Genomic DNA, 56,812 nt, shown 5'->3' with positions numbered 1-56,812 from the left:
CAAAACGGTCGACGCAGGCATCGATCGCGGCACGCACCGCTGCCGGATCCCTGATGTCGAGGCGGACGGCATGTGCCTGCCCGCCGCGATCCTTGATGGCCGAGGCGGTCGCGATCGCTGCCTCCTCCCGCATATCGGCGACGAGGATTGCGGCTCCCTCGCTGGCGAAGCGGCAGGCGATCGCCCCGCCGATCTCGCCACCTCCGCCGGTGACGAGCGCAACGCCTCCTTCAAGTGCGTGTCCGGTCATCGCCTCTGCCTCACATCGACGGGATCATGGTGTGCAGGACGGGAACCCAGGTTCCGAGAACTGTCGGGGGCCAAGGGATGGAGAGCAGCCTGTCGAAGACGACGTAGACGAAAATCGCGATCGAGGCGGCATAGATCGCCGTGAGGTAAAGTCGCTCGCGCTGTTCGAGCCACATATAGCCGACGACGAAGAGCGGCACCGTCGGGATGAGGCCGATCAGAGCCATGGAGATCATGAAGCCGACGATCCAGAGGAAGAAGACCGCCGCCCGCAGGAGTACCGTCTTGAGGGGCAGATCGCCCGTATCGGAGCCGAGGTCCATATGGATCTGGTCCCCTTGTTCTTCCTGCATTGCCTTGAGAGGATCGTTCGACGGCACCTTGGCGTCGAAGAAGACCCGGTTCAACAGGCTGATCACGACGAAGAACAGGGCAGCGACACCGACGATCAGCGGGACGATCTTGGCATCGAACGGCCAGGACGAGGCTTCGAAGATCATCGCGCCGAGCAGGCAGATGACCGCGACATAGAAGATATCCGTCGACTTCACCTGGGGCTTCAGATCGCGCAGGCCGAAGCGCATGCTGCCGCTGCGGTAGCCGGCGATGACGGGCCTGAGGAGGCTGATCAGCGCAAGCGCGAAGAGAAGGATGACGACGGGGCGGTAGATCCAGTCTGCCCCGTAGACCCTTAGCGATATGAAAAGATTGGATTCGATCGATGCGCCAAGGACAAAGCCGAGAATCAGCGGCGGGCGCGGCCAACGCATCTGCTTCATGATCCAGCCGACGACGCCGAACAGGAGCAGAACATATAGGTCTCCCCAGTTCCGCGAACCTTCATAGGCGCCGATATAGATGATCGACAGGATGCCCGGCAGGATCAGCGTATAGCGTAGCGTGGCAAGCTTGGCGAACTGTGCGCTGAACAGGAAGCAAAGGCCCGCGCCGACGATGTTGGCAAGAGCAACGCTCCAGACCATCGCATAGGTGATATCGAGATGCTTGGTCAGCATATCAGGTCCCGGCACGATGCCGTGAACCAGGAAGGCGCCCATTAGCACGGCCATGCCGGAGCTGCTCGGCACGCCGAAAGCGATGGTCGGCACCAGCGCGCCGCCTTCGCGGGCATTATTTGCGCTTTCAGCAGCGATGACGCCGCGCACATCGCCCGTTCCGAAGGTTTCCCTTGCGCCGCGTTCGGTGCGCAGCGCATGAGCATACGCGATCCAGTCGATGATCGCCGCGCCGATGCCGGGGACGGTTGCAAAGCCTGCACCGATCCAGCTGCAGCGCAGCACCAGCCACCAGTTCTTGATGCTGTCGCGAGCTCCTGCAAGCATGCCGGAGCCGACATTGCCAAGACTGCCACTCGCAATGGCATTGCGGGTGATGGCGAGGTCGCAGAGTTCGGGAAGCGCGAACAGGCCGAGCGTGAGCGGCACCAGCGGGATGCCTTCCCAGAGGTAGAGGCTATCGAGCGTCCAACGCATGGTGCCCGTCTGCGGCGAGGAGCCGATCATGGAGAACATGACGCCGATGCCGGCGGCGCCGAGACCCCGCAAAGGCGTCTTGCCGGAAAGCATGGCTACCATGGAGAGACCGAACACACCGAAGGCGAGCAGCTCCGGCGAGCCGATGAAAAGCATGAAGGGCCTGAGGACCGGAATTGCGACGGCCAGCAGACAGGCACCGAAGACGCCGCCCATGAGGGACGACACATACGAGGCAGCCAGCGCCCGGCCCGCCAAGCCCTTCTTGGCCATCGCGAAGCCGTCCTGGACGGTCGCGGCCGAGCCGACGCCGCCCGGCACGCCGAAGAGGATTGCCGGGATGGGGTCGCCTGTTGCCGTGGCGGCTCCAAGTCCCAGCAGGAAGGCGATCGCCGTATAGGAGTCCATGCTGTAGGTGAACGGAAGCAGGAGTGCCGTTCCCGCAAGGCCGCCAATACCGGGAAGGATGCCGATGATGATGCCGAGAATGACTCCGCCGATCAGAAACAGGAAGCGCATCGGCTCGAGCATCGTGGTGAACGCGTGGCCTGCCGCCCCGATAATTGTGAAGTCCATTGTGAGAGCTCCTCATTGCCAGTCTTGGCCGGGACGGATGCATCCCGGCCAATATCTGCGAAGTGTCGGACCGGCCGATCACTCCAGGCGCTTGTTCTTGGTGAAGTCGTAGTCGGCAGCGACGGACGCATTGAAGTTCCAGGTAACGACATTCGGGTCGCGCTCGGGCGAGAGCACACGCGTCAGGAAGCGCTGCTGATCAGCCCAGGCGGCTTCCGCCTGGGCCTTGCGATAGCGGCCCGGCATCGTGCTGTTCAACCAGCCATGCGGCGCGCCGCGATAGATGTTGATGTCGTAGCTAGTATGTTTTTGTTCGAGAATGCCGCGCAACCGGTAGACATTATCGATCGAGATGATGTGGTCCATGTCGCCGTAAGCGCCGAAAACCGGGCAGGAAACCTTCGCCACGACGTCCTCGAAGGGACGCGGATGGATCTCCGAGACGTCCCACTCTTTCCGGCCGGCGCCGCCATACCAGACGACGACGGCCGTTGGCGAGAATTCCGAAGCGTAGACCAGCGGATGGCGGCCCGTCTGGCAATAGCCTGCGACGGCCGTGCGGCTGAGATCGGCTGCCGGCTCGTCGCCCATTGCATCGAATGCAGACTTGATGAAGCGGACAGCATCAGGATCGGAAAGATCGCAGCGCGCGGTCCCCTTCGCCAGTCCTTCCTGGTCTGGATGCTCGAAGAAGAAGTTACCGGCGACAACGACAAAACCGTCGCTGGCGCAGCGCTGCGCCAGATGCTCCGTATGCTCGACGAGCCCATATCGCTCATGCATCAGCACGATGACGGGAAACCGGCCAGGCTTGTTGGGCTTGGCGACGATGGCCGGCATTCCACCGGGGCAGACGATACGGCTTGTCAGGATTTCTTTAGACATGGCGGGCTCCATTCAGGCAGTCATCAACGCAACGGCTTCATCGACATTCATCACCCGGCCCATGCGAGGGAAGACGCGATCCATGAAGAAGTCATGATTGTTTCCGCGGGCGGAAAAGCAGGCATCGCGAACGACGACGATGCCATAGTCGAGATCACGCGCCGCAAACATCGTGCTGGCGATGCCGACATCCGTCGAGCCGCCGGCGAGAACGATGGTGTCGATGCCGCGCACCCTGAGCTGCATGTCGAGATTGGTCTGGAAGAAGGAACTCCACCGGTTCTTTGGAACGATGACGTCCGTTTCCAGCGGGCTGACCTCTTCGGCGATCTGTGCGTCCGTCGATCCCTTGTGGAAACGCGGCGTGATCGGCGCCTTCGGGCCGGGCTTCAGGTCCATATCCGTATCCGTCAGACGCTCGACACTGTCGACATTGTTCGGCCCGTGCTGGCCAATCGGATAAAAGGTCGTCATGCCCACCTTGCGGGCACCGCCCTGCAGGCGCGCGAGGTTCGGCAGGATATTGCGTTCAGCCAGGAACTCGATTTTCCCGGCCTCCGGCGGATGCAGATATCCGTTCAGGGAGTCGAAGAGCACAAGTCCGACATGCTGTGCCGATAGTTCCTTTCGAAGGCGTGAAATCTTTGCCACGAGTGTTTCCTTTCTTTGCTATGATTTTTTCAAACCGGCGCTCAGTGCATGATTGAGCCGCCGTTGACGCAGAGGCTTTGTCCGGTGACGTAAGAGGCATCGGAGGACAGGAAGAAGCAGACGGCTTTTGCCACGTCCTCTGGCTGGCCGATCCGCCCAAGGGGTATTTTTTGTCCGCGGGCGTAAAGCGCTTTCTCGTCGGGATCGCCCTCCCGCGGCTGGTCGGTGTCGGTGACGCCTGGAATGACCGCATTGACGCGAAGGGTGGGTGCCCACTCGAGCGCAAGCGACCGGGTGAGCGACAAGAGGCCGGCTTTGGAGGCCGCGTAATGGCTGCCGCCCGCAGCACCTTGCAGCGCGCGGCCGGAGGCGACGTTCACGATGACGCCGCTGCCCTGCCGCAACATGAAGGGCGCAATGGTCCGGCTGCAGAGGAAAGCTCCGCCGAGATTAACGGCGAGCACGTGCTGCCAGAGTTCATAGGGCATTTCGACGGCACTGTGCCGCGGATAGATGCCGGCATTGTTGACGAGCACGTGCGGTTCGCCGAGCTGGGCGCGGACCTTGTCCACCATCGCAACGACGGACTGCTCGTCGGCCACGTCAGTCCGGATATATTTGCAATCGGCACCGAGGGCCGAGGCTTCTTCCGCCGTCTCACATCCCCGTTCATCAAGAATATCGACGACCGCGACATTGTATCCGCGTTCGGCCAGAGCCAGCACGATCGCCCGGCCGATGCCTTTCGCTCCGCCTGTCACGACAGCGGTCGGTCTCATCGGCTGGGCTACGTCAATATTCATCTGCTTTTCCCATGATCGGACAGTCCTGAATCGATGTCAGGCCACGTCCTATGCCGAGGTTGCCGCCGGCCGCGCAAAGACCTTGTCGGTTCCCAAGGGAACCGAGGTCGGCCGCATTGGCGGCATGACGGATGGATCGGATTTGCGCCTGGCCGCACGGCACCTTCAAAAGCAGATGGCAAAACCATGCGCCTTCGGGCGCTTCAAAAGTGAAGCCGACGGATTTCTGCCGTCAGACGCGGCTGGTAAGGCTGCGGATATGCATTGCTCTGATGTCCTAGTTCAGTTCCCGTTGATTGATCGCAATGCTTTGACACTGCGATATTGGAGCTCTTTGACTCCTGATTTCGATCATAGTGACACCCGCATTGATCCAAGTCATCAAGCAGATGCGAAAAACGTCTTTTCCGAAACGAAAGTACCGTTTGTGAACGAGGCTCCCATAATGGCCTCCTTTCTTCACAAAGGACGGTTGCCGAAATGGCGTAAACAGTAACGCCGTCTTCCAATTCCGAAGCATCGAAATTCGTTGTCGTGACCCAGCCGGCCCGCTACGTCGCCTGTTCGCTCGGCAGTCGTCGCTATCCGTTCATCCCTCTCTCTCGCGCGCCATCCCGAAGGAAAGCCTGACCGGCGTCATCTAGACACCGATCCTCAAGGGACCGGCAAGCTGAGCCCATCAGAGAACGTACCTATTTCGCGAGCGCATCATGAAATGGCGCGCGTGAGAATTCGGCGTGCCTGCGCAACCGAATTGCCGAGCGCTCCAATATGTGCCAGCTTTCATTAATGATGCAGACGCCTCCTATCGCTCGCTCCAGCTTCGAAGGCTTGGACCTTAACGACATCGTAATTTTCGCGCGGGTGGTCCAGCACGGAAGTTTCACGATCGCTGCAAAGCATTTCGGCAAATCGCCGTCCTATATGAGCAAGCATATAACACAGCTCGAACATGCCCTTGCCTTGACCCTGCTTCACAGATCGACCCACCGGGTCTTTCTGACTGACGTCGGCAATGTGTTCTTCGAGCATTGCGTACGGATCTTGGGAGAGCTCGACGCCGCTAAGGCCAATGCCAATGCCGTCAGCCGCGAACTGATCGGCACGCTGCGGGTCCACAGCACCCCGGGCGTCGGCCAGGCGCTCGTCCTGCCCGCCATCGGTGATTTCAATGTTCAGTTTCCTACGGTGAAGGTGGAGCTGACCTTCAGCGTTTATTCGGCCAGCCTAATGGAACGTGGCGTGGACGTCTTGATCGGCAGCAGGGACTTCGATGACGACAGTTTCTTTCAAAGCGGTCTGTTCGAGAGGAAGCTCGGCACCGTGCCCTATGTCGTATGCGCCTCGGCGGATTATCTCAGCCGACATGCCAGACCGACCAAGCCGCAGGAACTCAGCGCGCACAACTGTCTAATCCACATGAAGCAGCGGGGCAACCCTCGACAATGGAAAGTCAGCAGCGGCGGCGAGGAGTTCGTCATTTCAGTCGACGGCACGTTTCAGACTAATATCGAGAGCGCGATCCGGATTGCAGTTCTGCAGGGGAGCGGAATTGCGCGCTTGCCGTTCTACAGCGTCGCCGATGAGCTCAAGTCCGGAGCGCTGGTCTCCTTGTTCGGGGGCGGAATAACATTGGATCGGAGTATCAAAGCGTTTTATCCCCGCAGCCGCTATGTCCCGAAGAAGGTCTATGAATTCCTATCGATTCTGGAAAGACGGCTGGACATTGCATCCCAATGGCAGGCGCCGGCCTAGTGTTCATCGAACCTCTTTGCGTGAGATAACACTGGCGGGTTCTCGCCGTCAGCGACCCCGACCGGTGCCTAGGAAATACCTCGCTATCCGCCTGATCTATCAGGATTGGGCTGAACTCCAGAAGAGTTTTGCGGGAAGTCCGGATCGCCGGACGTCAGCGCGCAAGACACGGTTCACTTGAATGTCCGCTGCTCTTAGAGAGTGACTAAGCCGACTAAGATTTTAGCTGACAAAGGTAGCGCTACACGGCCTCTTTGACACGCTCCCAAGCATTTAGGAGATGGCGTCCCAGAGCTTCCGACAAGGCCGTCCCATTGCGCGCTTCGAGAGCCGCGATCATTTCTTCATGTTCAGCTACTGCGGCCGCCCATTTTTCAGCACCTTCGTGACCGATGAAGCGTATTCTTTTCAGGCGAGATTGTAATAGCGCCTGCATATCGCTCAGAGCCGCATTATGCGCGATCCGGCTTATCTCGGTATGGATTTCCTGGTTCAATTTGTAATAGCGCAGCCGATCTCTGGATTCGTAGCAGCGAAGCATCTCGTCATGAAGGCGTCTAACCGCCGCGATCTCTGAATCCGTGGCCGTGGCGCATGCTAGGCTTCCCGCGAGCTCCTCCAGGCTCTTCAGCACGATCAGCATATCGTGCACGTCCTTGCCGCTGAAACGTTTGACCATTGCCCCGCGACTTGGGACGAGTTCCACAAGGCCCTCGCTCGCGAGGTATTTGATCGCTTCGCGCAGCGGTGTGCGCGAAACACCAAGCTGTTCTCCGAGATGGGTTTCGTGAAGCCTGGTGCCCGGCGCCAGATCTCCTTCGATGATCATATCGCGAAGTCTACCGACGAGGGCGTCATGCAGCGCCGTCCGCTGGATGCGGCCGGTATTCGAGGTCGACAGTTCAGACAGCATTTCACTCATCTTCGAAAACCAAATTCCCACCTCTGCTCGGATCGATGATCCGCTCCTTATGGTTACACCAGATCCGAGCGAGTTCCAAATCGAAAAATTCTGTATACAAAATGCAAAAGACTTGTTCTTGGCGTGCTGATGTCCTAAAAGCCTCCAATCATTTCTGGAGGACGGACCTTGGACATCACCGCGAATGCAGATAGTCGACCCACCATTGCGCTTGCGATGGGAGATCCTGCCGGGATCAGCCCCGAGCTCACGGCGAGCCTTCTTGCGCTGGGCGACGTCGCGGACGCAGCCCATATCATCGCAATCGGAGATCGCCGGATCCTCGATAAGGGGGCGCACGAAGCCGGTGTCGAGCTCGATCTAGCGGCTGCGGCGCTTGACGGTCTGAGCAGCACGGATCGTTCACGGCATGTGTTCGTCGATCTCGCTCACCTGTCGCCTGACGAGGTGACGCACGGAGAGGCGACGTTGGCAGGAGGTACCTTCGCTACGCGGAACTTCCGCACGGCGCTCGAACTCGCACAGGCGGGCAAGGCCGATGCCGTTTGCTTCACGCCTTTCAACAAGAAGGCGATGCGTTACGCTTATCCCGGTTATGACGACGAGATCCGGTTTGTTTCTGACGTTCTGTCGTTTACGGGTAAGGTCCGCGAGTTCAATGTGCTGGAAAAGATCTGGAACGCCCGGGTCAGTTCCCACATTCCGCTCAAGGAAGTGTCCGCCAACCTGTCCGTCGATCGGATCATGGCCGAGCTGGAATTGACGCTGTCTTGCCTCAAGGCGGCGGGAATTAACCAGCCAAGGATCGCGGTTGCAGGCCTCAATCCACATGCTGGCGACGGCGGTAGCTTCGGTAGGGAAGAAATCGACATTATCGAGCCTGCCGTGGCTACTGCACAAGCGCGGGGATTTGCCGTCGAAGGACCGTTCCCGGCCGACACCGTCTTCCTCCGCGCCCTCAAGGAGGGCTTCAATGCCGTCTTGACCATGTATCACGACCAGGGACAGATCGCGATGAAGCTGATCGGCTTCGACAAGGGCGTGACGATGATGGGCGGCTTGCCTTTCCCGCTTTGCACCCCAGCCCATGGAACGGCGTATGACATTGCCGGCAAAGGCATTGCCGATGTGGGAGCCAGCCGCGAGGCAATCCTGCTTGCCGCACGCATTGCGTCCCGCCAGCGCAAGGATGCCAAGGCGGCCTGACTATCCAGCGGCCGGCGCTGTCGCCGGCCATATGCCCGGGAGGACGCGGGCTTACTGTCAAAGGGAGGATGAGGTTGACGAGCGCTAACAAAAAATGGACGCGTGATAACTGGCCGATTGCCGCGGCAATGATCCAGTATCCGAACATGCTGCCAGACGGCCGCTCCGTTCAGGACCAAACGGCAGACGAGTGGGCGGATACCATAAGCGATGTCGCCGATGCCGGCTTTACCGAGATCGACCCAACCGATAGCTGGCTTAGGGTTGCCGATCTTTCACCGTCACGCCGCCGCGAATTTCAAGATATCGTGGCTGCTCGTGGTCTGACCATACCGGCGATCTCCACCGCGCGGCGAAGCGTGATCGATGCGTCCCATGGCGACGACTATCTCGCCTATAGCCATCGTCTCATCGATGTCGCCGTCGAGATGGGGGCGGGCAGCGTCTCCTTCGGTTTTTTCGAGCCACTGACGGAAAAGCAGAAGAACGCCTTGTGGTTCTGGACCGAGCAGGGGGCGAAGAACCCCGATGATCCGGCGATATGGCGCAAGGCCGTTGCCCGCATCGCTGAGCTTGGCCGCCATGCGGCCGAGGTTGGTCTTGAGGTGTCTCTTGAGATGTACGAGGACACCTATCTCGGCACAGCGGACAGTTCCGTCCGCTTCGTCGAGGACGTGGGGCTCGACAATGTCGGCATCAACGCCGACCTCGGCAATCTCATTCGCCTTCACCGGCCTGTCGAGCACTGGTTGGCGATGATGACCAAGGTCGCGCCCTATGCGAAATACTGGCACGTCAAGAACTACATGCGTATCGAGGACGAGACGTCCGGTCTAATTGGTACCCATCCGGTCCCGCTTGAATGCGGATTGATCAACTACCGGACCGCAATCAAGCTGGCGCTTCAGCACGGCTTCGAAAGCCCCTTTCTGTGCGAGCATTATGGCGGTGACGGACTGTCCGTCAGCGCTGCCAATCGCGATTACCTCCGGCGTATACTGCCGCGTAGCTGAGGAGCGTTTCATGACCACGATCTTTAATGCTTCCGAGGAATTTGCGGCGACTGCGCTTGTCGGTTTCTGCCAGATTTACCCAAACCATGTTCGCCTTGTTAGCAACGGCGTCGTCCGTGCGACCACCGTGCCGAAAGGCAAGGTTTCGGTGGTGGTTGGCGGTGGCTCCGGGCACTATCCGGCCTTTGCCGGTTACGTAGGAGCTGGCTTGGCGGATGCCGCCGTTGCAGGCGACGTATTCGCATCGCCCTCGACCGCCGCGATTGCTCGCGTTTGCCGCCACGCGGATAATGGCGGCGGCATTGTTCTCGGTTTCGGCAATTATGCCGGCGATGTCTTGAATTTCGGCGTTGCCGCCGAGCGCCTGCGTGCCGAGGGTATCGACGTGCGCATCATCGCAGTGACGGATGATGTGGCCAGCGCTCCGGCGGAGACGCATGCGATGCGGCGTGGCATTGCCGGCGATCTTGTTGTTTTCAAGATAGCCGGTGCGGCGGCCGAAGTGGGCTTGTCGCTGGATGAGGTCGAAAGGATTGCGCGGCTGGCCAACGACCGCACCGTCTCCTTTGGTGTCGCCTTTGGGGGTTGCACGCTGCCGGGTGCGAAAGGGCCGCTTTTCACCGTGCCGAAGGGCCGCATGGCGCTTGGCCTGGGGATCCATGGCGAACCGGGCATCAGCGAGCAGGATGTTGCGAGCGCTACCGATCTGGCAGGCGTTCTGGCCGGTAAGCTGCTTGCCGAAAGGCCGACCGGCTGCAACCGTGTTGCCGCCGTGCTGAACGGTCTGGGATCCACCAAATACGAAGAGCTTTTCGTGCTGTGGACGGCGGTACAGGACAGATTGAAGGCCGATGGTCTCGATCTGGTTGAACCTCAGGTAGGAGAGTTTGTGACCAGCCTCGACATGCAGGGCTGCTCGCTGACGCTGACGTGGTTGAACGAGGAACTGGAAAGTTATTGGCTTGCGCCTTGCGATTCACCTGCTTTTCGCATGGGACGCACGAGTGCCGCGGATCTCAGGACTGATACCAACGTCGACGAGGAAACCACTTCCGTGATTCCAGCCGCCTCCGAGGCGTCCCGCAAGGCGGCACGCTGCATCAGCGATCTGTTTGCCGGCATTGCAGCGATGCTCAAGGATCAGGAGGCTGAGCTGGGCCGGATCGATGCGGTGGCAGGCGACGGCGACCATGGGCAAGGCATGCGACGCGGTTCGGATGCTGCAGCACAAGCGATATCCGCTGCGGTCGAGGCGGGTGCCGGCGTACAAACAGCATTGGCACGCGGCGGTGACGCCTGGGCGGATCGGGCAGGCGGAACCTCCGGGGCGATCTGGGGTCTGCTCTTGCGATCATGGAGCAATGCATTGAGTGATGCCAACGCGCTCCATGACAAGGCGATTATCGAAGGTGCACGGCTCGCGCTTCAGGGCGTGACTCGCCTGGGCCGAGCACGCGTGGGTGACAAGACGCTGGTGGATGCCCTCGTTCCATTCGTCGAAACACTGACTGGCGGGGCAAAGGCCGGCAAGCCGCTTGCTCAAGCGTGGAAGACTGCCGCTGGAGCGGCACAGGACGCGGCCAAGGCAACCTCAGAGCTCGCGCCTCGTCTCGGCCGTGCAAGGCCGCTTGCGGAAAAGAGCATCGGTCATCCGGATGCAGGTGCAGTATCACTTGCCATGGTAGCGGCCCTGGTCTCCGACTTCATCGGGCGATCGCGCTGACGCTTAACGCGCGGGGCTGACCGGCTCGGTCAGCCCCGAAGGCCTACGAGCATCAGGGCCAGATGTCAGGGTGATGATGTCCATCACTACTCGGAAGGTCCTTCTCTGAGATTCTGATCACCTAGCGTTCGGCGAAGAAAGTTCCCGCCATCAGCGACGCGCCGGAGATCGGCCCGCTGATCAGCGACTCGTTGGTAATTTGCCTATCTGCGGAATGCCAGGATCCTTGCGGTCGTCCAGCAAACAGGAGACCAAAAGGGGTTCCTCACCGGGTAAATAGCGATCAGCCATCATGCTCCGATTCCGATTCTACGGTATCGGCGGACAATCCGACGGCAGCGTTAGGCCGGCGGGCAGTTAGGGTTTTGGAGCGCGGTATGAGGGAAAATCGTTCAGTCCCAGGAGCGAAACCGATGGTGGAGCCAATCTCCATCAAGGTTTCGCGACGCCGAAATGGGCGATTTTCACCATATCCCTTCGGGAAGCGGCGGATTTTGCGGCCGACTGCGTCGAAGGCCCCCTCGTCGAGATGGGCTCCACGGCGGCAGTTCCTTCTCCTCGCCATCCACAAATCCGGCTCGCGCCGCGCCCGAAACCTAACTGTCCACAGGCCCTAAGGCTTGTCCGAAAAAGGCTTCGTCCTGTTCCCGCCGGAGTGATAGTAGTTCCGACGCCTCATCGAGTTCGACGTCGCCGCAGAGGATCGGCTGACCCGCCGAAACAGCTCTCGCGAGCTTGCGGTTTGCCGCGAGATAAAACGGTACCGGGGTTCGCTCCGACATCCGTGTTGCGGGCACCATTCTGGCCGATACGTTCACGATCGAATGATGGTGTCCGCTGGCGGTTAAAACGGTGCCGGCGGGAATATCTGCATCGGCATAGGCGATGAGGTCGATGACCGGCTGCGGCTCTGATGCGCCACTGGAGACGCCGCGCAGCCCTACTTCCAGGATGCTGGTGGCTGCTTCAACGCCAAGAAGATGCCGGGGAATATAAAGCATCGCGATATCGCCCCTGCGGCTGACGACATGGCCCTTTTCCGCAAGCATCTCCCAGGTCAGCGCGTCTTCGCATCGCACAGTCACGAAGACGCCGCCGGCAAAGCTCACTTCCCCGGGAAGGCGAAGGCAATGGAATACCTCGAGACTTCTGGGCGTCTTGAGCAGCCCGCCACTCGTTTGCGGGGAGAAGAAATCGGCGACTTCCGAAATGCGGACGATCGGCGCGTGCAGGTCGGATCTGTCGACCCGAAAGCCGGTGGCATTGGCGACAAGCGTCAGCTCGCAAAGGTCCGGCACTGCGCGTTGCGGCAACGCCGATGCGATCGCGGCGCGCTTCGCGGCGACCGCCGATATCTCGAAGCTGGTGGGCTCAATCCAGTCCGCGAATTCGGGAGCGGCTATGACTGTGCCGTTTGAATTCAGGGTCTTGAGCGCTGGGTCAAACACGAAGTCATATTCGCTCGCTTTGCCGGCGCCGACGATCTCCAGTCCTAATACCTCCGCCCATGTGATCAAGCCGATGAGCAGGCTTGGCTGATCGCCGTCGACCGGGGTAACGATGACATTATTGCGGCGTGCGCGCAAAGAAAGGCCGGGCCCGACGACGCTATCGACCTCCTTCGAGACCAACGCCACATGCTTGCCTGCATCGATCGCAAGCCGCGAATGGCGGGCGCCGGCTTCCGGGTGGCCGGTTGCCTCGACGACGACGGAAATCGGCAGTTCGAGAATGTTTGCAATATCACCGGTTGCGATGAAGAAGCCCTTCTCCCATGCGGCTTTCGCTTTCAAAGCCGTGTCACACCGCGCGATCTTGGCGTCATCGATGCCGAGACCGCGAAGGACGTCGACAGCCGTCTCCGCTCTTAGATCGACCGCAACCCGCGTGCTGATAAGCGGCGTCTTCAGGCTTTGGGCGAGAAAGGTCCGGCCAAATCCCCCGGTGCCGACAATGCAGCATTCGACCGCCTCGGCATTGGAGCCGAAATAGCTATGGTAATTCATATGTGGACCTTGCTGACGAGTGTGAAAATCAAGTCGACGCGGCTCATGCCGCCGGGTCGACTTCTTGACGCCGCTTGAGGTGGGAGCAAAGCTTAGCGGCCTGCGGGACGATGAGAAGCGCGAGCGCAATCGTCATGATGGTACCGACCAGAAAGTTGGAGAAGAACACCGCGAGCGATCCATCCGAGACGATCATGGACTGGTGAAAGGATTCTTCCGCCTTGTTGCCAAGCACCATCGCCAGAACCAACGGTGCCAGCGGGAATTCAAGCTTGTTGAAGATGAAGCCGACAGCACCGAAGATCAACACCAGCCACAGATCGGAAGTGGCGCTCGCAACCGTATAGGCGCCTACGAAGCAGATCGCGACGATGATCGGACCAATAATAGTGAATGGGATGCGCAATAGGGCAGCAAAAAATGGAACGGTTAAAAGGACGAGGAAGACGCCGACGATATTCGACACATACATGCTGGCGATCAGACCCCAGACGAAGTCGGGCTTCGTGGTGAACAGCATGGGACCGGGCGTCAGGCCCCAAATCATCAAGCCGCCCATCATGACGGCCGCGGTTGCGGAACTCGGCACCCCTAGCGCCAGCATCGGCAACATGGCGCAGGTTCCGGCCGAGTGGTCGGCTGTTTCCGGAGCGATGATGCCTTCGGGGCGGCCGGTTCCGAACTTCGCGCCGGGCTTCGACAATTGCCGGGCGAGGCCATAGCTCATGAAGGATGCGGCTGTCGGCCCGCCGGGTGTGATTCCCATCCATATGCCGACCAAGGAAGAGCGGACGATCGTCGTGAAATAGCGCGGCATCTCGCAGATGGTCCTAAAGACATCACGCGGATCGATGCGAGAGGAAACGCCACGAAATTTCAGACCATCCTGTACCGTCGCCAGCAACTCGCCTATGCCGAACAGGCCGATGACAACAACAAGGAAGCTGATGCCGCTCACAAGCGCGTCGATGCCGAATGTCAGCCGCAGCGAGCCAGTCACCGTGTCCATTCCGACCGCCGATAGCAGCAGGCCAAGTCCGAGCGAGACGACGGTCTTCAGCGGTGAAGCGCTTCCCATCCCGACAAATGCGCAAAAGGCCAGGAAATAGACCGCAAAATACTCAGGAGCGCCGAACCGGAGCGCGAAGCGGGCGGCCCATGACGACAACAGCGTGATGACGAGAACGCCAATAAGCGCGCCGATGCCGGCCGATATGAAAGCAAAGGTAAGTGCACGCGTAGATTGTCCGGAGCGCGCCAGCGGGTATCCGTCGAAGGTCGTCGCGACGGAGCTTGGTTCACCTGGAATATTGAAAAGAATGGAGGTCGTCGACCCGCCGAACAGCGCTCCCCAATACATGGATGCCAGAAGGATGATGGCCGATACCGGATCCATCGAGAATGTCAGAGGGATCAACAGCGATACGCCATTGGGGGCACCAAGCCCCGGAAGCACACCAACGACAAGGCCGAGCAGGACGCCAGCAACCATCAGCATGATGTGCATGGGGGTCAGCGCAATGCCAAAACCGTCGATCAGCAGTCCGAAATTTTCCATGAGATATGCTCCCGCTGCGCTCAGTAAATGCCAAGCATGTCTTCGAGCGGGCCTTTGTGCAGAGGCACCTGGAACGCGGTCTCGAAAACCAAATAGAGTACGATCGAAAAAGCAACGCCCATGAAGATCGCATGCTGGGGTTTGTATTTTCCCTGGCGCCAGGCGACATAGAACAGATACAACGCGCTTCCAACATAGACACCGAAATAGATCGTCACGACGACGAAGACGATCATCGGAATAAAGAAGGAGAGAAGCCGCCGGGTCTGCTCCGGCTCGAGAAAAGTCTCCTGCTGCTCGGCGCTCCTTGCCTTCAAGATAGCCTGCACGATGCAGCCGATGCTCGCCGCGATGACGATGAGGCCGACATAAAATGGGAAGTAGCCGGGCTGCGGCCCTGAATCCCCCCAGGTCACACCAAGCTCCAACGAGCCTGTGGCTGCGAGCACGCCGATTGCGGCTACGCCGGCGGCGGTGAAGACCTCCATATGGAGGCGCTTGATATGCATGATCGGTTTCCTTCATCTAAGGGATCCGGCAGTGTCCGCCGGATCCCTGGGCGCCTGTTCGTCAGTTCGCTTACTGAACCAGCCAGCCCTCCGTCTTGAAGACGTTCACCGCTTTCGTCTCGCTGGTGCCGATGAAATCCGTCAATTTCGCGCCGTCAAGGTAATCGCCGGTTTGCGAGGTCTTGCGGATATATTCCGCCCATTCCGGCGTCTCGCTGACCTTCTTCATGATATCCGCATAATAGGCGACTGCATCTTCAGGCGTCCCGGCGGCGACCCACACGGTGCGGGGCATCTTATAGGACGGGATCGCGATACCTACCGACGAGCAGATCGGAATGTCGCCCCAGCCCTTGCCCTCGTAAATCGGCTCGCTTTTTGCCATCGGCTTGTCGGAGAAGACACAGAGCGGCTTGACGGCGCCCGCCTTCCATTGACCGATATTCTCATTGGGGTTGTTGACATTGGCGGCAACGTGGCCGCCCGCGAGCTGAACACCGACTTCGCCGCCACCGTTGAAGGGCAGGTACTTGAACTTAGCGCCTGTGGCCTGCTCGATCAGCGCCACCAGGGTTTCGTCAGTGTCCTTGGACTGGCTGCCTGCAAAAGCAACGCTATTTGGTGCCGCCTTGGCTGCGTCCACGAGTGCGGCTGGCGTCGTATATTCGGAGTCCGATTTAACCCAGACCAGAAACTCGTCGAAAGCCATCGCCGCGACCGGTGTCAAGTCCTTCGTCGAATAGGCCATCTTAGCAACATGCGGCAGCAGATAGGCGTTATTGGTCCCGAAATACAGCTTGTTGGGGTCGCCATCGTTCTGCTTAGCGTAAAGAAATGCCTCGGCGCCGCTGCCGCCACCCTTGTTCAAGACCACCATCGACTTGCTCATGAGTTTGTGCTTGGTGATGATTGACTGGATCGTGCGGGCAAAATTGTCGGTCCCGCCGCCGGCGCCGGACGCAACAACAAACTCGACGGGCCTTGTCGGCTCGAAGGCCAATGCTTGGCCAGCCATCGCCAACGCGGCTGCAAGAGTCATGCTCATGGCCAAAGTCTTCATCTTCTACCTCCTTGTTTAGATGAAGCCGGTACGAACCTCCTCGCACCGGGTATTCTTTAAGAACGGCTATCCGGCAGCAAAGTGCGTCCTTGACGCCATGCGTGCGGCCAGAAAAATCGCCTCGCGGCTCGCGCCGATGTTTGCAATGCCCTTGCCGGCGATATCGTAAGCAGTACCGTGGGCAGGCGTGCAGAGCGGGAATGGTAGGCCACCGATTATGGTGACGCCCTCATCGAAACCCATAAGCTTCATCGCGATCTGCCCCTGATCATGATACATCGTCAGGACGGCGCGGTAGCCTTCTTTGACCGCGCGCAGAAAGACGGTGTCTGCCGGGAATGGGCCATCGACATTAAAGCCTCGTGCTCTGGCAAGCGCCACCGCAGGTTCTATGATCTCGATTTCTTCCATGCCGAAGCTTCCGCCGTCGCCGGCGTGCGGATTAAGGCCCGCGACCGCGATCCGGGCGTCAGCATGGCCAGCTTCGGCAAGGCAACGCGTGGTGAGTTCGATTTCGGCCATTATCCCCTCGACAGAAATTGCCGAGGAAACAGCAGAAAACGGAATGTGTGAAGTGACGCGGGCGTTCCAGACTCTTTCCAGAATGTTGAACTCGCGCACTTTTCCTTCGAAGCCGATCACGTCACAGACAAAGCGGCTCTCATCGTCATAACCTGGATAGGCAAAGCGCATGGCTTTCTTGTTGAAGGGCGTGAAGCAGACCGCTGAAACCTGTTGGGAAACGGCAAGCTCGAGAGCGTGGCGGAAATTGGCCATTGCAAACCGCCCGCCGGCCAGCGTGGCTTCTCCGGGCGAGACCTCTGACGGGTCAAGATGCGCAAGATCGATGAAGACATGGCGCTCCGACTTGAGCGCAGCAAATTGACCCGCTGCCGTTGTTTCAATCGTGAGGTCCAGCCCGGCATCGGCGGCGCCTTTGTCGAAAATGCGACGATCTCCGATGACGACCAATTGTGCAATATCTGCGATCTCTTCACGAGCCCACAGTTTGGCAGTGAGTTCGGGGCTAATCCCTGCTGGATCTCCCATGGCTAACGCAATGACCGGCCGTATTTGGCCTTGGCTCAAGCTCATCATCTCCTCCATCCCTGAATGGGTTGATACGGCATTCAGACTTTGACATCAAGTCTTTTGAATTTTGTATACAATATTTTCTAGGCATAGGCTCTTCGCCAATGTTAAGCAAGCGCCGACAAGAGGTACGGAGCCCGCAGCAATCAAGATCATGAAATGAAAACGGCCGCTTGGTAGGCTGCCTGAGAACTTGGTGAGTTGTGTCGTGATGGCCGAAGAAGCTCGTGTAGGGCGATCTCGGAAGTCGGGAAGCTCGCCGACTGGATGCGTGCGAACGACGAGCTATTTGGGCATGGCGTGATTGATAGAAGGCGCGCGCCGTCAATTATAGCGCTTCTTACTGATGCTGCGGGAAGTGATTGGTGCTTCCGTGAGTATCCTCCGGTGTTGTCTGCTAATGGTCGCAACGTGAAAATCGCGGGGCTAACGTTCGATCTCCGTCAAGACAGCATTTCAGCCCTGTCGAAATTAGACCGTTGACACGCTCGCGGACATTGGTGGCCCGTCCCAGGGCAACCCTCGTTGGCACGTTCCAGGGGATTTGTGGAATAGCGCCGCTGGTCGACTCGGCAGATTCCATCGCCCAAGTTGCCGCCGAAGTCAGATACCAGTCCGAAGCGGCCCTGAGCCGTGCTTTCCACCGTAGATTTGGCATCAGAACCGGCGCGTTACAACGTGTTCTGTCGCAAAGCGGCCGTCGATAGACTCTACCTTCGACTGTGGTTTATGTTCGGTTCGCGCAAGCGTACAGGAGAACGACGATGTTCAAGCACATCCTTGTCGCAACAGACGGGTCTGATCTTGCGACGAATGCAGTGAAGCAGGCTTCCGAGCTAGCTCAAATACTCAAAGCAAAAATCACGATCGTAACCGTGAGTTCGATCCCCTCAATGTTCTTCGCACCAGACGTTTGGTCGCCCCTCATGTACGAAGACATCGCGAAGGGCAATGCGGAGCACAGCAAGAAGACACTCCAAGCGGCTGCGAAGCTATGCACGGGTGACGTCGATACAGTCGCGGTCGAGAGCGCGAGCCCTGCCGATGGTATCGTCGATACCGCAGAGCGGATTGGCAGTGACCTCATTATGATGGGATCGCATGGATACCGTGGGATCAATCGGCTGATCCTCGGGAGCCAAGCATCAAAGGTTTTGAGCCTCGCCAAGGGGACCGTCTTAATCGTCAAAGGATGATCGCCAGCCGCGCAGGCGCGGCGTCCGGTCCGCGCAAGCCTGGTCATTGCGTCGCTGGTGCTGCGGTCACGCGCCAGATCGTGTTGCCGACATCGTCGGCGATCAGCAGACCGCCGGCCTTCTCTACCGCAAGTCCGACGCGACGGCGATGGGTGTCGTCCCGGTCGCGCAACGACTTTATCAGAGACGAATCAACTCATATGAAATTAGTTGCCGCTAAATTAAAATAATCCAGTTATAACAATCTGTTACGAAAATTCCAGATTTTGTGGACAAATCAATTACATCAAACCGCCCAAACCAAGGGCAATAAAACCAATCCCCATTTCGGTCTCCCAGTTTGTGCGGTATACGAACAAATATCAAATAACGCACAAATCTCTTGCCGGTCCTGCCATCTCGTTCTATCCATCAGTCCAGAGGCGGGGAGGAGCATCCCGCCGAACCGGGCAAGGAGTGATCCAGCATGGACAAAACTATCGGGAACACGGCGGAGGCCGTTTCCGAAATCGGTGACGGGGCGACCGTCATGATTGGCGGCTTCGGCGGGTCGGGCGCGCCGATCGAGCTGATCCACGCCCTGATCGACAAGGGACCGAAGAACCTCACGGTGATCAACAACAATGCCGGCAACGGCCGCATCGGCATTGCCGCGATGATTGACGCGGGCATGGTGCGGAAGATGATCTGCTCCTTCCCGCGGTCGTCGGACCCGCGCGCCTTCACGGAGAAATATCTGGCCGGTCAGATAGAGCTGGAGCTTGTGCCCCAGGGAACGCTCGCCGAGCGCATCCGTGCCGGCGGCGCCGGTATCCCGGCCTTCTACACGCCGACCGGCTACGGCACCGAGCTTGCGCAAGGCAAGGTCATCGCCGAATTCGACGGCCGCCATTACGTGCAGGAGCGCTGGCTGAAGGCCGATTTCGCCATCGTCAAGGCGCATATCGGCGACACCCACGGTAACCTCATCTACAACAAGGCCGGACGCAACTTCAATCCGCTGATGTGCATGGCGGCGGCGAAGACCATCGTCCAGGTCTCCCGCGTCGTTCCCGCCGGCGGCATTGAACCTGAGCATGTCGTCACCCCCGGCATCTTCGTCGACCGCGTCGTCGAGGTCGCCAATCCCGCCCAGGAAGAAGAGCTCGTTCGAGCCGGAGTGGCTTATCAATGACCATCGATATCAGCCCCATCAACACTCGCGAAGACATCAAGCTTTCCAACGCCAGCATTGCATGGCGCGCCGCTCAGGACATCGCCGACGGCGCCTATGTGAACCTCGGCATCGGCTTTCCGGAAATGGTGGCGCGCTACCAGCCGCCCGGCCGCCAGGCGATCTTCCATACGGAAAACGGCATCCTCGATTTCGGCGAGGCACCGCCCGTTGGTGAAGAGGACTGGGATCTCATCAATGCCGGCAAGCGGCCGGTGACGCTGAAGCCCGGCTCGGCCTTCTTTCACCATGCCGACAGCTTCGCCATGGTGCGTGGCGGCCATCTCGACGTCGCAATCCTCGGCGCCTACCAGGTGGCCCAGACCGGCGACCTCGCCAACTGGCGGGTCGGCGCCAAGGGCGTGCCGGCCGTCGGCGGCGCCATGGACCTCGTGCACGGCGCCAAACAGGTCTGCGTCATCACCGAGCACGTCACCAAGAACGGCGAGCCGAAGCTGGTCGACAGATGCACCTTCCCGCTGACGGGCGTCGCCTGCATCACCCGCGTCTATACGAGCCACGCCGTCATCGATATCGTGAAGGGCCGTTTCGTGCTGCGCGAGAAGCTCGCTGCGATGACGGTCGAGGAATTGCAGGCGATGACCGGCGCGCCGCTCCATATCGACGGCCCGGTCGCCGATCTCGTCGTTCCGGAACTCTGAGGAGAAGCCTAATGGCTGACGCTTATATCTGCGATTATATCCGCACCCCCATCGGCCGCTTTGGCGGCTCGCTGTCGGCCGTTCGCGCCGATGATCTCGGCGCCGTGCCGTTGAAGGCGCTGATCGAGCGCAACGGCAAGGTGGATTGGGAAGCCGTCGACGACGTGATTTTCGGCTGCGCCAACCAGGCCGGCGAGGACAATCGCAACGTCGCCCGCATGTCATCGCTGCTTGCCGGCCTGCCGGTCTCGGTGCCCGGCACGACGATCAACCGCCTCTGCGGCTCCGGCATGGATGCGGTCATCGCCGCCGCCCGTGCGGTTCGCGCCGGCGAGGCCGAGCTGATGATTGCCGGCGGCGTGGAAAGCATGTCGCGCGCACCCTTTGTGATGCCGAAGGCCGAGACGGCCTTTTCGCGCAACGCCGAGATCTACGACACGACGATCGGCTGGCGCTTCATCAATCCTCTGATGAAAAAGCAGTACGGCGTCGATTCCATGCCGGAGACCGGCGAGAACGTTGCCGAGGAATACAAGGTCTCGCGCGAGGACCAGGACGCCTTTGCGGTCCGCAGCCAGGCCAAGGCCGCGGCGGCGCAGGCAAACGGCCGGCTGGCAAAGGAAATCACCTCCGTCACCATTCCGCAGCGCAAGGGCGATCCTATTGTCGTTGAGAAGGATGAGCATCCGCGTGCGACCACGATGGAAGCGCTCGCCAAGCTCTCCACGCCCTTCAAGAAGGAGGGCGGCACCGTGACGGCCGGCAACGCCTCCGGCGTCAACGATGGTGCCGCCGCCCTGATCATCGCCAGCGAAGCTGCGGCGAAGAAATATGGACTGACGCCGATCGCTCGCATCCTGGGCGGGGCAGCCGGCGGCGTGCCGCCGCGCATCATGGGCATTGGCCCGGTTCCCGCATCGCGCAAGCTGATGGCCCGGCTTGGCATGACGCAGGACCAGTTCGACGTGATCGAACTCAATGAAGCCTTCGCCTCGCAGGGCCTGGCAGTTCTGCGCGAACTCGGCATTGCCGACGACGATGGCCGCGTGAACCGCAATGGCGGTGCCATCGCGCTCGGCCATCCGCTTGGCATGTCCGGTGCGCGGATCGCCGGAACGGCAGCGCTGGAGCTTGCCGAAACCGGCGGGCGGTATTCGCTCTCAACGATGTGCATCGGCGTCGGGCAGGGGATTGCTGTAGCCCTAGAGCGGGTGTGAGGGCTGAGCCTACGGCTAACCCTCGCGCATCTTGCGGTTCACAAGATCGTCGCCCGCGTTTCGCGGCAAACGCCAGAAAGTGATGACGCTCGACGCGGAAATGAGGCCGACCACGACGAAGGCGATCTGGAAATCGATGTTCTCCAGCGTGCCGCCATGCAGGCTGCTGGAGATATCGAGCGATGCACCGGCAACTGCAACGCCAATCGCCATGGAAAGGCGCTGCGCGACGGCATTGATTGCCGTCGCTTGACCGCTGTCGGCATCGTCGACATCCCCAAACGCCATGGCATTGACCCCGGAAAAGGCCATCGAACGCAGCACGCCGCCGACGAGCAGGCATGCCATGATCAGCGAGAGCGGCGTGCCTGGATGGAAAAGTCCGTTGATGCCTAGAAGAATTGCGGACAGTATGGTCGTGACAATGAGGACGCGGCGGAAGCCGAAAGCGCCGAACATGCGCGCAGCTCCGAATTTCGAGCTCAGCGAGCCGATTGCCGTGACGAAGGTCACCATGCCGGACTGAAACGGCGACAGGCCAAAGCCCAATTGCAGCATCAGTGGCATCAGGAAGGGCAGAGCCCCCAAGCCCATGCGGAAATTCGAGGCGCCGACAATCGCGGCGCGAAACATCGGGTAGCGGAACATCCTCGGATCAAGAAGCGGATGCGCCACACGTCGCGCCCGAAGCAGATAGATTATGCCGGACAGGGCTCCCACTGCGATCGTCGCATAGCCGTAGTATCTGGGCACAGCCGGGAGGCTGACGATGGAAATACCAAGGATAAGGGCGCCGAAGCTTATTGCGGAGAGGAAAAAACCCGGAAAGTCGAGCGGCTTCGGGACACGCGTTTCGACGGGCGGAAGAAGTCTCGTGACAAGGATGATGCCGACAATACCGATCGGAACATTGATCCAGAAAATCCAGTGCCAGCTCAGGTAGGTCGTGAGGAACCCGCCGACGGGCGGCCCGAGAATCGGGCCGATGAGGGCAGGGATCGTCAGCCACGCCAGTGCATCGACCAACTGGTTGCGGGGGGTGCCCCGCACCAGAAGGAGCCTGCTCACCGGCGTCATCATCGATCCGCCCGCGCCCTGAATGAGGCGTGCGAAGACGAAGGCCTCGATGGAATTGGAGAACGCGCAGCCGATGGAGCCGATCATGAAAACGCCGATCGCCAGCCGGAAGACGTTCAGCGCGCCGAAGCGATCGGACATCCAGCCGCTTATGGGAATAAAGACCGCAAGCGCCACCAGATAGCTGGTCACCGCGAGTTTCAGGGCGATAGGCGACGTGCCGATATCGGCTGCAATCGCGGGCAGGCTGGTTGCGATGATTGTCGAGTCCATCCGTTCCATGAACAGAGCGACTGCGAGGATGATTGGTGTGAGGCGTGACACGAGGGGGGTCCTGACAGGAATACGCGCTTGCTTTAGAGCGCGTTTCGGCTGTGCGCCAGCCGTATATTTGTCGCGGAGACGGAAGAAGCCGCCTCCGCGACAAAGCTAATCATTTTTTGAGGCCGAAAAGCGCCTCGGCGTTACGGAAGCAGATCTTCTCCATGTCTTCCTTCGGCAGATCGAGCGAATTCAGGATCTTCAGCGTATCGCGGATGTAGCCCGGACCCTTCTCCGGATCGAAGGGCGAATCGGATGCAAAGAGAATGCGGTCGCTGCCATAGAAATCCAGGCCGCACAGCGTCGCTGAGCGCGAGCCGAAGACTGCGGTGTCGGCGTAGAAGTCCTTGAAATAGTCGAGCGGACGCTTCTTCAGGCGCTTCAGCACCAGCGACAGATCCTCGTCCGAGGTGCGCTTGCCGAGCTGGTCCCAGCCGGGGCCGACACGGCCTTCGAAGAAGGGCACCATGGCGCCCATGTGGTGGGCGAGAACCTTGAGGTTCGGAAGGCGGTCCATAAAGCCGGAGAAGACGAGGCGGGCCATGGCGGCGCTGGTCTCATAAGGCCAGCCGAAGGTCCACCAGATCTCGTACTTGGATTTGTCTTCGGTCGCGTAGTCGGTCATCGAGGAGTTGCGCGACGGATGCAGCAGCACCGGCTTGTTGTACTTTGCCGCCATCTCGAAGATCGGGAAGAAACGCTCCTCATCGAGAGGCGCGCCGTTGACGTTAGTGTGGATCTGCAGGCCGTTCGCGCCGAGTTCCGTGAAGGCGCGCTCGGCTTCCCTCGCGGCCGCCTCAGGCGCGTTCATCGGCAGCGCTGCGACGAAACCGGCGAAGCGGTCGGGATGATTGCGCACGAGCTCGGCCTGGCCGTCATTGCCAATCTTCGCGAATTCCGTTGAAAGCTCCGGTCCGCCCATGGCTTCGAGCGGCGGCATGCCGAGCGAGATGATCTGCGTGTAGTCGGAAAATTCATCCATCACCCGGAAACGGGTTTCGAGATCGTAGATGCAAGGGATGCCCTGCATGCGGCGGCCGATATCCTTGCCGGCGCCGTCGAGCTTCTGGATACGCTCCCAGAGCGCCTTCGGAAAGAAATGGTTGAACGCGTCAATATAGTGCATGGTACTCCTCCTGAACGAATTTTGGTTGGGATCGTCTCAGCCGCGCTTCAGGCGGCGGACGAGATAGGCGAAGGTCGCCTTGAACATTTCTTCGCGGAACATGTGCTTGCGCTTGGCCTTGATGTCTTCCGGCTTGCCGAGTGCTTTCGCGCCGCCTGCCGCCTCGACCCAGAGCTGCATCATGCAGGCGTTCTCAAGCGAGAGCGCCAGATAGATCGCCTGCTCGATGGTCGGAGCAGCGGTGACGAGGCCGTGGTTTTGCAAAAGCATCGCGCCATGGCTGCCGAGGGTGGCGGCAACCGCTTTGCCGCGCTCGGTTGTGGTGATGAGTTCGGTGGTTTCGGAAAAGACCGGCAGGCCTTCGGCGAAGATAGAGCCGGGATGACCGATCGGCTGCAGTGGCTTGCCGAGGGCTGAAAAGCTGACGGCATAGGGCGCATGAGTATGCACGACCGCATTGATGTCTGGCCGGGCTCGCAACACCTCCGAGTGAATATAGACCTCGTTGTGCCGGCCATGATCGCCGTCGATCTTCTCACCGTCGAGGCCGACGGTGATCAGGTTGTCGAGGGTGATTTCTTCAAGACCGATCTTCGAGGCCTTCATGTAGAAGCGATCCGGCTGATCGGGAACGCGCACGGAGATATGGCCGCGCGTCCAGTCGCCCTGGCCGGCCCGTTCGAGGATGCGGCCAGCCTCAACCATTCTCTGCTTCAGATCTTCATGCATGTTTTTTGTCTCCGCCAGGCCGTCACAACGGAAGCTCGATCCGCTCCAGGCCGGTTGAAATTCACTGTTCGCCGGGGAACCGTCGCAGGCACTACACACGGTGCTTGTCGCCTCGTTTGCGGCCCTGCGAAACGTCGAGGAAAAGCTCGGAAAGCTCCACTTCACGGTCGATCAGGCCCTGCTGATGGGCGTAGCCGATAACCGTTTCCAGCGTCTTGCGGTTCTGCCCGTCGAGCCCGTAGGCCCACGGGTCGCCCCCCATGATCTCCTGCTGCTCTTCCCAGGCTTCGCGATACCAGGCGAGCGGTACGATACGCGGGTCCTCCATGCGCTTCATGGCAATGCGCTTTGACTCGTTGAAGGCCTGGTAGAGATTGACCGCGACCCAGGGATGGCGCTCGATGATCTCCGGGCGGATACCGAGCACATGCATGATCGGGAAGATGCCAGTTCGCTTGTAGTAGGCGATCTCTTCGCTCTTGTAGTCAGGGAATAGCCGGCCGACGCGCGGATCGCGATCGGTGATCGGATCGATCAGATCGGGATGCAGCAGCGCATCGATTTCGCCGTCGACCAGCATCTGCTCGATGGACTTGTCATTGCTGATCTTGTGAAGCGTCAGGCCTTCCGGCAGCTTGAAATCGACGTCCTCGTCGAGTTCGGAATACCATTCGATCGACTTGTGCGGAACGCCATATTCGCTTTCCAGTATTCCGCGCAGCCAGAGCGACGCCGTCACCAGATAGGCTTTCACGCCGACCTTCTTGCCGATCAGGTCCTTCGGTTCGCGAATGCCGCTTGCGGTATTGGTGAAGATGAAGCCGTGCCGGAAGCGGCGGTGCAGGAACACGGGAATGGCCTCGAACGGAAGTCCGCGCGTCTTGGCCGCCATGTAGGAAGAGAGCGAAACCTCCGCCACGTCAAATTCGCCGTTGCGTAGAAAGCGCCAGTGACGCGTGGTCGAATCCATCTTCGTCACGATCGTCAGTTCGATGCCGTCGGGCGAGACGATGCCTTCCTTCAAGGGCCGCACGATCTCGTAATCGCCGCAAGCGAGCGTCAGCTCAAGCTTCTTTACCACTTTCTCCTCCTAGAGCCCGCGGCCGAAGCGACCGCCGCTTTATCTAGCGCCACCATGCGCTGAACGGCAATTACTTGTCCAGCATTTTTTCAATTTATCCTGCATTGTGAGATTTTTTTGATTTTGAATTGACGGCAAAACCGATCTCGCGTTAGACATTGTTCGAAATTGCCGCGCGACCGCAGTCTACCCACGCGGTCCGGTGCCGTCTTCGAGGAGGTGAAGCGGGCCGGCGGCCAACCAATGGATATGACCATGAACCAAACGGATGTTCTCATTGTCGGAGCAGGCCCAGTCGGGCTGACGCTCGCTATCGATCTCGGCCAGAAGGGTGTGCGCTGCACCCTGGTCGAGAAGAAGCAGGCGCCCGAATTTTTGCCGAAGATGGAGCGCTGCAACGCCCGGACGATGGAAATCTTCCGGCGCATGGGCATTTCGGAGAAGATCAGGAAGGCCGGTCTCGACGGCTCCATCCCGATGGATGTCTATGTCGTGCTGGCGATGAACGAACCGCCGCTGTTACGTCTGCCCTATGCCTCGGTGTCAGAGGCGCTGGCGGAAGTAAAAGCCTGCAATGATGCGACGCAGCCGCTCGAGGCCTACCAGCTCATCTCCCAGTATACGCTTGAGCCGCTCCTAAAGTTGGTCGCCGAGGCTCTGCCGACTGTTACGGTTCTCTACGACCGCGAATTCATTTCTTTCGAACAGGATGCCGAAGGCGTCACCGCGCGCACGATCGACGGGAAAGGCGCGGATCATATGTTCCGGGCCAAATATCTCGTCGGCTGCGATGGCGGTGCGAGCCCGGTGCGCAAGCAGCTCGGCATCAAGCTGCGCGGCGAGGGAAATCTCCTGCATCTGCGTCAGGCGCTCTATTACAGCGAAGACCTCTACAGCCGCATTCCACTCGGCGATGGGCCTGGGCGCGGCCGCCATTATCACGTTGCCGATGGACAGGCGACGTTTCTCATCATGCAGGATTCGACAAAGCACTGGACGCTGCATGCGGTCGTCGAGAAGGACGAGGACATGGCGGCACAATTCGAAAAGGCCGTCGGCGTGCCGGTCGATTACAAGATGCTCTATGTCGGTCAATGGAAGCAGAATCTCCTGCTGGCGGACAATTATGGCGCCGGGCGCGTTTTCCTGGCCGGCGACGCGGCTCATCTTGTCATCCCAACGGGCGGGCTCGGCATGAATACCGGTGTCGGCGATGCCGTCGATCTCGGCTGGAAGCTCGCAGCCGTCCTGCAAGGTTGGGGCGGGCCGAACCTGCTACGCTCCTATGAGATCGAGCGGCGGCAGGTTGGCGACCGCAACGTCGGCGCCTCGCGCTATGCCTCGCTCGGCCGGCGCAAGTGGCGTTCGCAGTACCGGCCGAACATCCGCGATAACACGCCGGAAGGCCAGGCGACGCGCGACAACCTTACTCGTGTCGCGGATATCGAGCAGCGCAAGACGAACGAGATGATCGGCGCCGAACTCGGCTATCGTTATGTCGGCTCACCGGTCATCACCGACGAGCCCGGCGGGCCGGAACATCTCTTCCGCGAATATCATCCGACGACCTGGCCGGGCGCGCGCCTGCCGCATCTCTGGCTGGGCGACAACGATCCGGTGCAGGACCATATCGGGCCGGGCTATACGCTGTTGCGCCTCGGCGGCACGACGATCGATACGAGCAAGCTGGAAGAAGCTTTCCGCGCCCGGCGCACACCATACCAGACGCTGGATATCGACGCCCCGCATGTGCGCGACATCTATGGTTACGATCTCGTGCTGGTGCGCCCGGACATGCATGTCGTCTGGCGCGGCAAGAGCGCGCCGGAGGATGCCGAAGCGCTTGCCGCCATGGTGACAGGGCACTAAGCCGTCAACTGCGCGCCAGGCTCTTTGAAAGGATCCCGGCGCAAAAGACGACGCGTTCAGCGACCTCTTCCTCAGCCTTGGCGCTTATGCGCGTGTCCTTGAGCGTCAGGCTGAGACTGCCGACAATTTCCGAGCGTGCATCGAAGACGGGCGCTGCGATGCCGACGACGCCGGGGGTGACATCACCCGTCGTGCTCACCCAGCCGCGCTCCCGATGACCCTTCAGCGTCGCCTTGACTTCCGCAAGTGAGGCGCCGAAGCCGGCCGACGTAAACTCGTCCTTCGCCATGCCGAAAAGCTTCTTGAGTTGATGATCAGGCAGGTAGGCGAGGATCGCAACCGAGGCAGCACCATGCAGCAAGGATCGCATGCGCCCGCGCTCGTAGTTGCTGTGGATGGCATCCGTGCCGGTTTCCTGATGCACGCAGAGGACTTCGAATTTGAAGCGCCGGCAGAGCAGGGCAATGCCCTTGAAGCGGGTGGATAGCTCTTCCATCACCGGGAGGGCGGCGCGAATCAGCACGTCGCCGGTTCGTATCTTGTAGTCGAGTTCGACGATCCGCGGTCCCAGCATGTAACCGACACCGGGGAGCGAGCTCAGCAGGCCGGCGTCGGTCAACGTCTTGAGATAGCGGTACATTGTCGAGCGCGTATAGCCGAGCGACTCGCAGAGCTCCTCGAAGGTAACCGTCACCGCATCATCGCCGGCATCGAAAAGATCCAGGATACCGATCATCTTTTCGAGACTGTTCAAGCGCTTTTCCTCGCCGGAACGGAAGCAGTTGGAAACATCTGGAATGGGATAGAACTAGCGGAAGGCACCATGGAATCTCTGCAGCAGCGGTGACGATGACGCACTATAGGGCGAGCAGAGGAACGCATGCAAGCGCATGCCGTGGCCGTTTCCCGGCCACGGCATGCTTGGTATTTCAGACAGCTGCGTTCCAAGCTTCCGGGAAAAGGCCGTCGCGGATTGCGCCGCCGGCGTAGTATTTCCAGAGCTTGCGGATGTGGTGGCCGCGGCGGAAGCTGTGGGCGAAGGATTCCATTTCCTCTTCCGTCAGCGGCTTGATCTTACCGAGCGAGGCGGCGCGATAGGCAGCTTCGGCATTCTCGACCAGGTGCACGGCATCGATGAAGACGGCGCGGACGGTCTCGGCGGTGACGATCTGGCCGTGGGCGCGGATTTGCATCGCATGGCAATCGCCGAGCGTCGCGACGATGCCGCGGCCGCGCTCGGGAGTGTCGACATGGGCAGGGTCGGAATGAACGGGAATGCCGTTGCGCCAGCGGATCGCGTGGTTCTTCACCGGCGGCAGCGGCATGTCCTCGACCAGCGTGAAGACGTTGGTGACGTCATGGTGGAAATGCGCCACCGAATTCACGTCCGGGCGTGATCTATAAATCTCACAATGAAGGAAAGTTTCTGACGGCGGCTTCGAGCCCGTAGGTCCCGAAATAACCTTGCCGTCGAGATCGCAGACGAACAGATCCGAGGGCGCCACATCGGCGCGGCTCTTGTCCTGCGGCTGAATCAAAAAGGTCGTTCCGCCCGGCAAACGCGCGCTGACATGGCCGCTATATTCCAGTATTTTGAGACTGTTCAGCAGCCGCGTCGCCATCGAGACATCGTGGCGCAGCGCGTTTTCCGAGGGCTCGGCCGGAGCCTCTGGTTCGTGTTTATGAGATTGCATGGGCATTCCTCCAAAAAAACAAATCCCATATTATACGACTTTGTGAGGCAAGCAAGCGATGGCGCAATCAGATTTCGATCATCACTTCGTTGTTCTCGACCACGACCTTATATGTCTTGATCGGGAGCATGCAGGGCGGTGCCGTGACCTCGCCGGTGCGGACGTCGAACTTGCCATTGTGGAAATCGCATTCGACTTCATGGCCTTCCAGATAACCGTCAGCCAGCGAGCCCGGGCCGTGGGTGCACAGGTCGTCGGTCACATAAAAAGTGCCGTTGATATTGAAAACCGCGAGCACAAGATCGCCTTCCTCGACCCTGATGGCGCTGTCCCAATCGACATCGTCGGTGGAACACAGCCTGATCCGCGAGCATGTATCAGACATTTTAAGCATCTCCTTCGTAGCGCTGTCTCCGCTTGACTAGGCGGTCGTCAGCATGTACCTTCTAAAAACGAAACGATGTTCTGCATAACGGAACACTTTAAAAATACCCGATCGGGCGCGAACGTCAACCGTAAAAAGACGCCCGTTTTAAAGCAACGAGAGAGACCCGGCGGGGTCTGCTACCTTGAGGAGGATTGCGATGCTGAGAAAAGAACAGAACGATCTGCTGACCCAGACAGGCCCCGAAACGCCGATGGGCGACATGTTTCGCTGTTACTGGATTCCGGCGCTTCTCGCTGAGGAGCTGCCGGACAATGATTGTGCGCCTGTGCGAATCAAGCTCCTCAACGAAAGGCTGCTCGCCTTCCGCGATAGCGAGGGCCGCTATGGTCTGATCGACGAATTCTGCGCCCATCGCGGTGTTTCGCTCTGGTTCGGCCGCAACGAACAAGGCGGTCTGCGCTGCCCCTATCACGGCTGGAAATACGACCATACCGGTCAGTGCATCGAAGTGCCCTCGGAGCCTAAGGAAAGCGGCTACTGCAGCAAGATCAAGCTGAAGTCCTATCCGCTGATCAAGATCGGCGACATCCTCTGGACCTACATGGGCCCGGCCGACAAGCAGCCGCCGCATCCGGAATGGGAGTTCGCGCTCGTGCCTGCCGAGCAGACCTTCACCTCCAAGCGCTGGCAGGAGTGCAACTGGCTGCAGGCCATGGAAGGCGGCATCGATTCCAGCCACGTTTCCTGGCTGCACAGCGGCAATCTGAACAGCGACCCGCTCTTCAAGGGCGCCCGCGGCAACAAGTACAATATGTCCGATGCCAAGCCATTCTTCGAAGTTACCGATAGCGAGGGCGGCCTTTACATCGGCGCTCGCCGTAATGCCGAAGAAGGTCATTACTACTGGCGCATCACGCCCTGGATCATGCCGTCGTTCACCATGGTTCCGCCGCGCGGCGACCATCCGGTCCACGGCCATTTCTGGATCCCGATCGACGACGAGAACTGCTGGGCCTGGAGCTTCGACTACCATCCTGTCCGCGCGCTGACGACGGAAGAGCGCCAGGCGATGAAGGACGGCAAGGGCATCCATGTTGCTTATGTCCCCGGCACCTTCCGCCCGGCAGCCAACAAGGACAACGACTACTTGATGGACCGTGAGGCGCAGCGGAAGGGCATCACCTATTCCGGCGTCGAGGGCATTGCCATGCAAGATGCATCGCTGCAGGAAAGCATGGGCCCCATCGTCGACCGCAGCAAGGAAAACCTGGTGTCGACCGATAACGGCATCATCATGGCTCGCCACCGGCTGCTGAAGGCTGCACGCGCGCTGAAGGACAAGGGCACGATCCCTCCGGGCGTCGATCCGGCCCATCATCGTGTTCGTTCGGCAGCGATCGTACTGCCGGTCGACAAGTCGTATACCGATATCAAGGACGAAGCGCTGACCGTCATCGCCGGCAAGGCGCAGACGTCGGTCTGACGAAGGAGATGACGTCATGCAACTCGGATTGAGCGAGAGCGCACGGGCGACGACTGCGGAAGAGGCACGCTTCCGCGTCAACTATCCCAACTCGAAGCCGCGCAAATCGCGCATCATCGCGCTCGACGCGGAAGGGCTTGAGGCGCTGGAAAAGTTGACCAGCGCAAGCAGCTGGCCGGGCGCGCATTTTCTTCGTTACGTCGAAGCGAAGGGAGCGAGCGACTCGCTGCACATGTTGCCGGTCGACGCCGTGCTAGAGGACCGTGACGGCAAGCGGGTCAACCTTGCCGACGAAATCGCCGACGCCGATGTCATCGTCATGGTGACAACGGCCGGCGCCTCGGCGGAAGCGGCGGAAGTGATTGGCAATGCCTGCTTCGTGCGCAGCAAGATGACCACGGGTCTGGTCCTGAATTCGACGGATGTCCCGGCGGAGGATCTTGCCCGCACGCTGACGGCGATGCGTCCCTTTGCCGCGATGCTGGTCATCTCCAAGGGGGACGAATACGTCCCCGAGATGCTGAGCGCGCTAAGGGTTTAAGATGGCAGTAACGTTGACGTGAGTATTCGCGGGAGCTGTGTTATGGACGATCACTTACTCCCGGGGAAGAAACGGAAAACGCAAGCCATGAATGCATCTGTGAAAGAAATGACACGCGCGAAGAAGACGGCTCCTGCCAAGCGCAACCGCCTCTCGTCCGTGACGACCGCCATTCGTCTTCTGAAAGCATTTTCAGAAGACGAGGTCGAAATCGGCGTCAGCGCCCTGGCGCAGAAGCTGAAGGTCGCAAAGAGCACGGTGCATCGGCTGGCTGTCACGCTGGTAGCAGAGGGTCTGCTGGAGCAGAATCCGGAGACCGAGCGCTACCGTCTTGGCATCGGCCTGTTCGGTCTCGGCACGCTCGTTCGCCGACGCATGGACCTGTCGAATGAGGCGAGACCCTATCTCTTCGATCTGCGCAAGCATACCGGCGAGACGATTATCCTCGGCATTCCGAGCGATACGGAAGTGATGCACGTTTATGACCTCGAGAGCCCGCAGGCGCTCGGCATCAAATCGGATCTCGGCGCCCGCAAGCCGGCTTATTGCACGGCGGTCGGCCGCGCAATCTTCGCCTTTGCGCCCGAGGAGATGATCGACCGCGTGCTTACGCCGCCGCTCACGAAGCGGACCGCGCACACGATCACCGATGTAGCGCGCCTGCGCGAGGTGTTTGCGGAAGTGCGCCAGCGCGGTTTCGCAGTCGAGGACGAGGAAAGCGAGCCCGGCATCCGCGTTATTGCGGCTCCGGTCAGGGATTCGAGCGGCTCGGTCGTTGGTGCGGTCGGGGTCGCCGGTCCGTCACAGCGCTTGTCTCTCGACGCGGTCGAAAGCTTTGCAAGGCCACTGCTCGATACCGTGGCAACCATTTCATCCCGCCTCGGATACGGGGCGGTCTACCGGAGATAAGGCAATGAGGAGGACTGCATGAGCGTGATAACATTGAGTGGGACCAGCGTGAGCTGGCCCTGCGACGACGGAGACACGATCATGCGGTCCGCCCTTCGGGCTGGCCTCGGCTTTCCTTACGAATGCAATGTCGGCTCGTGCGGCAATTGTCGTTTCGATCTGCTGGAAGGAGAGATCGAGGAACTGAGACCTGATGCTCCCGGCCTCAGCGAACGCGATCGCGGCCGCGGCCGTCGCCTCGGCTGTCAGGCCCGACCGCTCTCCGACTGTGCCGTCAAGCTGCGCCTGATGCCGCATTATGAGAGCCGATTCCGCCCGGTGCGCCAGGCCGCCACGCTCACGGCTACCCGCGATATCACCCACGACATCCGAGAATTCCGTTTCAAGCTCGAGACGCCCGCTCCGTTCCTCTCCGGACAATATGCGCTTCTGGCGCTGCCGGGCGTTGAGGGAAGCCGCGCCTACTCCATGGCGAGCACCGGCGATCAGGCTGACGAGTGGCATTTCCAGATTCGCCGGGTCCCGAACGGCGCCGCAACCACCAAGCTCTTCGATGGCCTGAAGGCAGGCGACCGCATCGAAATCGACGGGCCGTACGGCATGGCCTATCTGCGGGAAGATGCATCGCGGGATATCATCTGCCTTGCGGGTGGATCCGGTCTGTCGCCGATGATCTCGATCACCCGCGCCGCCGCTGTCTCGCCTGCACTGGCTGGACGCCGCATCGACTTTATCTATGGTGGACGCGCCGCACGCGATATCGGTGGCAAGGAGATGCTGGAGGAACTTCCAGGTTTCGGCAGCACGATCCATTATCATCCTGTCGTCTCCGGCATGCCGGAAGAGGAGGATGGCTGGAATGGCTACCGCGGCTTCGCGCATGAGATCGCCGCCAAGCTCTTTGCCGAGCGGCTGCCGGAATGCGAAATCTACTTCGCAGGTCCCCCGATGATGGGGCAGGCGATACAGAAAATGCTGATTGATCTCGGCGTGCCACCTGCCCAGGTTCACTTTGACCAGTTTTATTGACCGATGAAACTCCGCCAGCTCGCATACTTCGTCAAGGTCGTCGAAGTCGGCAACATCACGAAAGCCGCCGAGCAGCTGAATCTTGCCCAAACGGCACTTGGAATCCAGATCCGCAACCTGGAGGACTCGCTGCAGATCCAGCTGCTCGAGCGGCACTCGCGCGGCGTCAGCGCGACACCCGCCGGGAAGCTGCTTTACGAGCGCGCGCTGGAGATCCTGCAGCGCATCGAAGACACACGCCGCGACCTGATTTCGCTCGGCGGCGAGCGCGTGCGGGTGCGTCTCGGCGCAACGCCGAGCATATTGAAGCTGATCGGCACCGACGTTCTGGTCGCGGCCAATGAGCAACTGCCGGGCATCTCGCTGCATCTCGTCGAAGAGCTGAGTTTCGTGCTGTCGGATGCGCTCGAGCGTGGCGAGCTCGACTATGTGCTTGCCTATGATATCGAGGATAGTCCTGGCGTGCGTCGCATAGCGCTCATGGAAGAGGATCTGCTGCTGGTTTCAGCGCCGGATGGGAAGGCGGTTGAGCCGAATGTCTCCTTCCGGCAGGCGGTCGCCGGCGACCTCGCACTCGTTTCCAATCGCGATATCATATGGCGGCGCGTGCATGAAACGGCGTCGCGCCTGTCGCTCGACGTAAAGATCACCTATCAGGTGCAATCCATGGAGGCGATCAAGGCCCTGATCCTGCACGGTGTCGCCCATAGCATCATGCCTTATGGCATCGTTTCGGAAGAAATAGAGGCGGGCGAACTCATCGCCCAGCGGATAGAGCGGCCGGACGTCAAGCTGACGCTGTACCTTGCGCATGCCTCGAACAAAGGCCTTGCGGACGAAGGCCAGTTCCACGCCTTCATCGACAGTATGGTCGGAAAGCTTGCGAAGGCGATCGGCGCCTACGCTCATCCGATAGACCGGATAGTGGAAAGCTGATCCACAATTTATCTTTGATCTAGGCAATATGATTTGCCTTGGACATTTGCTGCGACGCACTTGATGATCACGGCGAATTGAGAGGTTCCCGGCGCCGAAAATCGGCGAATGAGCGGCATTGATCAAACGTGATTCAATGGGTGGCCAAAGGTTGCCAAAGGCTCGTTTTGCCGGGTTGTTGGGGAGAGAGAATCCTGAGATCTTCGCTTCGTTTGTCCTTCGGCTGCTGGAATTATGACCGGACGCGGGCAATCATGGACAGAACGGTCGTGCCCGATGGTATCGACCTTATTTATCTGAACATGCCGGTGGAGGAGACCTTCTTCCGCATGCTGCGCCATCGTGAGTTCGATGTTGCCGAGATGTCGCTGTCATCCTATGTGATGTCCCATTTCACGGAAGACCGCCCTTTCGTGGCGATCCCGGTCTTTCCCTCGCGCTATTTCCGGCATTCGTCGATCTACGTGAATGCAGCGGCAGGCATTCGCGAACCGGCCGACCTTGTCGGCAAACGCGTCGGCAGTCCCGAATATCAGATGACGGCGCCCGTTTGGATCCGCGGCATCCTTTCTGACGAATACGGCGTCAAGGTCGACGACGTGACACATTATACCGGCGGTGAGGAGGAGCCGAACCGTCCGGAAAAGCTTGCTCTCGACCTGCCGGAAAATATCCGTATCAAGCGGATTGGCCCGACCCAGACGCTGTCTGCAATGATCCGCGATGGGGAGATCGATGCGCTCTTCACCGCCCGCAAGCCTTCTTCCTATGGCGGTCCGAACGGCGGGGTACGGCGGCTTTTCGAAGATTTTGTCGATGTGGAACGAGCCTATTTCCGCAAGACGAACATCTTTCCGATCATGCATACGATCGTTATTCGCCGGGAAATCTACGAAGCGCACCGCTGGATCGCTCAGTCTCTTTATAAGGCTTTCGCCGAAGCGCAGTTACGCATCTATCGTGAACTCGAGGAGACCGCCGCACTCAAGGTGATGCTCCCCTGGCTGAACGCACATGTCGAGGATGTCCGGCGTATCATGGGCGACGATTACTGGAGTTACGGCTTCAAGCAAAATCGCGAAACGCTGGATACCTTCCTGCGGTACTCCTACGAACAGGGGCTCTCGAAAAGGCGTCTTCGCGCCGAAGACATTTTCGTTCCGGAGACCATGGAACACTTCGTCATCTAAGCAATCAGCCGGCAGGGCAGTGCGCTATGCAGGCGCCGTATATCTGCCTTGCCGCTGCCCGTCTTTCCATTTTAGCACTTGGCGCTTATATGCAGTGCAACATAATGGCGGAGACAGGAACGATGACGACATTGGCTTTTCGAAATGAAGGCAATTCCGAATGGGTCCGCAGTGCTTTCGGCGGATTTTTCGACGGCGTGAGCCTCATCAGCGCCGCTCGCGAGTGCTCGCGGGCGCGGCGCGAACGCCGGGCGCCTTCACGAGCCGCCCTGCACAGCCTTGGGATCGACGAAACGGCTTTCGAGCGCACCTACAAACGTCGTTGAATCTCTCTAGACATACATGAAAGAAGCGGCGATCAGATCGCCGCTTTTTCATTTTAGGCACCCTTCAGACGATCAAACCATGCCGACGAGGAAGCCGGCACCTGCACGGCAGCAAAGCCACCGGCGAGACGCGTGGCAATAAAGCTGCGGCGTTCGCCGACGCGGCCGACCGCCACGCATAGATCTTTCAATAGTTTACAGCGCGAACCGCCGCTTGGCAGGTAAAGGTTTCCGCGCACTTGAACAAGCTACGCGCGGTTTTTGCCGATGCCGGAACGACGTCTCCCCCGCATTCGAACTCCTCACGCCGCAGCGAAGTAAAATTTATTCGCTTTACATCCGCGTTAAGTTTTTTTATCGTTATCTCTATGAAAAATATAACTTTTCGACAGCTCAGATCGTTACTCGCGATAGAGACTCACGGAAAGATCGTTGACGCTGCGAAGGTGCTCGGCCTCACGGCACCGGCAGTCACACTGCAACTTAAGCAACTCGAAGCCGAAGCAGGTGTCCAGCTTTTCGAACGCATGGCCCACGGCATGTACCCGACGGAAGCGGGGAGGGCCGTCCTTGCTGCCGCTCGCGATATTAATGATCGCCTTCACCTGCTGAGCGATGAGATGAATGCGTTCAAGGGTCTTAAACGTGGCCGCATCACGGTCGGCGCTGTTTCGACCGTACGGTATTTCGCAAAGCCGATGCACAATGCCTTTTCAGCCGAGTTTCCGGACATTGACCTCGAAGTTATCATCGACCGTCGCGCCGAGACGATCGAGCGGCTGAAGAACCGGACCATCGACATCGCGCTCGTCGGCAGGCCGCCGCGCAACATCTCGGTTCGCGCCGCCATCTTTGGGGAGCATTCTCTGGTTGTTGTCAGCGCTCCCAATCATAGCCTAGTCGGCCGCTCGGCCATTTCAAAGGCCGAAATCGCGGAGGAACATTTCATCGTTCGTGGCTTAGGATCGAGCACCCGGATATTCTTCGAGCGTTTCATGAACGAGGTTCCGGGCAGGGCGGCTCGTGCGAACACGGAAATGGACGGCGTCGAGGACATCAAGCGGGCCGTCATGGCCGATACCGGTGTTGCGTTTCTCGCCGCCCACAGCGTCGCTGCTGAAGTTCAGGCGGGCAAACTCGCTATCCTCGACGTCGCCGGTCTTCCGATCCGCCGTCAGTGGTTTGCCGTCAGCCGCACTGACCGGGCGATGACCCCGGTCATGACGGCCTTTCAAGAGTTCCTGGTCCGGCAGAGCGGCAGATTTCTGCCGGATGCCCAGCCACACTGAATTTTTCTCAGGCACTTGCCTTGAGGAACTCAATGACGCGCGCATTGGTGCTCGCTTCGTCTTGGGCTGAAACCGGAACATCCCAATATTGCGAGCCCGGAATGCATTCCTGCAGATAGCGTGCGGCCGATGTCGCGTGTGACGCGTCGGCGCCCGGCACGATCAGGGTCGGAATGCTGAGACACAGCAGGTCCTCCGGTTCGGCACCGGGCGAGGTGTCACGATCCAGAAGGCTCCGGACCATGCCCGCGAGGATCAGCTTGTACTGCTCGACGTTCTGCTTCGCATAGCGTTCCGCAAACTCGGGATCGGTGCGCAGGGCCGAAACCCACGGGCCGACACGCGCGTCCTTGCCGAAGGCGCTGCCAGGCTGCCTCGCAAGAGCGACGACAGCTTCGAGCCCATTCTGATGGACGAAGGCCAGGTGCTCGGCAAAGCGCTGGTGCCCGTTGATCCGGTATTTGGCGCCGCCGACGGGCCAGAAAAGCACCATGCCTGCAGTTGCCTGCGGGTACGCGACGCCGAAGGCAACGGCGACACTGCACCCCATGCAACCGCCCATGATGTGGGCCTTTTCGATATTGAGCGCGTCGAGCATGCCCTTGGCGTGGTGAGCATAATCGACCCACTGCAGGGGCTCGACGCGGCCACCGGTCTTGCCGGTGTCGCGGCGGTCAAAGGCGATGCAGGTATAGTTCTCCGAGAGATTGTCGAGGAACTTCACTTGCGAATAAATGCCCTGCGTGCGCCATTTTTCCACGTCGGCATCGAAGCCGCCGGGGGCGCACATCAGCAGGGGAGGACCGGAGCCGAACACCTCGTAATAGGTGTCGATTCCATTAATGGTAACATTTGCCAAGGTTCACCTCCTTGAATGGATGCCCGGACCGCAGGGCGGCCGCGGGCTTGAATGGGTCAGAGGCCTTCGCAACCAAGGCGCTGGAGCGTTTCGTCGACCCAGAGCTTGGGATCGAGCTTGCCAGCCAGGGTATTGGCGACGGTCTTGGATTCGGCCTCGTGCTTTTTGGCAGCGGCTTGGTAGAGGGCTTCGGTCTGGTCGTAGGGGACGCAGAGCAGGCCGTCATCGTCGCCGATGATGAGGTCGCCCGGTTCGATCACCATGCCGCCCAAGGAGATCGGCACGTTGATCTCGCCCGGACCGTCCTTATAGGGGCCGCGATGGGTGACGCCGGCGGCGAATACCGGATAGGTATTGGTGCGGATCCAGCCGTAGTCACGCACGGCGCCGTTGATGACGACGCCGACGACGCCAATGGCGCGGGCATGCGACAACATCATTTCCCCGACCAGGGCGTTGGAAAGATCGCCACCGGCGTCGACGACGATGACGTCGCCCGGTTCAGCCATCTTGAGGGCCTTGTGAATCATCAGATTGTCACCCGGACGGGTCCGGACAGTGAAGGCTGCGCCGGCCATGGCGCCACCGGCATGGAGCGGGCGCAGCGTCGGGCCGCCGGCGCTCAGACGGTTCATGGCGTCGCTGACGCAAGCCACCGGGACATCGAGAAAGCGCTTGGCGGTTTCGGCGGTCACCTTGCGGTGGCGCGGCATGATTCTGAATCCGATGGACACGATCGTTGCTTCCATTTTTTCGTTGACGGAGTGCCGACGCGGGAGCCGATGGGTGACATGGATCGCGTCGGTAGGATCAAGAGCCGGGCGGGATGGTCCCCGCCCGGAAGAGGTCTATGGCCCGGGGCTTATTCCCAGGGCATCAGCGAGGCATGGATCACGTTCGGCACGCCCTTGCCGCCCACCGACTCGATGGCCAGCGCCGCGTCCTTGAGGCCGAACTTATGAGTGGTGATCATGTCCAGCGGGAAGCGATTGGAAGCGATCTGCTGCAGGGCCAGTTCGCAGGCCTCGTAGCTGTGGCCACGAGCGCTCTTCATGGTGATGGCCTTGACCGTCATCTTTTCGAGCGGGAAGTTCGGGAACTCCTTGAGCTCGCCCTGCACCAGGATGGTGCCGGCCTTGCGCTTGAGAGCTTCGATGCCCAGCGTGATCGGGATGGTGCCGGCGCCGGCGGTGCAGTCGAGCGAAACGTCGACGCCCTTGCCGCCGGTGATTTCCATGATGCGTGCCAGCGGATCTTCCTTCTGCACGTCGATGACGTAGTCGGCGCCGAGCTTCTTGGCCACTTCCAGGCGGGCAGCGTCCTTGCTGGTGCCGGTGACGATGATGAGGGAAGCGCCGGCCTGCTTGCAGATCACGGTCTGGGACAGGCCCTGCTGGCCGGGACCCTGGATCAGCACGGTCGAGTTATAGCCGACGCCCGAATCGAACAGCGACCATTCGATGCCGTTGGCCATCGGGGTAACGAGGCCTGCCAGTTCGGGCGAAACGCCCTTGGGCACGTGGTGGACCACGGCGTTCCACGGCAGGTAGACATATTGCGCAAAGCCGCCCCAGAGATGGGGAGCACGTTCGGCCGAGGTATAGCCGTAGCGGATGCCTTCGGGATTCTTGCGCCAGTCGGTGTTTTCACAGTGGCGGTACTGGCCACGGTGGCACCATTCGCACTTGCCGCACATGACATAGTGTTCGACGAAGACCAGATCGCCTTCCTTGAAGCCCTTGCGGCGCGTGAACTCGCGGCCCGCCTTGGCGATATAGCCGATGTTCTCATGGCCCATGATGGTGGGCGCATTGTTCGGCGGCGTCTTGAACAACTTGACGTCGGTGCCGCAGATGCCGGCAACTTCCATCTTGAGAAGCGCGCCGTCTTCCGGAATGTCCGGCATCGGAAATTCCTGGATTTCCATTTGGCTGGGTCCGGTGCGGACCGCGGCGAGAACCTTTTCAGTCATGCGTCAACTCCTTGCGCTTGGCAATGGCCGGCTGCGGACCCCGCATCCGGCGCTTGATGTTTTTCCATATTCAGTTTTGACAAGGGCAGGGTCGCTGCCCTATGTAATCTCTTACCGGCCGCCATCGGGGCGTCGGCTTTCCCGTTCGAAACCATGCTCAAGACAGCTTCCAGAAATGCCGAGCACGTTGCCGCGATCCGCCAGATAAAGGCCTGGACGCGCGAACGCTTTTCGCTGTCCGAAGACGTTTCCGTCATGGTGGCGGAGGTCGCCTGCGGCATGCCGGGCTGCCCGCCGCTGGAAACGATCGTGACCTTCTGGACGAGCCCCGAAGCACGACACGTCTTCAAGGCCTTCAAGCCGGCCCGCGAAATGACGCCGGATGACCTGCCGCCCTATTGGATGAAGAACGCCATCGTCTCTGACAGCGAAAATCCGAACTGCTGCTGAGCGGCGGCTCATGCCGCCCGGCCCGGCCGCCCGCGCGCGGTCAACTGCTTGTCGAGCCGCGGATAGACGCGGCGCGCATTGCCTTCGAAGACCTTGTAGCGGCTCGTCTCGTCAAGCGAGCTCAGCTGGTCGATATAGCGCTTGGTATCGTCGTAATGATGCCCGGTCTCCGGATCGATGCCCTTGACAGCGCCAAGCATTTCGGAGGCGAAGAGGATGTTGTCGACAGGGATGACCTTCGACATCAGCTCGATGCCCGGATAGTGATAGACGCAGGTATCGAAGAACACGTTGTTCAGCAGATGCTCAGTCAGAAGCGGCTTCTTCATCTCCTGTGCCAGACCGCGATACCGGCCCCAATGGAAGGGAACGGCACCGCCGCCATGCGGGATCACGAATTTCAGCGTCGGGAAATCCTTGAAGAGATTGCCCTGGATGAGCTGCATGAAGACCGTCGTGTCACCATTAATATAGTGTGCGCCGGTATGGTGGAAATTCGGATTGCAGGACGAGGTGACGTGGATCATCGCTGGCACGTCGAGCTCACAGAGCACTTCGTAGAGCGGATACCAGTGCTTGTCCGTCATCGGCGGATCGGTCCAGTAGCCGCCGGACGGATCGGGATTGAGGTTGACGCCGACGAAATCCAGCTCCTCGACCATCCGCCGCAGTTCGGGAATGCAGTTCTTGGGCGCGGCGCCGGGATGCTGCGGCAATTGGCCGACAGCAGCAAAATTGTCCGGCAGAAGCTTGCAGATGCGATGGATCAGATCGTTCGACATCGCCGACCACTGCATGCTGACGGCTTCCGTGCCGACATGATGCGCCATACCGGCGGCGCGCGGCGAGAATATCGTCAGGTCGCTGCCGCGTTCCTGTTGAAACTTCAACTGCGGCGCCACCGACTCGCGGAGCATGTCGTCGGAAATGCCAAGCTCGGTGCTTTGCGGGCGGCGCATTCCATCTGCAAGACCGGCAAGCTGCTTGTCGCGGAACTGGTGCAGCGCCTGCGGCTCGGTGGTGTAGTGTCCGTGAATGTCGATGATCATGGCAGTGTCCTTGAATACCGTTGCACGCGGTGAAGCCAGGCTTCAGATCGTGGGGTAGAGTTCGTTCGCGTCGTAGATGCGCGGCGTGATGCGCTGCTCGGCCGAATAGGTGAAGGCGAGCTGCAGCGAGGCCCTGTTTGCCTCCAGCCCGTAAGCCGGCGGCGGCGTCGCTCCATCCTCGATGGCAATGCGGCGCGCTTCCTCGAATATCTCCATCAGCTCGCCGAGAAGCCAGGGATGATCCTCGACCAGCGCGGTCTTGACGGTCAGGGTGTGGTTGATGGGCACGATGCCGGTGCGGGCGATCCAGGCGTCGGCAATCGCCTCCGCATCCGGGATTACGGTGCGGATGCCGGAGGGATCGACCTCTCGCTCTCCCATAATGGCCGAGAGCGCGCCGGAGAGCATCAGCGGCCGCAGCGCCAATTCGCTCCGGTTACGCTCCACGTTCGACGGATCCTCGTATTCGCTGAGATGGGCATCTTCCATGGTGACCCAGGTGATGCCATCGAGATCGACGCCATATTCGTGCTGGAGGAAGCCCCGCACCCATACGCCCGAGGTCTGGGCATAGGCCCGCACGCCGACCTTCGTTCCCGCAAGATCGCGCGGGCCTTTTACAGACGAATCGGTGGGACAGACGAGATTGGTATGGGGCAGGCGGCTCCAGAGCGGAATGGCGAGACCGGTAATCGGCTTGCCATAATGATGTGCCAGCAGATGGGTGACGATCGCCATCTCCGAGATATCGAGATCGCCGCCTCGAACCATCGTGCGGAATGCTTTCGGGAGCGGCTCGTAATCCTGGAATTCGAATCGGACGCGGCTCGACTGAACGCGGCCATCCTTCAGTGGCTGGACATGGGAATGCTTGCCCAATGCCGTGCGAAGAACCAGTTTTTCAGCCATTTCATTCTCCTTACGCCGCGTTCGTTCTTTTATGTGGAACGGTGTTCTCCTATAGCCATAATACTGTGAAACGGCTGCCGGTCAATTCCGGCAGCGATGTTTTTCTCAAAGGTGCTGTCGCTCAGGCAATCCCGGCCAGGTTCAACAGGAAAAAGGAGGCTCCTACCGCACCGAGGATCGGATAGGGGCCAATCTTGGTGAACATTAGCAGCGAAACGGCGATTGCGATCGTCGCAATCTCGATCACCCCGACACCAGCGGAGCTTGCGACGGCAAATACCCCGGCAAAGATCAGACCGACGGCGACCGGCGCCAGCCCGCGTTCTGCGGCCATTGCCCAGGCGGTGTGCCGATGGCGATTCCAGATGCTGCCCAAAATGCATACGAGGAGCGAGGAGGGGAGAAAAATCGCGACTGTCGCGGCGATTGCGCCGGTCAGCCCGCCAATATGCCAGCCAATCAGCGCGAGGATCAGAGTGCCCGGTCCCGGAGCCGCGCGCGAGATGGCGTAGAAATCCGTGAATTCACGGGCCGTTAGGAAATTATGCACGTCGACGACCTGATGCTGCAGCCCCGCCACGATCGACTGGCCTCCGCCGAAGGACACCAGCGACAACGGGATGCAGAGCAGGACAAGATTGAGCAACTTGCCATCATCCATTTTTCTTCTCCTGCTTAATAAGGAAGGCGCACACGATGCTGAAGGGTATGGCGCCCGCGACCACGGGAATGAGAGGCCAGCGCAACACGCCGACCACCACAAAAACGGCAATGGCGATGAGCGATGGCACCAGCTGCTGCCGCACCCTGCGCGATGTCTTGATTCCCATCGTCACCGAGGAGGCGAGGCCGACGCAGGCGAGCCCGCGCAACACCGTGTGTGTCTGCGGATAGGCGCTCAGCTGCTCATAGACCATGCTCATCAGCAGAATGACGGTGAAAGCGGGCAATAACATCCCGAACAGTGCAACGACGGCGCCGGTCCAGCCCCGCAGCTTCAGGCCGATATAAACCGCTAGGTTCATCGGATTGGCACCTGGCAATATCTGCGCGATCGTCAGTGTTTTGATGAAATTGTCGTCATCGAGCCACTTGCGGCGCTCGACGATCTCTCTGTGCGTCCATCCGGCCATGCCTCCCCCGAACGAAGAAGCGCCCAATCTCAGGAATGATGTAAGGAGCGCTCCGAGGGAAACCTCCGGCTCCGATGCTATCGTCTTGTTGTCGACTGGCTTGTCCAACCGGTCCCTCCCATCGCCGAACTTCCATTTTCCCGGCACCGTGCCGGGCCGGCGCGAAGCACCGTCCTGCAGAAAATGATACTTGCGGCGCTCGGGAGTCCACGCCATTTCGCTTAACGATCAGAATAAGAAAAACTTACTCTTCGTCATGTTCGTTGAATTTTACCGTTGAACATCAAGGGTCGTTGGCGGGAATTTGTGATTTTATTTATACTCGAAGGCCCAAAACCGAGCTATATAAAAAGCTGCTGACACGGCGTCTGACCACCCTTCAGAATCTATTAAAAATGGTGAAGATTTCGAAGAAAACCATTTAACTATAGGGAGTTAGACGTGTTCCTCACAGCGGAACCGTGTCCCTCCTACAGGAATGCCTCTTGCCAGCCCGCATAAAAAGTGATGGACTAAGCATAAATTTTTGCTTTGGACAAAATTTGGGGGAGTGTCCCTAATGCAAAAACTGGCCGGACCTAAAGTAAACCGGCGTGGACAGATCGGCCGCCGAGGAGCAAGCGGTCAATTGATGGAAACCAGCTTGATGCCGAGAGGCCATCAGCGGGAGGAGTTAAACTGAAATGATTGAGACTATGTTCGGGGCGCTCTTCGGCCTCGTGAGCTCCCCACACATTATGGGCCTGATGTTGGTCGCCGTTGTGTGCGGCCTTATGGTTGGCGTAACGCCGGGTATCGGCGGCAAGCTGTCGATCGCCATGGCCATTCCGTTCGTCTATGGCATGGATATGGTGGCAGGCGCCGTCTTCCTCTTGACGATGCATGCCGTCAACGGCACTAGCGGTCAGATATCGAGCATTATGTTCGGCATCCCCGGCGACGGGGACGACGCGGCAACGACGCTCGACGGTTATCCGCTTGCCAAGCAGGGACAGGCTGCCCGCGCGCTAGGCGCCAGTATCACGGCGTCCGGCGTCGGCGGTATTATCGGTGCGGTCGTCTTTGCGATCATGATCCCGATCCTCGAGCCGGTCATCCTGATGTTCAGCCCGGCTGAGTTCTTCCTGATCGCGCTGCTCGGTATTAGCTTCATCGCGTTCCTTTCGAGCGGCAGCCGTATCGTCAAGGGTCTGATCGTCGGCTTCTATGGCTTGATGCTGTCGACGGTCGGCATGGATCCGGTCACCGGTACGCCACGCTATGCAGGCGACTTCCTCTTCCTGTGGGACGGCGTCAGCCTGGTCACCGCGGTTCTCGCCATGTTTGCCGTGCCTGAAATGATCGCGCTCAGCACCAAGGGCGGCTCGATTTCCGCCGTGGCGATGGACAAGGGCTTTTCATACAAGCAGCTTTTCTCGGGCGTCATGGAAGTGCCGCGCCATTGGTGGCTGGTTGTTCGCACCTCGGTGATCGGTGCCATCATCGGCATGATCCCTGGTCTCGGCGGTTCGACTGCAGCCTGGCTCTGCTATGGCCATGCAGTTCAAAGCTCCAAGCACCCGGAACGCTTCGGCAAGGGCGCGATCGAAGGCGTCATCGCGCCGGAAACCGCCAGCAACGGTAAAGAAGGCGGCTCGCTGCTTCCGACACTGTTCTTCGGCATCCCAGGCAGCTCGGGTATGGCGGTCCTGCTCGGCGCATTCCTGATCCTCGGAATCCAGCCCGGCGCCTTGATGGTCACCAAGCATCTCGACCTCGTCTGGACGCTGATCTGGGCTCTGGTGGTTGGCAACCTGATCGCCGTAGCAATGCTGCTTGTTATCTGTCGGTGGGTCGCGGTACTCACATTCGTGAACGGCCGCATGCTCGTGCCTTTCATCCTTGTGTTCGTATCGCTCGGCTGCTTCGTCAGTGACTTCCAGTGGCAGAACCTAGTGATGCTCGTGATCTTCAGCGCCATCGGCTACGGCTTCCTTCGTGCAGATTGGCCACGTGCGCCTTTCGTCATCGGCCTTGTGCTCGGCGGCAAAGCGGAAGCATCGCTGCACCAGGCGCTTCAGCTCTGGGGTTACAGCTTCTTCCTTCGCCCGCTCTCGCTCGTGCTGATTGCCATGATCGTCTCGCTGATGGGCTATGCCTTCTATCGTAACTTCCGGCCGGCAGCACGCCGCCACAACGCAGAGGTCAGCCCATGACCATGAAGAATGTAACGTTCAGTACCTGCCTCACCGTTGTCATGCTGGTGATCTTTACCTCGATGGTCGGGCTATCTTTCGGATTTCCAGCCAAGGCGCGTTTCATGCCGCTGGTCGTTGGTGTGCCTGGCATCGCGCTTTGTCTGATCCAGCTCGCGATCGATCTCTTCCGTTCGCCGGCAGCGCCTGCTGCCGCATCGGTTGGTCAGGCGATTGCCGCCGCCAGCTCGCCGGAGAGCGGCAGCGACGAGGCTGAGCTGCCGGAATTCGGCCCGCACACCGCGCGCCAGGAGCTGGTGATGGCCGCCTATTTCGTCAGCTTCATCGCCGGTGTCGTCGCCTTTGGTTTCTACATCAGCGTGCCTATCATGCTGCTGACGTTCCTAAAGCGGCAGGCAGAGTGCAGCTGGAAGCTTTCTGTCGCGCTCGCGGCAGCTGCGACGCTCGTCCTTTATCTGGTGTTCGGCAGGTTGCTTGGCATCGAGCTTCATCCGGGCCTCGTCACCCCCTGGGTACTACACGCCCTCGGGATCAACACGATCTAACAGCGGCAAGGCAATTGTCGTCGGGTCGCAAGGAGGCCTTACGGGAGAATGGATGTTCGCTCCGGGCGCGGCGGGACGCCTATGCCGCCGCGATTTCGGATCCGGAACTCCTGAAAGGCCGAGGCACTGGAACTGCCGGTCACTTAGGAGGTTGGCGAAGCGGTAGCTTCGTCCGTTCAATGCGCGCTCGACCAACCACCAGAGATCGTCGAGTTCGTAAGTCAGACTATCAACTGAGATTAACCGTGTATCGCATGCACAGCTCAATGGGAGGGAAGTAATGAACATGCAATCCATTCGTATGGCGGCTTTTGGCGCCGCTGCGCTGACCGCGCTCTGGACAGGCAATGCGTTTGCTCAGGAAGGTCCGGAATTTTTCAAGGGCAAGACGGTCAACTATATTGTCGCGACCGCACCGGGCGGCGGCTATGACACCAACGGCCGACTCGTCGCACAGTTCATGCAGAAGCACCTGCCGGGTTCGACGTTCGTCGTTCAGAACATGCCGGGCGCGGGCCATCTGATCGGGGCGAACTTCATCTATGCTTCCGATCCCGACGGCCTGACCTTCGGCACGTTCAATACCGGCCTGATCTACAGCCAGCTTTCCGGCAACCCGGGCATCAAGTTCGATCTCGCCAAGATGTCGTGGATCGGAAAGGTTTCGTCTGATCCGCGCGTCATCGTCGTTTCCAAGGATTCGGGCATCAACAGCTACGAAGACCTGGCGAAGCTCCAGGAGCCGATCAAGTTCGCATCTGCCGGCGTCGGCAGCGCATCGACCATCGAAACGACAATGCTCGTCAAGGCGCTCGGTCTGAAGATCGAGGTTGTCTCGGGTTACAACGGCAGTGACGACCAGCTCGCCATGCGCCGCGGCGAGGTTCAGGGCATCATCGGCTCGCGTTCCACCTTCCAGCCCTTCGTTGACGCTGGAAACGGCAAGTTGATCGCGCAGATCGGCGGCTCGGAAACCGACGTGCCGCAGCTCGCCAGCTTCGTCAACAATGACGACGCAAAGCGCGTCATCGCGCTCGTCGAATCTCAGAGTGATATTTCGCGTCTGACCGCGGGGCCGCCTGATATGCCAGCCGACCGCCTCAAGACTCTGCGCGACGCCTATACCGCGGCGACGTCCGATCCGGAATTCCTTGCCAAGGCTAAGGAAATTGGTCTCCCCGTCGATCCGAAGATGGGTGACGACGTCGGTAACCTGGTCAAGAACGCCATGAACCAGACTCCTGAGGTGGTGGGCTTCCTGAAGGATTCGCTGAAGGACAACTGACCGGAGGCAATCTCGAACTGGCGGGCGGCTACGAGAGCCGCCCGTATTTTGACCGGATCAGGAAGGGGGGAGACAGTGGATAAGGTAATGGTCGCGGCCGAGGAGACGGCTGTGAAGAAGGACGGTGGACCTTCGGCATGGCAGTCGGACATTATTGCCGACCTGATCAAGCAATACGGATTTCCGTTCATCACGCTCAATCCGGGAGCCAGCTATCGCGGCCTCCATGACTCGCTGGTGAACCATAACGGCAATAATCCGCCGATGCTCGTCTGCCAGCACGAGAAGGTTGCGGTGCAGATCGCTCACGGTTACGCGAAGGCGACCGGCGAACCATTGGCCGTGATCGTCCATAACGTGGTTGGATTGCTGCACTCGACCATGGGCGTCTACTACGCCTACACCGACCGGGCGCCCGTCTTCTTGATCGGCGCGACCGGCCCGATGGACGAAGGTAAGCGCCGTCCGCGCGTCGACTGGGCGCATACAGCCAACGTCCAGGGCAACCAGGTCCGCGACTATGTGAAGTGGGACTACCAGCCGGGTGGCATCGACGGCGTCGTCGACAGCTTTGCTCGCGCCTATTCGATCATGATGACCGAGCCGCGCGGCCCGATCTATATGTGCTACGACGCCGCGTTGCAGGAAGCGCCGCTGGAGGCGCCAATTGCGCTGCCCTCGCCGAAATCGGCCAAGGTGCCGAGCCGCATCGCGCCCGATCCGAAGGCGCTCGAGGAAGCGGCTGACAGGCTCGTTTCGGCCGAATGGCCGGTGCTGCTGCCGCAATTCGTCGGCCGCGACAAGAACGGCTATTCCGACATGGTGGGCCTGGCAGAGACGCTCGGCGCGCCCGTGGTCGATACACAGTGGCGCCTGAACTTCCCGACCGAGCATCCGCTCGACATGCGGATGAGCAAGGACATCTTCAAGCGGGCTGACCTGATCACGCTGCTCGACTGCCGCGACTGGGAACGGCCGACACATGTCAACGACCGCATCAACCGCACGCTGAAGCCGCTCTTTCCGAAGGGCTGCGACTGGCTCGATATCGGCTTCGCCGACATTGAGATCTCCAAGTGGGCGACGGATTATCAGCGCTTCCCCGAGACGGCGCAACGCGTGCTTGCCGATACGGCGCTGGCGATCCCGGCGCTGACGTCGCTGATCAAGGATCGCGTCAAGGGCGATGCCAAGCTTGCAAGCCGCATTGCTGAACGTGCAAAGGCCGTCGGTGCCATGCACGACGCCCAGCGCGCCAAATGGCGCGAAGAGGCCCGAAACGATTGGAACGCCAAGCCTGTGACGCTCGCTCGCCTCGCGAGCGAGGTGTGGGATAAGATCCAGCACGAGGATTGGGTGCTGACCACCAACGCCTTCGAAGATTGGGCGCTGAAGCTCTGGGATTTCGACAAGCCTTACCGCTGGCCGGGCAAGGCGCTTGGCACCGGCACGCAAATTGGCATGGCGACAGGTATTGCGCTCGCTCATCGAGGCACCGGCCGCCTGGTGGTCGATTGCCAGACGGACGGCGATCTCATGTTCGACGTCGGCGCGCTGTGGTTTGCCGCCAAGCATCGGGTTCCGTTCCTCTGCGTCATGCATAACAACCGCGCCTACTACAATGACTGGGAACACCAGATCACCGTCGCCCGCCAACGCGGTACGCCGGAGGAGCGCGCTCATATCGGCATGGATCTCTTCGATCCGGCGCCGGACTTTGCGACACTCGCCCGCGGCCTCGGTTGGTATGCGGAAGGTCCGATCGAGGATGCGAATGACATCGGCGCTGCCCTCGAGCGCGCCATCGCGCAGGTCAAGAACGGCGTGCCGGCCTTGATCGACGTCGTGACGCAGCATGAGGGCTAAATTCGTGACAGTACGCAAATATCTGTGGAGGCAGGCATGAAGGTTGCAGTCGTCGGTACGGGGGAGATGGGGTTGGCTATGGCCGGCCACATGCTCGACAAAGGCCATGAGGTCTCAGCCTTCGACATCAACGCCGAAAGGCTGGCTGCCGCCGGCGCACGCGGCATCGCCGTCAAGACGGCGCTCAGCGATCTTTCCGAGGCCGAGCTTTACGTTCTGGTCGTCGCAAGCGACCAGCAGGTGATCGATGTCTGCGAGGAACTGTCGGAAAGCGCGGCTGCGGGATCGGTCATCGCGGTCGCAGCGACGATCAATCCGGAGACGATGCTTCAGCTTGGGCCGAAGCTCAAGGAAAAGGGCATCGGCCTTGTCGATGCGCCCGTCGTCTACGGAGCCGCCGGTGCAAAATCCGGCACGCTGCTGACGCTTTGCGGCGGAACGGAGGAGGATGTCGAGCGCATTCGCCTGGCGCTGATGTGCTACAGCCGCGATGTGTTGCGCGTCGGCCCGTTGGGCGCCGGCCAGATCGCCAAGGCCTGCAACAATCTGCTGCACTGGGTTCACTGCGTTGCGAACTACGAAACGCTCCTGATCGCCAAGCGTTATGGGATCGATGCCCAGCGCATGCGCGAGATCCTGCTGCTCTGCCCCGGTACGAACGGAACGCTCGCCCGCTGGGATACGACGCGTTTCACCTGGCAGGAAAAAGACATGGATGTGACGCTGGATCTGGCGCAGAAGGCGGGATTGATGCTGCCGCTCGCCGGTCAGGTCGACCAGATCATCAAGTCCTTGAAGGCCGATGATGTGAAAGGGCTGCTCTACGGGCCTGAAGCCAACTATCTCGGCAGGGTCGTTCGGCCGCTGCCGGCCTCCGAGGGAGGTCTTGCCTGAGCGCCCGCTGTTGCGGCGCCTTTAAAGTTCACGCCCGCACGTGTGTGCCGGATCGCTCCGGCACTTTGGCTTGGCGGGGAAAACTGAAGCACTGAAATGAAAGCGATGTTGTTATGGCCAATGAAAAGACAACCGTGACCGATCCGGTTCCGACCGCCGATCCCAGCAATTCGAAATTCCTTGTCGATCCGTATCGCGACTGGGCCCAGGGCGAGGGGATCCCGATCCATTTCGACCTCGGCCATGACCTGCTTGCGCTCGAGACCAGCGCGTGGGACCGCTATGACGCCCGCGGCTGCTTTGCCCATACCGTTGGCATGGGCGATTTCATGACGAATTACGTCATCGAGGTTCTGCCGGGCAAGAAGACACGGCCGGTCAAGCATCTCTACGAGGCCTTCTTTTACGTGCTGTCCGGCTACGGCTCGACGACGGTCTGGCTGCCGAACGGCGAAACCCGGACGTTCGAATGGGGCCCGAAGGCGCTGTTTGCCATTCCGCTCAACTGCCAGTACCAGTTCCACAACGGCTCCGGCCAGGAAACCGTGCGGCTGTCGTGCACCAACGATGCGCCGCTCAGCATCAACCTCTATCACAATCTGAAGTTCATCTTCGACAACGACTTCGACTTCGACGACCGTGTCGGCGGCACCAAGCATTTCGAAGGCGAGGGTGTGCTTTACACCTATGGCGCCGAATCCGCCCGCAAGATCCAGAATGTCTGGGAAACCAACTTCGTCCACGACCTGACGAGCTTCAAGCTCTATGAGTTCGACGGTCGCGGCAAGGGCTCGCTCAACGTCAACTTCGTTCTCGCTGACGGCACGATGCATTCGCACGTGTCACAGATGCCGGTCGGCCGCTACAAGAAGGCGCATCGCCATGCAGCCGGCACGCACGTGCATGCCGTCGACGGCGAGGGCTATTCGCTGATGTGGTACGAGGGCGATTCCGAATTCAAGGAAATCCCCTGGCGCCACGGCTACATGTACACGCCGCCGTTCTGGATGTACCACCAGCACTTCAACACCTGCGACCAGCCGGCCCGCTACGTCGCCTGCTCGCTCGGCAGCCGCCGCTATCCGTTCATCTCTCTGCGCCGCAAGAGTGCCGAAGGCGGCGGGGCGACGTCGGTCAAGGATGGCGGTCGCCAGATCGAATACGAGGATCAGGATCCGCGCGTCCATCGCAAGTTCCTCGAGGAACTGCAGAAGACCGGCGTGCCGTCGGCCATGGGCGATATCTTCGACGAGCCGGCAGTCCTGGCGCTCCCGAAGGCAAGCCTGACCGGCGTCATCCAGACCCCGATCCTCAAGGGACCGGCAAGCTGATCTTGAAGGCAAATCGAGTCCCCGTTGTGAAACGGGGACTTCCTTTGATGCCGGTTCCATCCGGCGCCGGCGAGAGCCGGCAGAAACGCACAGGAGATACCGCGCGTGCACGATCTCGATTTCGAACACGAGCATGGCGATCTGTCCGAAGACGAACGCAAGGCGATTTCCGACTGGCTGTGGCAGCAGGAGACAGTCGAGCTTCTGACCGTCGGCATCGACATCGGCAGCTCGACATCGCACCTGCTTTTTGCCCGCGTGACGATGCGCCGCGAAACCGAAGATCTCTCCAGCCGCTTCACCGTGATCGACCGGCAGGTGGTCTGGCGTTCGCCCATTCTGCTGACGCCGTTCCTGCCCGATGGCACGATCGATGCGCATGAACTGCGCCATTTCTTCGCGCATTGTTATGAAGATGCGGGATTCAAACGCAGCCACATCGATACCGGCGCGGTGATCCTGACCGGCGAGGCCATCAAGCGCAAGAATGCCCGGGCCATTGACGAAATCTTCGCACACGAGTCCGGCCGCTTTGTCTGCGCGACGGCGGGCCACAAACTGGAATGCATGCTGGCGGCCCACGGATCGGGTGCAACCGAACTGTCAAGGAAGCGCAATGCGCGGGGGCTGCACGTCGATATTGGCGGCGGCACGACGAAACTCGCGCTGATCAGCAAGGGAGAAATCCTGAGCGTGTCGGCCTTCGCAGTCGGCGGGCGACTGATCGCCCAGGACAAGACCGGCACCTGGTCGCGCGTGGACGAATCGGCGCAGATCGTCGCAAGGGAACTCGGGATTGCGACGGACGCGGAAACCCTTGCGAAATCGGAACACCGCCAAGCCATAGCAAAGCGCCTTGCCGCCGTCGCAGTCGATCAGATCCTCGGCGTTCCGCTCGATGCCCTCGGCGAAGAGCTTGAGCTGACCGAGCCGCTGGAGCGGATCGGCAAGCCGGACTACATTACCTTCTCGGGCGGCGTGTCCGAATATATTTTCAAATATGAAACCGCCGGTCATGGGGACATCGCACAGATGCTTGCCCAGGAGATCATCGCCCAGCTTACCGAGCGTCTCGACGTGCCGATCGTCGATGCCGGCCAGCGCATCCGCGCAACGGTCATCGGCGCATCGCAGTTTACCGTGCAGGTGAGCGGCAAGACCATGTATCGCACTGGCGACAAGGGGCTGCCGTCACATAATATTCCGGTGGTCCATCTCGGCCGCGCCATTCCGGAAGTGGTGGATGCGGAAGCGATCACCGCTGCGTTCAAGGGAGCTGCGTCCCGCCAGGACACGAACATCAATGCGCCTTTGGCGCTGGCTTTTACGTGGACGGGACTTCCGGACTACGGCCGGCTGCTTGAAGTTGCGAAGGCGGTCAAGGCCTTCGCCGCGCCCTCTGGCCGGCGAGAGGAACTGCTGGTCCTCGTCATCGACGGGGATGTCGGACAAACGCTCGGCCGCATTCTCGATCGCGAGCTTGCGATCGGTCCGAACCTGATTTCCATCGACGGCGTCCAGCTGAAAGACCTTGATTTCGTCGATCTCGGGGAGTTCATCAACCCGCCGGGCGTCATTCCGGTCGTCATCAAGTCGCTGCTTTTTTCCTAGGCGAAGAAGATCGGCGAACCGTCGCGAAAGTCGTTGATTTCACGCGGGAGCGGATGTACGTTAGGATTAAAGAAGAACAACGTTCCTTATAGAGGAACGAATCATCTGGCGGCAGGTGCCGCGGTCATCGGGAGGAACTCTGCGGCGCGCGGCAAGCAGCGATGGCAGGCCTCATAATCGAGAGGAGTAAGACGATATGCATCAGGATCCATTGGGCGGCGGTACAGGAACGCACTGGCATGAGCCGGCAGGCACCAAGAAGGCGGGCTTCGGCGAATTCAAGAAGCAGCCGACCCCCTATGACCAGTTCATGGAAGAAGAGGGTATCCCTGTATTCCGCGACCTCGGCGTCGACAGCGTCAAGAACCTGCCGCTGAAGTCCTGGAAGCGCACCGGCGGGCGCGGCACCTATATCCAGCTCTACGGCACGGAAACGAAGTGGGGCTGTCACCTGGTCGAGGTTCCCGCAGCAGGTGCGCTGAACCCTGAAAAGCACATGTACGAGGAAATCTACCTCGTCGTCGAAGGCCGCGGCTCGACCGAAGTCTGGCTCGACGGCGAGAGCAAGAAGCACGTCTTCGAATGGCAGGAAGGATCGATGTTCTCGATCCCGATGAACGCCATGCACCGCATCGTCAACGCCACCAACAGCCCGGCGCTGCTGCTCGGCGGTACGACCGCTCCGAACGTCCTGAACCAGATCCAGAACGTCGACGCCGTCTTCAACAATCCCTTCCTCTTCCGTGACCGCTTCTCCGGCGCCGACGACTTCTACAAGTATCGCGAAGAGATCGAGCCCGATCCGGTCCGTGGCCTCGCGATGCGCCGCACCAACTTTATGCCGGATGCCGTCAACTGCGAGCTGCCGCTCGATAACCGCCGCTCGGTCGGCTATCGCCGCGTCGAGCCCTTCATGACCAATAACGCCTTCTACTACTGGATCGGCCAGCACGAGAACGGCCGTTATTCCAAGGCGCACGCCCATACCTCGGCAGCGATCCTGATCTGCCTCAAGGGTCAGGGCTATACCTATACCTGGCCGGAAGAATGCGGCGTTAACCCGTGGGCGACCGGCCATGCCGATCGCGTCCGCCGCCTCGACTACGGCCAGTATGGCATGGTCACGGCTGCTCCCGGCGGCGCGCGCTGGTATCACCAGCACTTCAGCGTCTCCAAGGAACCCTTCCGCCTGACGGCCTGGTTCGGCCCGCACAATCCGGGCCGCGACCCGGGCGCGCCCGGCGAAAAGCATACCGATTACACCGCGATCGACGTCAACGAAGGCGGCACCGCGATCCCGTACTGGATGGAAGATCCGCAGATTCGTCAGGAGTATGAGGCGCTTCTGAACAAGAACGGCGTCGAAGTCCGCATGAAGCCGGAATGGTACGAAAAGCCGGCCGATACGACCGCGAAGAAGTCGACCGTCGTCTGATCATGTCGGACGACACGGAGGAACAGGGCGGCCGCATATTCTTCTCGAATATCGGCCGCAGCATGGAAGTCGAAGACGAAATCGTGCTGGTCAGCGTCGGCATCGATATCGGCTCTTCGACCTCCCATCTTGCCTTTTCGCGTATCGTGCTCGAGCGGCTCGATACGCGTTACATGGTGGTCGAACGCACGCTGCTGCATCAATCGGACGTGCTGCTGACGCCCTATCGCGGCGAGGACGAGATCGACGCGGACGTGCTCGGCGCCTTCATCAAGGCGCAGTACGAGGCGGCCGATATCACGCCTGAGTCGATCGATACAGGCGCGCTGATTCTCACCGGTGTCGCCGTTCGGCGCAGCAATGCGCGGGCGATCGGCGAACTCTTCTCCGAGCAGACGGGGAAGTTCGTCGTCGTCAGTGCCGGCGACGGCCTGGAGACGACGCTTGCAGCCTTCGGCTCCGGCGCCGTCTCGCGCTCCGGCAAGACGGGCGAGACCGTGCTCAACGTCGATATCGGCGGTGGCACCTCGAAGCTCGCGCGCGCTTCCAACAATGCCATCCAGGCGATCGCGGCGATCGATATCGGCGCCCGCATCGTCGCCTTCGATGACGAGCGCAGGATCAATCGCGTCGAGGAGGCCGGCCGCTACTTCGGCCGCCGTGCCGGCGTTCGCGTCGAACTCGGCGAAGTGCTTTCGCAAGAGGATGCGCAGAAGCTTGCCGATGCAATGGTCGACCAGCTCTTCGAGGCCATGCAGGGTGGGGAGATGAGCGCCGAGACATTGAAGCTGCATCGCTTGCCGTCACTGCCGGCAGCACCGCTGCCCGATGTCGTGACCATTTCCGGCGGCGTTTCGGAATTCCTCTATTCTGAGACCGCGGCCGAGTTCAGCGATCTTGGGCCGCTTCTGGCCAAAACGCTGCGCAAGCGGCTGGAAGGCTGGGGTCCGCGACTGGAGAAGCCGGAACAGGGTATCCGCGCCACTGTGGTCGGTGCCTCGCAATATACGGTGCAGGTGAGTGGCAGCACGATCTTCGTGCATCCGCTGGAGACGCTGCCGGTCCGCAACGTGCCGGTTATCAAGCCTGCGATCGTCTTCGGCGACGAGATTGATCGTGCCGATGTCGCGGCCAAGATTCGCGACTCGCTGGCCCGCCTCGATCTCGGCGAGGGCGATAACCCGGTGGCGCTCTGCTACGACTGGGAGGGATCGGCAAGCTATCGCCGGCTCGACGATTTCTGCCGCGGCGTCGTGGACGGTCTCTCGGCCATCCTCGACAAAGGTCATCCGCTGATCCTCGTCGGCAACGGCGATGTCGGGGGACTGGTTGGCATGCATTGCAAACTGGAGACCGGAATCGGGACGCTTGTGTCCATCGACGGGATCAAGCTCGACGAGTTCGATTTCATCGATATCGGCGCAATGCTGGAGACCTCCGGGGCCGTTCCGGTCGTCATCAAGTCGCTGGTGTTTCCGGACAGGCACCTTGGCAGAGCTTC

The 56,812-nt window shown here is 60.3% G+C and carries 54 protein-coding genes and 1 pseudogene (1 of these 55 cut by a window edge); 29 read left to right on the top strand and 26 right to left on the bottom strand.

Annotated elements, in window-relative coordinates:
- The 5 genes from ACPYOJ_RS05485 to ACPYOJ_RS05465 form a co-directional block, all read right to left on the bottom strand.
- On the bottom strand, nt 1–250 hold the 5' end (the start) of the coding sequence (locus tag ACPYOJ_RS05485) for an SDR family NAD(P)-dependent oxidoreductase (protein WP_481415329.1). It extends 566 nt beyond the left edge of the window; 250 of the gene's 816 nt are visible here — the first part of the coding sequence; it begins with the start codon at nt 248–250; its stop codon lies beyond the left edge, outside the window.
- A gap of 10 nt (nt 251–260) precedes the next feature.
- The gene (locus ACPYOJ_RS05480; protein ID WP_481415328.1) at nt 261–2,318 is read right to left on the bottom strand and encodes a tripartite tricarboxylate transporter permease; all 2,058 of its coding nucleotides are present in this window, start codon (nt 2,316–2,318) and stop codon (nt 261–263) included.
- A gap of 78 nt (nt 2,319–2,396) precedes the next feature.
- Nucleotides 2,397–3,203 carry a dienelactone hydrolase family protein gene (locus ACPYOJ_RS05475; RefSeq protein WP_481415327.1) on the bottom strand — a complete coding sequence of 269 codons (807 nt, stop codon included), beginning with the start codon at nt 3,201–3,203 and terminating at the stop codon, nt 2,397–2,399.
- 12 nt (nt 3,204–3,215) lie between these two features.
- Nucleotides 3,216–3,854 (bottom strand): cysteine hydrolase family protein, encoded by a 639-nt coding sequence (locus ACPYOJ_RS05470; protein WP_481415326.1) that lies wholly within the window; start codon nt 3,852–3,854, stop codon nt 3,216–3,218.
- A gap of 41 nt (nt 3,855–3,895) precedes the next feature.
- Nucleotides 3,896–4,657, bottom strand: coding sequence for an SDR family NAD(P)-dependent oxidoreductase (locus ACPYOJ_RS05465; RefSeq protein ID WP_481415325.1), 762 nt, complete (start codon nt 4,655–4,657; stop codon nt 3,896–3,898).
- An 82-nt stretch (nt 4,658–4,739) separates the two neighbouring features.
- On the opposite strand from ACPYOJ_RS05465, the gene ACPYOJ_RS05460 reads away from it, so the two are divergent.
- The 3 genes and pseudogenes from ACPYOJ_RS05460 (at nt 4,740) to ACPYOJ_RS05450 (ending at nt 6,412) form a co-directional block, all read left to right on the top strand.
- On the top strand, nt 4,740–5,153 hold the full coding sequence (locus ACPYOJ_RS05460; RefSeq protein WP_481415324.1) for a hypothetical protein: 414 nt from the start codon (nt 4,740–4,742) through the stop codon (nt 5,151–5,153).
- A gap of 275 nt (nt 5,154–5,428) precedes the next feature.
- Nucleotides 5,429–5,659, top strand: a pseudogene (locus tag ACPYOJ_RS05455) (helix-turn-helix domain-containing protein); the annotation flags it as partial.
- 15 nt (nt 5,660–5,674) lie between these two features.
- Nucleotides 5,675–6,412, top strand: coding sequence for a substrate binding domain-containing protein (locus tag ACPYOJ_RS05450; protein WP_481415391.1), 738 nt, complete (start codon nt 5,675–5,677; stop codon nt 6,410–6,412).
- A gap of 241 nt (nt 6,413–6,653) precedes the next feature.
- Here ACPYOJ_RS05450 and ACPYOJ_RS05445 read toward each other — a convergent pair whose 3' ends face one another.
- A complete protein-coding gene (locus tag ACPYOJ_RS05445) occupies nt 6,654–7,334 on the bottom strand; it encodes a GntR family transcriptional regulator (protein WP_481415323.1) in 681 nt (226 codons plus the stop codon).
- 216 nt (nt 7,335–7,550) lie between these two features.
- Here ACPYOJ_RS05445 and ACPYOJ_RS05440 point away from each other — a divergent pair, with 216 nt between their 5' ends.
- The 3 genes from ACPYOJ_RS05440 (at nt 7,551) to ACPYOJ_RS05430 (ending at nt 11,276) form a co-directional block, all read left to right on the top strand.
- Entirely contained in the window at nt 7,551–8,540 is a 990-nt protein-coding gene (locus ACPYOJ_RS05440) for a 4-hydroxythreonine-4-phosphate dehydrogenase PdxA (protein WP_481415390.1), read from the top strand.
- A 128-nt stretch (nt 8,541–8,668) separates the two neighbouring features.
- Nucleotides 8,669–9,553 carry a sugar phosphate isomerase/epimerase family protein gene (locus tag ACPYOJ_RS05435; RefSeq protein ID WP_481415389.1) on the top strand — a complete coding sequence of 295 codons (885 nt, stop codon included), beginning with the start codon at nt 8,669–8,671 and terminating at the stop codon, nt 9,551–9,553.
- Nucleotides 9,554–9,563: 10 nt separating this feature from the next.
- Nucleotides 9,564–11,276 (top strand): dihydroxyacetone kinase family protein, encoded by a 1,713-nt coding sequence (locus tag ACPYOJ_RS05430; protein ID WP_481415322.1) that lies wholly within the window; start codon nt 9,564–9,566, stop codon nt 11,274–11,276.
- A gap of 596 nt (nt 11,277–11,872) precedes the next feature.
- Here the strand turns inward: ACPYOJ_RS05430 and ACPYOJ_RS05425 are convergent.
- From ACPYOJ_RS05425 to ACPYOJ_RS05405, 5 genes are all read right to left on the bottom strand, one after another.
- A complete protein-coding gene (locus ACPYOJ_RS05425; RefSeq protein ID WP_481415321.1) occupies nt 11,873–13,282 on the bottom strand; it encodes an NAD(P)H-dependent oxidoreductase in 1,410 nt (469 codons plus the stop codon).
- Between the two features lie 43 nt (nt 13,283–13,325).
- Complete coding sequence (locus tag ACPYOJ_RS05420) at nt 13,326–14,840, bottom strand: tripartite tricarboxylate transporter permease (protein WP_481415320.1); 1,515 nt, start codon at nt 14,838–14,840, stop codon at nt 13,326–13,328.
- A 20-nt stretch (nt 14,841–14,860) separates the two neighbouring features.
- Complete coding sequence (locus ACPYOJ_RS05415; protein WP_481415319.1) at nt 14,861–15,349, bottom strand: tripartite tricarboxylate transporter TctB family protein; 489 nt, start codon at nt 15,347–15,349, stop codon at nt 14,861–14,863.
- Between the two features lie 70 nt (nt 15,350–15,419).
- On the bottom strand, nt 15,420–16,394 hold the full coding sequence (locus ACPYOJ_RS05410; protein WP_481415388.1) for a Bug family tripartite tricarboxylate transporter substrate binding protein: 975 nt from the start codon (nt 16,392–16,394) through the stop codon (nt 15,420–15,422).
- 81 nt (nt 16,395–16,475) lie between these two features.
- On the bottom strand, nt 16,476–17,507 hold the full coding sequence (locus tag ACPYOJ_RS05405) for a 4-hydroxythreonine-4-phosphate dehydrogenase PdxA (protein ID WP_481415387.1): 1,032 nt from the start codon (nt 17,505–17,507) through the stop codon (nt 16,476–16,478).
- A gap of 758 nt (nt 17,508–18,265) precedes the next feature.
- On the opposite strand from ACPYOJ_RS05405, the gene ACPYOJ_RS05400 reads away from it, so the two are divergent.
- Nucleotides 18,266–18,697 carry a universal stress protein gene (locus ACPYOJ_RS05400; protein ID WP_481415318.1) on the top strand — a complete coding sequence of 144 codons (432 nt, stop codon included), beginning with the start codon at nt 18,266–18,268 and terminating at the stop codon, nt 18,695–18,697.
- 43 nt (nt 18,698–18,740) lie between these two features.
- Here ACPYOJ_RS05400 and ACPYOJ_RS05395 read toward each other — a convergent pair whose 3' ends face one another.
- Entirely contained in the window at nt 18,741–18,869 is a 129-nt protein-coding gene (locus tag ACPYOJ_RS05395) for a hypothetical protein (protein WP_481415393.1), read from the bottom strand.
- Between the two features lie 294 nt (nt 18,870–19,163).
- Here ACPYOJ_RS05395 and ACPYOJ_RS05390 point away from each other — a divergent pair, with 294 nt between their 5' ends.
- From ACPYOJ_RS05390 to pcaF, 3 genes are read left to right on the top strand one after another with little or no spacing between them, the layout of a single operon-like run.
- Nucleotides 19,164–19,871: a 3-oxoacid CoA-transferase subunit A gene (locus tag ACPYOJ_RS05390; RefSeq protein ID WP_481415317.1), complete on the top strand. Its 708-nt coding sequence runs from the start codon at nt 19,164–19,166 to the stop codon at nt 19,869–19,871.
- Nucleotides 19,868–20,572 carry a 3-oxoacid CoA-transferase subunit B gene (locus tag ACPYOJ_RS05385; protein ID WP_481415316.1) on the top strand — a complete coding sequence of 235 codons (705 nt, stop codon included), beginning with the start codon at nt 19,868–19,870 and terminating at the stop codon, nt 20,570–20,572. Before ACPYOJ_RS05390 ends, ACPYOJ_RS05385 begins: the two co-directional genes overlap by 4 nt.
- An 11-nt stretch (nt 20,573–20,583) precedes the next feature.
- A complete protein-coding gene (gene pcaF / locus ACPYOJ_RS05380; RefSeq protein WP_481415315.1) occupies nt 20,584–21,789 on the top strand; it encodes a 3-oxoadipyl-CoA thiolase in 1,206 nt (401 codons plus the stop codon).
- 15 nt (nt 21,790–21,804) lie between these two features.
- Here the strand turns inward: pcaF and ACPYOJ_RS05375 are convergent, their stop codons facing one another.
- From ACPYOJ_RS05375 to ACPYOJ_RS05360, 4 genes are all read right to left on the bottom strand, one after another.
- Complete coding sequence (locus ACPYOJ_RS05375) at nt 21,805–23,172, bottom strand: MFS transporter (RefSeq protein ID WP_481415386.1); 1,368 nt, start codon at nt 23,170–23,172, stop codon at nt 21,805–21,807.
- A gap of 127 nt (nt 23,173–23,299) precedes the next feature.
- The gene (locus ACPYOJ_RS05370) at nt 23,300–24,313 is read right to left on the bottom strand and encodes an amidohydrolase family protein (RefSeq protein ID WP_481415314.1); all 1,014 of its coding nucleotides are present in this window, start codon (nt 24,311–24,313) and stop codon (nt 23,300–23,302) included.
- A gap of 36 nt (nt 24,314–24,349) precedes the next feature.
- Nucleotides 24,350–25,042 carry a class II aldolase/adducin family protein gene (locus tag ACPYOJ_RS05365; protein ID WP_481415313.1) on the bottom strand — a complete coding sequence of 231 codons (693 nt, stop codon included), beginning with the start codon at nt 25,040–25,042 and terminating at the stop codon, nt 24,350–24,352.
- 91 nt (nt 25,043–25,133) lie between these two features.
- Nucleotides 25,134–26,123, bottom strand: a complete 990-nt coding sequence (locus ACPYOJ_RS05360) for an ABC transporter substrate-binding protein (RefSeq protein WP_168830198.1) — start codon at nt 26,121–26,123, stop codon at nt 25,134–25,136.
- A gap of 255 nt (nt 26,124–26,378) precedes the next feature.
- Here ACPYOJ_RS05360 and ACPYOJ_RS05355 point away from each other — a divergent pair, with 255 nt between their 5' ends.
- Entirely contained in the window at nt 26,379–27,992 is a 1,614-nt protein-coding gene (locus tag ACPYOJ_RS05355; protein ID WP_481415312.1) for an FAD-dependent monooxygenase, read from the top strand.
- Between the two features lie 4 nt (nt 27,993–27,996).
- Here ACPYOJ_RS05355 and ACPYOJ_RS05350 read toward each other — a convergent pair whose 3' ends face one another.
- The 3 genes from ACPYOJ_RS05350 to ACPYOJ_RS05340 all read right to left on the bottom strand — a co-directional run bounded on the left by ACPYOJ_RS05350 (nt 27,997) and on the right by ACPYOJ_RS05340 (nt 30,071).
- Nucleotides 27,997–28,746, bottom strand: a complete 750-nt coding sequence (locus tag ACPYOJ_RS05350) for an IclR family transcriptional regulator (protein ID WP_481415311.1) — start codon at nt 28,744–28,746, stop codon at nt 27,997–27,999.
- Between the two features lie 175 nt (nt 28,747–28,921).
- On the bottom strand, nt 28,922–29,686 hold the full coding sequence (locus tag ACPYOJ_RS05345) for a class II aldolase/adducin family protein (RefSeq protein WP_481415310.1): 765 nt from the start codon (nt 29,684–29,686) through the stop codon (nt 28,922–28,924).
- Nucleotides 29,687–29,753: 67 nt separating this feature from the next.
- Nucleotides 29,754–30,071, bottom strand: coding sequence for a non-heme iron oxygenase ferredoxin subunit (locus ACPYOJ_RS05340; protein ID WP_168830202.1), 318 nt, complete (start codon nt 30,069–30,071; stop codon nt 29,754–29,756).
- Nucleotides 30,072–30,270: 199 nt separating this feature from the next.
- Here ACPYOJ_RS05340 and ACPYOJ_RS05335 point away from each other — a divergent pair, with 199 nt between their 5' ends.
- From ACPYOJ_RS05335 to ACPYOJ_RS05300, 8 genes are all read left to right on the top strand, one after another.
- A complete protein-coding gene (locus ACPYOJ_RS05335; RefSeq protein ID WP_168830203.1) occupies nt 30,271–31,557 on the top strand; it encodes an aromatic ring-hydroxylating dioxygenase subunit alpha in 1,287 nt (428 codons plus the stop codon).
- A 16-nt stretch (nt 31,558–31,573) separates the two neighbouring features.
- Nucleotides 31,574–32,098: a hypothetical protein gene (locus ACPYOJ_RS05330; protein WP_168830204.1), complete on the top strand. Its 525-nt coding sequence runs from the start codon at nt 31,574–31,576 to the stop codon at nt 32,096–32,098.
- Nucleotides 32,099–32,185: 87 nt separating this feature from the next.
- Entirely contained in the window at nt 32,186–33,007 is an 822-nt protein-coding gene (locus ACPYOJ_RS05325) for an IclR family transcriptional regulator (RefSeq protein ID WP_246704435.1), read from the top strand.
- Nucleotides 33,008–33,025: 18 nt separating this feature from the next.
- Nucleotides 33,026–34,036 carry an FAD-binding oxidoreductase gene (locus ACPYOJ_RS05320; protein ID WP_481415309.1) on the top strand — a complete coding sequence of 337 codons (1,011 nt, stop codon included), beginning with the start codon at nt 33,026–33,028 and terminating at the stop codon, nt 34,034–34,036.
- 3 nt (nt 34,037–34,039) lie between these two features.
- Nucleotides 34,040–34,972 (top strand): LysR family transcriptional regulator, encoded by a 933-nt coding sequence (locus ACPYOJ_RS05315; protein WP_168830206.1) that lies wholly within the window; start codon nt 34,040–34,042, stop codon nt 34,970–34,972.
- Between the two features lie 254 nt (nt 34,973–35,226).
- The gene (locus ACPYOJ_RS05310; protein ID WP_481415308.1) at nt 35,227–36,162 is read left to right on the top strand and encodes an ABC transporter substrate-binding protein; all 936 of its coding nucleotides are present in this window, start codon (nt 35,227–35,229) and stop codon (nt 36,160–36,162) included.
- A gap of 122 nt (nt 36,163–36,284) precedes the next feature.
- On the top strand, nt 36,285–36,488 hold the full coding sequence (locus ACPYOJ_RS05305; protein ID WP_481415307.1) for a hypothetical protein: 204 nt from the start codon (nt 36,285–36,287) through the stop codon (nt 36,486–36,488).
- A 368-nt stretch (nt 36,489–36,856) separates the two neighbouring features.
- Entirely contained in the window at nt 36,857–37,777 is a 921-nt protein-coding gene (locus ACPYOJ_RS05300; RefSeq protein ID WP_481415306.1) for a LysR family transcriptional regulator, read from the top strand.
- 7 nt (nt 37,778–37,784) lie between these two features.
- Here ACPYOJ_RS05300 and ACPYOJ_RS05295 read toward each other — a convergent pair whose 3' ends face one another.
- The 3 genes from ACPYOJ_RS05295 to ACPYOJ_RS05285 form a co-directional block, all read right to left on the bottom strand.
- On the bottom strand, nt 37,785–38,636 hold the full coding sequence (locus tag ACPYOJ_RS05295) for an alpha/beta fold hydrolase (protein ID WP_481415305.1): 852 nt from the start codon (nt 38,634–38,636) through the stop codon (nt 37,785–37,787).
- Between the two features lie 56 nt (nt 38,637–38,692).
- Nucleotides 38,693–39,370, bottom strand: a complete 678-nt coding sequence (locus tag ACPYOJ_RS05290; RefSeq protein ID WP_481415304.1) for an RraA family protein — start codon at nt 39,368–39,370, stop codon at nt 38,693–38,695.
- A 128-nt stretch (nt 39,371–39,498) separates the two neighbouring features.
- Nucleotides 39,499–40,608: a zinc-dependent alcohol dehydrogenase gene (locus ACPYOJ_RS05285; protein ID WP_168830212.1), complete on the bottom strand. Its 1,110-nt coding sequence runs from the start codon at nt 40,606–40,608 to the stop codon at nt 39,499–39,501.
- A 153-nt stretch (nt 40,609–40,761) separates the two neighbouring features.
- Here ACPYOJ_RS05285 and ACPYOJ_RS05280 point away from each other — a divergent pair, with 153 nt between their 5' ends.
- Entirely contained in the window at nt 40,762–41,058 is a 297-nt protein-coding gene (locus tag ACPYOJ_RS05280; RefSeq protein WP_168830213.1) for a hypothetical protein, read from the top strand.
- An 8-nt stretch (nt 41,059–41,066) separates the two neighbouring features.
- Here the strand turns inward: ACPYOJ_RS05280 and ACPYOJ_RS05275 are convergent, their stop codons facing one another.
- From ACPYOJ_RS05275 to ACPYOJ_RS05260, 4 genes are all read right to left on the bottom strand, one after another.
- Nucleotides 41,067–42,107, bottom strand: coding sequence for an amidohydrolase family protein (locus tag ACPYOJ_RS05275; RefSeq protein ID WP_168830214.1), 1,041 nt, complete (start codon nt 42,105–42,107; stop codon nt 41,067–41,069).
- Nucleotides 42,108–42,149: 42 nt separating this feature from the next.
- A complete protein-coding gene (locus ACPYOJ_RS05270; RefSeq protein ID WP_481415303.1) occupies nt 42,150–43,016 on the bottom strand; it encodes a substrate-binding domain-containing protein in 867 nt (288 codons plus the stop codon).
- A 121-nt stretch (nt 43,017–43,137) separates the two neighbouring features.
- Nucleotides 43,138–43,677 (bottom strand): chromate transporter, encoded by a 540-nt coding sequence (locus tag ACPYOJ_RS05265; protein ID WP_481415302.1) that lies wholly within the window; start codon nt 43,675–43,677, stop codon nt 43,138–43,140.
- Complete coding sequence (locus ACPYOJ_RS05260; protein ID WP_481415301.1) at nt 43,670–44,365, bottom strand: chromate transporter; 696 nt, start codon at nt 44,363–44,365, stop codon at nt 43,670–43,672. The genes ACPYOJ_RS05265 and ACPYOJ_RS05260 overlap by 8 nt, the downstream gene beginning before the upstream one ends.
- Nucleotides 44,366–44,832: 467 nt before the next feature.
- On the opposite strand from ACPYOJ_RS05260, the gene ACPYOJ_RS05255 reads away from it, so the two are divergent.
- From ACPYOJ_RS05255 to ACPYOJ_RS05215, 9 genes are all read left to right on the top strand, one after another.
- Nucleotides 44,833–46,344, top strand: a complete 1,512-nt coding sequence (locus tag ACPYOJ_RS05255; protein ID WP_481415300.1) for a tripartite tricarboxylate transporter permease — start codon at nt 44,833–44,835, stop codon at nt 46,342–46,344.
- The gene (locus ACPYOJ_RS05250; protein ID WP_168830219.1) at nt 46,341–46,889 is read left to right on the top strand and encodes a tripartite tricarboxylate transporter TctB family protein; all 549 of its coding nucleotides are present in this window, start codon (nt 46,341–46,343) and stop codon (nt 46,887–46,889) included. Before ACPYOJ_RS05255 ends, ACPYOJ_RS05250 begins: the two co-directional genes overlap by 4 nt.
- Nucleotides 46,890–47,169: 280 nt before the next feature.
- Nucleotides 47,170–48,174: a Bug family tripartite tricarboxylate transporter substrate binding protein gene (locus ACPYOJ_RS05245; protein WP_481415299.1), complete on the top strand. Its 1,005-nt coding sequence runs from the start codon at nt 47,170–47,172 to the stop codon at nt 48,172–48,174.
- Nucleotides 48,175–48,249: 75 nt separating this feature from the next.
- Nucleotides 48,250–50,040, top strand: coding sequence for a thiamine pyrophosphate-binding protein (locus ACPYOJ_RS05240; protein WP_481415298.1), 1,791 nt, complete (start codon nt 48,250–48,252; stop codon nt 50,038–50,040).
- Between the two features lie 36 nt (nt 50,041–50,076).
- Nucleotides 50,077–50,934, top strand: a complete 858-nt coding sequence (locus ACPYOJ_RS05235) for an NAD(P)-dependent oxidoreductase (protein WP_481415297.1) — start codon at nt 50,077–50,079, stop codon at nt 50,932–50,934.
- 113 nt (nt 50,935–51,047) lie between these two features.
- On the top strand, nt 51,048–52,265 hold the full coding sequence (locus ACPYOJ_RS05230) for a cupin domain-containing protein (RefSeq protein ID WP_481415296.1): 1,218 nt from the start codon (nt 51,048–51,050) through the stop codon (nt 52,263–52,265).
- A gap of 105 nt (nt 52,266–52,370) precedes the next feature.
- Nucleotides 52,371–53,876 (top strand): ethanolamine ammonia-lyase reactivating factor EutA, encoded by a 1,506-nt coding sequence (locus ACPYOJ_RS05225; RefSeq protein WP_481415295.1) that lies wholly within the window; start codon nt 52,371–52,373, stop codon nt 53,874–53,876.
- Nucleotides 53,877–54,072: 196 nt separating this feature from the next.
- Nucleotides 54,073–55,311, top strand: coding sequence for a cupin domain-containing protein (locus ACPYOJ_RS05220; RefSeq protein ID WP_481415294.1), 1,239 nt, complete (start codon nt 54,073–54,075; stop codon nt 55,309–55,311).
- On the top strand, nt 55,260–56,812 hold a 1,553-nt coding region (locus tag ACPYOJ_RS05215), incomplete at its 3' end, for an ethanolamine ammonia-lyase reactivating factor EutA (protein WP_481415293.1). The genes ACPYOJ_RS05220 and ACPYOJ_RS05215, both read left to right, overlap by 52 nt.

It is taken from the genome of Rhizobium sp. SVR5-9E (assembly GCF_056755095.1).
Note: the sequence above shows the minus strand (reverse complement) of the source record. Positions and strands in the feature narration are given on the sequence as shown.

Excerpts from the sequence above, each read along its gene's own strand:
- ACPYOJ_RS05235 (WP_481415297.1), top strand. The coding sequence starts at position 50,077 with ATGAAGGTTGCAGTCGTCGGTACGGGGGAGATGGGGTTGGCTATGGCC.
- ACPYOJ_RS05445 (WP_481415323.1), bottom strand. The coding sequence starts at position 7,334 with ATGAGTGAAATGCTGTCTGAACTGTCGACCTCGAATACCGGCCGCATC.
- ACPYOJ_RS05370 (WP_481415314.1), bottom strand. The coding sequence starts at position 24,313 with ATGCACTATATTGACGCGTTCAACCATTTCTTTCCGAAGGCGCTCTGG.
- ACPYOJ_RS05325 (WP_246704435.1), top strand. The coding sequence starts at position 32,186 with ATGAATGCATCTGTGAAAGAAATGACACGCGCGAAGAAGACGGCTCCT.
- pcaF (WP_481415315.1), top strand. The coding sequence starts at position 20,584 with ATGGCTGACGCTTATATCTGCGATTATATCCGCACCCCCATCGGCCGC.
- ACPYOJ_RS05275 (WP_168830214.1), bottom strand. The coding sequence starts at position 42,107 with ATGATCATCGACATTCACGGACACTACACCACCGAGCCGCAGGCGCTG.
- ACPYOJ_RS05465 (WP_481415325.1), bottom strand. The coding sequence starts at position 4,657 with ATGAATATTGACGTAGCCCAGCCGATGAGACCGACCGCTGTCGTGACA.
- ACPYOJ_RS05385 (WP_481415316.1), top strand. The coding sequence starts at position 19,868 with ATGACCATCGATATCAGCCCCATCAACACTCGCGAAGACATCAAGCTT.
- ACPYOJ_RS05315 (WP_168830206.1), top strand. The coding sequence starts at position 34,040 with ATGAAACTCCGCCAGCTCGCATACTTCGTCAAGGTCGTCGAAGTCGGC.
- ACPYOJ_RS05365 (WP_481415313.1), bottom strand. The coding sequence starts at position 25,042 with ATGCATGAAGATCTGAAGCAGAGAATGGTTGAGGCTGGCCGCATCCTC.
- ACPYOJ_RS05340 (WP_168830202.1), bottom strand. The coding sequence starts at position 30,071 with ATGTCTGATACATGCTCGCGGATCAGGCTGTGTTCCACCGACGATGTC.
- ACPYOJ_RS05300 (WP_481415306.1), top strand. The coding sequence starts at position 36,857 with ATGAAAAATATAACTTTTCGACAGCTCAGATCGTTACTCGCGATAGAG.
- ACPYOJ_RS05320 (WP_481415309.1), top strand. The coding sequence starts at position 33,026 with ATGAGCGTGATAACATTGAGTGGGACCAGCGTGAGCTGGCCCTGCGAC.
- ACPYOJ_RS05305 (WP_481415307.1), top strand. The coding sequence starts at position 36,285 with ATGACGACATTGGCTTTTCGAAATGAAGGCAATTCCGAATGGGTCCGC.
- ACPYOJ_RS05355 (WP_481415312.1), top strand. The coding sequence starts at position 26,379 with ATGAACCAAACGGATGTTCTCATTGTCGGAGCAGGCCCAGTCGGGCTG.
- ACPYOJ_RS05310 (WP_481415308.1), top strand. The coding sequence starts at position 35,227 with ATGGACAGAACGGTCGTGCCCGATGGTATCGACCTTATTTATCTGAAC.
- ACPYOJ_RS05390 (WP_481415317.1), top strand. The coding sequence starts at position 19,164 with ATGGACAAAACTATCGGGAACACGGCGGAGGCCGTTTCCGAAATCGGT.
- ACPYOJ_RS05280 (WP_168830213.1), top strand. The coding sequence starts at position 40,762 with ATGCTCAAGACAGCTTCCAGAAATGCCGAGCACGTTGCCGCGATCCGC.
- ACPYOJ_RS05345 (WP_481415310.1), bottom strand. The coding sequence starts at position 29,686 with ATGCAATCTCATAAACACGAACCAGAGGCTCCGGCCGAGCCCTCGGAA.
- ACPYOJ_RS05230 (WP_481415296.1), top strand. The coding sequence starts at position 51,048 with ATGGCCAATGAAAAGACAACCGTGACCGATCCGGTTCCGACCGCCGAT.
- ACPYOJ_RS05245 (WP_481415299.1), top strand. The coding sequence starts at position 47,170 with ATGAACATGCAATCCATTCGTATGGCGGCTTTTGGCGCCGCTGCGCTG.
- ACPYOJ_RS05435 (WP_481415389.1), top strand. The coding sequence starts at position 8,669 with ATGATCCAGTATCCGAACATGCTGCCAGACGGCCGCTCCGTTCAGGAC.
- ACPYOJ_RS05475 (WP_481415327.1), bottom strand. The coding sequence starts at position 3,203 with ATGTCTAAAGAAATCCTGACAAGCCGTATCGTCTGCCCCGGTGGAATG.
- ACPYOJ_RS05285 (WP_168830212.1), bottom strand. The coding sequence starts at position 40,608 with ATGACTGAAAAGGTTCTCGCCGCGGTCCGCACCGGACCCAGCCAAATG.
- ACPYOJ_RS05410 (WP_481415388.1), bottom strand. The coding sequence starts at position 16,394 with ATGAGCATGACTCTTGCAGCCGCGTTGGCGATGGCTGGCCAAGCATTG.
- ACPYOJ_RS05400 (WP_481415318.1), top strand. The coding sequence starts at position 18,266 with ATGTTCAAGCACATCCTTGTCGCAACAGACGGGTCTGATCTTGCGACG.
- ACPYOJ_RS05250 (WP_168830219.1), top strand. The coding sequence starts at position 46,341 with ATGACCATGAAGAATGTAACGTTCAGTACCTGCCTCACCGTTGTCATG.
- ACPYOJ_RS05425 (WP_481415321.1), bottom strand. The coding sequence starts at position 13,282 with ATGAATTACCATAGCTATTTCGGCTCCAATGCCGAGGCGGTCGAATGC.
- ACPYOJ_RS05330 (WP_168830204.1), top strand. The coding sequence starts at position 31,574 with ATGCAACTCGGATTGAGCGAGAGCGCACGGGCGACGACTGCGGAAGAG.
- ACPYOJ_RS05405 (WP_481415387.1), bottom strand. The coding sequence starts at position 17,507 with ATGATGAGCTTGAGCCAAGGCCAAATACGGCCGGTCATTGCGTTAGCC.
- ACPYOJ_RS05420 (WP_481415320.1), bottom strand. The coding sequence starts at position 14,840 with ATGGAAAATTTCGGACTGCTGATCGACGGTTTTGGCATTGCGCTGACC.
- ACPYOJ_RS05430 (WP_481415322.1), top strand. The coding sequence starts at position 9,564 with ATGACCACGATCTTTAATGCTTCCGAGGAATTTGCGGCGACTGCGCTT.
- ACPYOJ_RS05335 (WP_168830203.1), top strand. The coding sequence starts at position 30,271 with ATGCTGAGAAAAGAACAGAACGATCTGCTGACCCAGACAGGCCCCGAA.
- ACPYOJ_RS05220 (WP_481415294.1), top strand. The coding sequence starts at position 54,073 with ATGCATCAGGATCCATTGGGCGGCGGTACAGGAACGCACTGGCATGAG.
- ACPYOJ_RS05440 (WP_481415390.1), top strand. The coding sequence starts at position 7,551 with ATGGGAGATCCTGCCGGGATCAGCCCCGAGCTCACGGCGAGCCTTCTT.
- ACPYOJ_RS05415 (WP_481415319.1), bottom strand. The coding sequence starts at position 15,349 with ATGCATATCAAGCGCCTCCATATGGAGGTCTTCACCGCCGCCGGCGTA.
- ACPYOJ_RS05270 (WP_481415303.1), bottom strand. The coding sequence starts at position 43,016 with ATGGCTGAAAAACTGGTTCTTCGCACGGCATTGGGCAAGCATTCCCAT.
- ACPYOJ_RS05265 (WP_481415302.1), bottom strand. The coding sequence starts at position 43,677 with ATGGATGATGGCAAGTTGCTCAATCTTGTCCTGCTCTGCATCCCGTTG.
- ACPYOJ_RS05255 (WP_481415300.1), top strand. The coding sequence starts at position 44,833 with ATGATTGAGACTATGTTCGGGGCGCTCTTCGGCCTCGTGAGCTCCCCA.
- ACPYOJ_RS05260 (WP_481415301.1), bottom strand. The coding sequence starts at position 44,365 with ATGGCGTGGACTCCCGAGCGCCGCAAGTATCATTTTCTGCAGGACGGT.
- ACPYOJ_RS05480 (WP_481415328.1), bottom strand. The coding sequence starts at position 2,318 with ATGGACTTCACAATTATCGGGGCGGCAGGCCACGCGTTCACCACGATG.